The organism is Mangrovimonas sp. YM274 (assembly GCF_030908385.1).
Taxonomy (GTDB): domain Bacteria; phylum Bacteroidota; class Bacteroidia; order Flavobacteriales; family Flavobacteriaceae; genus Mangrovimonas_A.
Map to the genome: position 1 here is coordinate 1,052,501 of NZ_CP133091.1, position 57,671 is coordinate 1,110,171.

General features: G+C 38.1%; 46 protein-coding genes, 2 tRNA genes and 2 rRNA genes (2 of these 50 running past the window's edge). 34 read left to right on the plus strand and 16 right to left on the minus strand.

What is annotated here, in order from left to right:
• From RBH95_RS04570 to RBH95_RS04585, 4 genes are all read left to right on the plus strand, one after another.
• A 23S ribosomal RNA gene (locus RBH95_RS04570) occupies window positions 1–301 on the plus strand (it extends 2,518 nt beyond the left edge of the window).
• 86 nt (window positions 302–387) lie between these two features.
• Window positions 388–495, plus strand: a 5S ribosomal RNA gene (gene rrf / locus RBH95_RS04575).
• Window positions 496–1,082: 587 nt separating this feature from the next.
• Window positions 1,083–3,773 (plus strand): DUF5018 domain-containing protein, encoded by a 2,691-nt coding sequence (locus RBH95_RS04580; protein WP_307901535.1) that lies wholly within the window; start codon window positions 1,083–1,085, stop codon window positions 3,771–3,773.
• A gap of 116 nt (window positions 3,774–3,889) precedes the next feature.
• On the plus strand, window positions 3,890–4,858 hold the full coding sequence (locus RBH95_RS04585; RefSeq protein WP_307901536.1) for a T9SS type A sorting domain-containing protein: 969 nt from the start codon (window positions 3,890–3,892) through the stop codon (window positions 4,856–4,858).
• A 109-nt stretch (window positions 4,859–4,967) separates the two neighbouring features.
• Here the strand turns inward: RBH95_RS04585 and RBH95_RS04590 are convergent, their stop codons facing one another.
• Window positions 4,968–6,110, minus strand: a complete 1,143-nt coding sequence (locus RBH95_RS04590; RefSeq protein WP_307902228.1) for an acyl-CoA dehydrogenase — start codon at window positions 6,108–6,110, stop codon at window positions 4,968–4,970.
• A 93-nt stretch (window positions 6,111–6,203) separates the two neighbouring features.
• Between RBH95_RS04590 and RBH95_RS04595 the strand changes: the two genes are divergently transcribed.
• From RBH95_RS04595 to RBH95_RS04635, 9 genes are all read left to right on the plus strand, one after another.
• Entirely contained in the window at window positions 6,204–7,268 is a 1,065-nt protein-coding gene (locus tag RBH95_RS04595) for an anhydro-N-acetylmuramic acid kinase (protein WP_307901537.1), read from the plus strand.
• Between the two features lie 136 nt (window positions 7,269–7,404).
• Complete coding sequence (locus RBH95_RS04600) at window positions 7,405–8,631, plus strand: Glu/Leu/Phe/Val dehydrogenase dimerization domain-containing protein (protein WP_307901538.1); 1,227 nt, start codon at window positions 7,405–7,407, stop codon at window positions 8,629–8,631.
• A gap of 9 nt (window positions 8,632–8,640) precedes the next feature.
• Window positions 8,641–10,035, plus strand: coding sequence for a sodium:proton antiporter NhaD (gene nhaD / locus RBH95_RS04605; RefSeq protein WP_307901539.1), 1,395 nt, complete (start codon window positions 8,641–8,643; stop codon window positions 10,033–10,035).
• 69 nt (window positions 10,036–10,104) lie between these two features.
• On the plus strand, window positions 10,105–10,797 hold the full coding sequence (locus tag RBH95_RS04610; RefSeq protein ID WP_307902229.1) for a MotA/TolQ/ExbB proton channel family protein: 693 nt from the start codon (window positions 10,105–10,107) through the stop codon (window positions 10,795–10,797).
• Window positions 10,797–11,192 carry a biopolymer transporter ExbD gene (locus RBH95_RS04615; RefSeq protein ID WP_307901540.1) on the plus strand — a complete coding sequence of 132 codons (396 nt, stop codon included), beginning with the start codon at window positions 10,797–10,799 and terminating at the stop codon, window positions 11,190–11,192. The genes RBH95_RS04610 and RBH95_RS04615 overlap by 1 nt, the downstream gene beginning before the upstream one ends.
• Window position 11,193: 1 nt before the next feature.
• On the plus strand, window positions 11,194–12,084 hold the full coding sequence (locus tag RBH95_RS04620; RefSeq protein ID WP_307901541.1) for an energy transducer TonB: 891 nt from the start codon (window positions 11,194–11,196) through the stop codon (window positions 12,082–12,084).
• Window positions 12,085–12,088: 4 nt separating this feature from the next.
• On the plus strand, window positions 12,089–13,306 hold the full coding sequence (locus RBH95_RS04625; protein ID WP_307901542.1) for a folylpolyglutamate synthase/dihydrofolate synthase family protein: 1,218 nt from the start codon (window positions 12,089–12,091) through the stop codon (window positions 13,304–13,306).
• Window positions 13,307–13,370: 64 nt separating this feature from the next.
• Window positions 13,371–13,445, plus strand: a tRNA-Val gene (locus tag RBH95_RS04630).
• 160 nt (window positions 13,446–13,605) lie between these two features.
• Window positions 13,606–13,680, plus strand: a tRNA-Val gene (locus RBH95_RS04635).
• A 36-nt stretch (window positions 13,681–13,716) separates the two neighbouring features.
• On the opposite strand, the gene murF is transcribed toward RBH95_RS04635, so the two are convergent.
• Together murF and gldJ are read right to left on the minus strand one after the other, a co-directional pair.
• Window positions 13,717–15,003: a UDP-N-acetylmuramoyl-tripeptide--D-alanyl-D-alanine ligase gene (murF, locus tag RBH95_RS04640; RefSeq protein ID WP_307901543.1), complete on the minus strand. Its 1,287-nt coding sequence runs from the start codon at window positions 15,001–15,003 to the stop codon at window positions 13,717–13,719.
• A 69-nt stretch (window positions 15,004–15,072) separates the two neighbouring features.
• Window positions 15,073–16,755, minus strand: a complete 1,683-nt coding sequence (gldJ, locus tag RBH95_RS04645; protein ID WP_307901544.1) for a gliding motility lipoprotein GldJ — start codon at window positions 16,753–16,755, stop codon at window positions 15,073–15,075.
• 250 nt (window positions 16,756–17,005) lie between these two features.
• Between gldJ and porU the strand changes: the two genes are divergently transcribed.
• The 5 genes from porU to RBH95_RS04670 all read left to right on the plus strand — a co-directional run bounded on the left by porU (window position 17,006) and on the right by RBH95_RS04670 (window position 25,524).
• Window positions 17,006–20,869 (plus strand): type IX secretion system sortase PorU, encoded by a 3,864-nt coding sequence (porU, locus tag RBH95_RS04650; protein ID WP_307901545.1) that lies wholly within the window; start codon window positions 17,006–17,008, stop codon window positions 20,867–20,869.
• A gap of 61 nt (window positions 20,870–20,930) precedes the next feature.
• Window positions 20,931–22,187 carry a type IX secretion system outer membrane channel protein PorV gene (gene porV / locus RBH95_RS04655; RefSeq protein WP_307901546.1) on the plus strand — a complete coding sequence of 419 codons (1,257 nt, stop codon included), beginning with the start codon at window positions 20,931–20,933 and terminating at the stop codon, window positions 22,185–22,187.
• Between the two features lie 141 nt (window positions 22,188–22,328).
• Complete coding sequence (gene cdd, locus RBH95_RS04660; protein ID WP_307901547.1) at window positions 22,329–22,811, plus strand: cytidine deaminase; 483 nt, start codon at window positions 22,329–22,331, stop codon at window positions 22,809–22,811.
• 87 nt (window positions 22,812–22,898) lie between these two features.
• Window positions 22,899–23,897, plus strand: coding sequence for a pyruvate dehydrogenase (acetyl-transferring) E1 component subunit alpha (gene pdhA / locus RBH95_RS04665; protein ID WP_307901548.1), 999 nt, complete (start codon window positions 22,899–22,901; stop codon window positions 23,895–23,897).
• A 7-nt stretch (window positions 23,898–23,904) separates the two neighbouring features.
• Entirely contained in the window at window positions 23,905–25,524 is a 1,620-nt protein-coding gene (locus RBH95_RS04670; protein ID WP_307901549.1) for a pyruvate dehydrogenase complex dihydrolipoamide acetyltransferase, read from the plus strand.
• An 85-nt stretch (window positions 25,525–25,609) separates the two neighbouring features.
• Here the strand turns inward: RBH95_RS04670 and RBH95_RS04675 are convergent, their stop codons facing one another.
• Together RBH95_RS04675 and RBH95_RS04680 are read right to left on the minus strand one after the other, a co-directional pair.
• Window positions 25,610–26,086, minus strand: coding sequence for a cupin domain-containing protein (locus RBH95_RS04675; protein ID WP_307901550.1), 477 nt, complete (start codon window positions 26,084–26,086; stop codon window positions 25,610–25,612).
• A gap of 63 nt (window positions 26,087–26,149) precedes the next feature.
• The gene (locus RBH95_RS04680; RefSeq protein WP_307901551.1) at window positions 26,150–26,545 is read right to left on the minus strand and encodes a DUF4242 domain-containing protein; all 396 of its coding nucleotides are present in this window, start codon (window positions 26,543–26,545) and stop codon (window positions 26,150–26,152) included.
• A 248-nt stretch (window positions 26,546–26,793) separates the two neighbouring features.
• On the opposite strand from RBH95_RS04680, the gene RBH95_RS04685 reads away from it, so the two are divergent.
• Genes RBH95_RS04685 through RBH95_RS04710 form a run of 6 tightly spaced genes read left to right on the plus strand, consistent with a single transcriptional unit; the run spans window position 26,794 to window position 32,290 of the window.
• Complete coding sequence (locus RBH95_RS04685) at window positions 26,794–27,726, plus strand: M28 family peptidase (RefSeq protein ID WP_307901552.1); 933 nt, start codon at window positions 26,794–26,796, stop codon at window positions 27,724–27,726.
• Between the two features lie 3 nt (window positions 27,727–27,729).
• The gene (locus RBH95_RS04690; protein WP_307901553.1) at window positions 27,730–28,413 is read left to right on the plus strand and encodes an SDR family oxidoreductase; all 684 of its coding nucleotides are present in this window, start codon (window positions 27,730–27,732) and stop codon (window positions 28,411–28,413) included.
• Between the two features lie 2 nt (window positions 28,414–28,415).
• A complete protein-coding gene (locus tag RBH95_RS04695) occupies window positions 28,416–29,057 on the plus strand; it encodes an HAD family phosphatase (RefSeq protein WP_307901554.1) in 642 nt (213 codons plus the stop codon).
• A 23-nt stretch (window positions 29,058–29,080) separates the two neighbouring features.
• Window positions 29,081–29,677: a SprT-like domain-containing protein gene (locus tag RBH95_RS04700; RefSeq protein ID WP_307901555.1), complete on the plus strand. Its 597-nt coding sequence runs from the start codon at window positions 29,081–29,083 to the stop codon at window positions 29,675–29,677.
• Window positions 29,678–29,720: 43 nt separating this feature from the next.
• A complete protein-coding gene (locus tag RBH95_RS04705) occupies window positions 29,721–30,800 on the plus strand; it encodes a mannose-1-phosphate guanylyltransferase (protein ID WP_307901556.1) in 1,080 nt (359 codons plus the stop codon).
• A gap of 2 nt (window positions 30,801–30,802) precedes the next feature.
• Complete coding sequence (locus tag RBH95_RS04710) at window positions 30,803–32,290, plus strand: DUF389 domain-containing protein (RefSeq protein WP_307901557.1); 1,488 nt, start codon at window positions 30,803–30,805, stop codon at window positions 32,288–32,290.
• Between the two features lie 11 nt (window positions 32,291–32,301).
• Here the strand turns inward: RBH95_RS04710 and RBH95_RS04715 are convergent, their stop codons facing one another.
• Window positions 32,302–33,069, minus strand: a complete 768-nt coding sequence (locus RBH95_RS04715; protein ID WP_307901558.1) for an ABC transporter ATP-binding protein — start codon at window positions 33,067–33,069, stop codon at window positions 32,302–32,304.
• On the minus strand, window positions 33,069–33,806 hold the full coding sequence (locus RBH95_RS04720) for an ABC transporter permease (RefSeq protein ID WP_307901559.1): 738 nt from the start codon (window positions 33,804–33,806) through the stop codon (window positions 33,069–33,071). Before RBH95_RS04720 ends, RBH95_RS04715 begins: the two co-directional genes overlap by 1 nt.
• Before the next feature lie 121 nt (window positions 33,807–33,927).
• On the opposite strand from RBH95_RS04720, the gene pafA reads away from it, so the two are divergent.
• Both pafA and RBH95_RS04730 read left to right on the plus strand, forming a co-directional pair.
• Entirely contained in the window at window positions 33,928–35,616 is a 1,689-nt protein-coding gene (gene pafA, locus RBH95_RS04725) for an alkaline phosphatase PafA (RefSeq protein ID WP_307901560.1), read from the plus strand.
• A complete protein-coding gene (locus RBH95_RS04730) occupies window positions 35,609–36,415 on the plus strand; it encodes a DNA/RNA non-specific endonuclease (RefSeq protein ID WP_307901561.1) in 807 nt (268 codons plus the stop codon). Before pafA ends, RBH95_RS04730 begins: the two co-directional genes overlap by 8 nt.
• Window positions 36,416–36,425: 10 nt before the next feature.
• On the opposite strand, the gene RBH95_RS04735 is transcribed toward RBH95_RS04730, so the two are convergent.
• On the minus strand, window positions 36,426–37,268 hold the full coding sequence (locus tag RBH95_RS04735; RefSeq protein WP_307901562.1) for a glycosyltransferase family 2 protein: 843 nt from the start codon (window positions 37,266–37,268) through the stop codon (window positions 36,426–36,428).
• 1 nt (window position 37,269) lies between these two features.
• Window positions 37,270–38,175, minus strand: a complete 906-nt coding sequence (locus tag RBH95_RS04740; RefSeq protein ID WP_307901563.1) for an FkbM family methyltransferase — start codon at window positions 38,173–38,175, stop codon at window positions 37,270–37,272.
• A gap of 92 nt (window positions 38,176–38,267) precedes the next feature.
• On the opposite strand from RBH95_RS04740, the gene RBH95_RS04745 reads away from it, so the two are divergent.
• Window positions 38,268–42,257 carry a T9SS type B sorting domain-containing protein gene (locus RBH95_RS04745; protein ID WP_307901564.1) on the plus strand — a complete coding sequence of 1,330 codons (3,990 nt, stop codon included), beginning with the start codon at window positions 38,268–38,270 and terminating at the stop codon, window positions 42,255–42,257.
• A gap of 6 nt (window positions 42,258–42,263) precedes the next feature.
• Here the strand turns inward: RBH95_RS04745 and RBH95_RS04750 are convergent, their stop codons facing one another.
• Both RBH95_RS04750 and gcvP read right to left on the minus strand, forming a co-directional pair.
• A complete protein-coding gene (locus tag RBH95_RS04750) occupies window positions 42,264–43,322 on the minus strand; it encodes a 3-oxoacyl-ACP synthase III family protein (protein WP_307901565.1) in 1,059 nt (352 codons plus the stop codon).
• A gap of 92 nt (window positions 43,323–43,414) precedes the next feature.
• Window positions 43,415–46,264 (minus strand): aminomethyl-transferring glycine dehydrogenase, encoded by a 2,850-nt coding sequence (gcvP, locus tag RBH95_RS04755; RefSeq protein ID WP_307901566.1) that lies wholly within the window; start codon window positions 46,262–46,264, stop codon window positions 43,415–43,417.
• A 121-nt stretch (window positions 46,265–46,385) separates the two neighbouring features.
• On the opposite strand from gcvP, the gene RBH95_RS04760 reads away from it, so the two are divergent.
• Entirely contained in the window at window positions 46,386–47,216 is an 831-nt protein-coding gene (locus tag RBH95_RS04760; protein ID WP_307901567.1) for a hypothetical protein, read from the plus strand.
• 244 nt (window positions 47,217–47,460) lie between these two features.
• On the opposite strand, the gene RBH95_RS04765 is transcribed toward RBH95_RS04760, so the two are convergent.
• Window positions 47,461–48,012, minus strand: a complete 552-nt coding sequence (locus RBH95_RS04765) for a sigma-70 family RNA polymerase sigma factor (RefSeq protein WP_307901568.1) — start codon at window positions 48,010–48,012, stop codon at window positions 47,461–47,463.
• 254 nt (window positions 48,013–48,266) lie between these two features.
• On the minus strand, window positions 48,267–48,488 hold the full coding sequence (locus RBH95_RS04770; RefSeq protein ID WP_307901569.1) for a CDGSH iron-sulfur domain-containing protein: 222 nt from the start codon (window positions 48,486–48,488) through the stop codon (window positions 48,267–48,269).
• Window positions 48,489–48,781: 293 nt separating this feature from the next.
• Here RBH95_RS04770 and RBH95_RS04775 point away from each other — a divergent pair, with 293 nt between their 5' ends.
• Window positions 48,782–49,885 (plus strand): ScyD/ScyE family protein, encoded by a 1,104-nt coding sequence (locus tag RBH95_RS04775; RefSeq protein WP_307901570.1) that lies wholly within the window; start codon window positions 48,782–48,784, stop codon window positions 49,883–49,885.
• Between the two features lie 70 nt (window positions 49,886–49,955).
• Here RBH95_RS04775 and RBH95_RS04780 read toward each other — a convergent pair whose 3' ends face one another.
• The 3 genes from RBH95_RS04780 to RBH95_RS04790 form a co-directional block, all read right to left on the minus strand.
• Window positions 49,956–51,992, minus strand: coding sequence for a M3 family metallopeptidase (locus tag RBH95_RS04780; RefSeq protein WP_307901571.1), 2,037 nt, complete (start codon window positions 51,990–51,992; stop codon window positions 49,956–49,958).
• A gap of 199 nt (window positions 51,993–52,191) precedes the next feature.
• Window positions 52,192–52,671: a 5-(carboxyamino)imidazole ribonucleotide mutase gene (gene purE, locus RBH95_RS04785; RefSeq protein ID WP_053977350.1), complete on the minus strand. Its 480-nt coding sequence runs from the start codon at window positions 52,669–52,671 to the stop codon at window positions 52,192–52,194.
• 3 nt (window positions 52,672–52,674) lie between these two features.
• Window positions 52,675–53,829, minus strand: a complete 1,155-nt coding sequence (locus tag RBH95_RS04790; protein ID WP_307901572.1) for a 5-(carboxyamino)imidazole ribonucleotide synthase — start codon at window positions 53,827–53,829, stop codon at window positions 52,675–52,677.
• A gap of 172 nt (window positions 53,830–54,001) precedes the next feature.
• Here RBH95_RS04790 and RBH95_RS04795 point away from each other — a divergent pair, with 172 nt between their 5' ends.
• The 5 genes from RBH95_RS04795 to RBH95_RS04815 form a co-directional block, all read left to right on the plus strand.
• Complete coding sequence (locus RBH95_RS04795; RefSeq protein ID WP_307901573.1) at window positions 54,002–55,111, plus strand: adenylate kinase; 1,110 nt, start codon at window positions 54,002–54,004, stop codon at window positions 55,109–55,111.
• Between the two features lie 20 nt (window positions 55,112–55,131).
• Window positions 55,132–55,320 (plus strand): PLD nuclease N-terminal domain-containing protein, encoded by a 189-nt coding sequence (locus tag RBH95_RS04800; RefSeq protein WP_307902230.1) that lies wholly within the window; start codon window positions 55,132–55,134, stop codon window positions 55,318–55,320.
• A gap of 46 nt (window positions 55,321–55,366) precedes the next feature.
• On the plus strand, window positions 55,367–56,365 hold the full coding sequence (gene obgE / locus RBH95_RS04805; protein WP_307901574.1) for a GTPase ObgE: 999 nt from the start codon (window positions 55,367–55,369) through the stop codon (window positions 56,363–56,365).
• A gap of 141 nt (window positions 56,366–56,506) precedes the next feature.
• Window positions 56,507–57,034: a DUF4136 domain-containing protein gene (locus tag RBH95_RS04810; protein WP_307901575.1), complete on the plus strand. Its 528-nt coding sequence runs from the start codon at window positions 56,507–56,509 to the stop codon at window positions 57,032–57,034.
• 84 nt (window positions 57,035–57,118) lie between these two features.
• A protein-coding gene (locus RBH95_RS04815; protein ID WP_307901576.1) for a DUF664 domain-containing protein crosses the window boundary here: on the plus strand, window positions 57,119–57,671 show its 5' portion. 2 nt of this gene lie beyond the right edge of the window; only the first 553 of its 555 coding nucleotides appear in the window; its start codon is at window positions 57,119–57,121; its stop codon straddles the right edge of the window (only 1 of its three bases is visible, at window position 57,671).

Genomic DNA, 57,671 nt, shown 5'->3' on the forward strand with positions numbered 1-57,671 from the left:
TCAGAACGTCGTGAGACAGTTCGGTCTCTATCTACTGTGGGCGTTAGAAATTTGAGTGGATCTGACTCTAGTACGAGAGGACCGAGTTGGACGAACCTCTAGTGTACCTGTTGTTCCGCCAGGGGCATTGCAGGGTAGCTACGTTCGGAAGGGATAAGCGCTGAAAGCATATAAGCGCGAAACCCACCACAAGATGAGATTTCTTTAAAGGGCCGTGGAAGATGACCACGTCGATAGGCTACAGGTGTAAAGGCAGTAATGTCATAGCCGAGTAGTACTAATAACCCGTAGGCTTATTGTACGCGTTCTTTTTATAGGTTGCAAAAAATATTTCATGGATATGTTTCCATTATGTTAAGATATTGGTCCAGAAATGGACAGACGATTTAAGGCGGTTATAGCGACGGGGCTCACCTCTTACCTTTCCGAACAGAGAAGTTAAGCCCGTTAGCGCCGATGGTACTGCACCTGTGGGAGAGTAGGTCGTCGCCTTTTTTGAAGCCCCCAGCATCAACTGCTGGGGGCTTTTTTGTTTTTGGATACTTCACCATTTATGACGCTTAATTTATTTTTCTGATAAAATTATTTCTGTTAATTCGCTTTAAGTGAGGTTAAGGATAACACTCTATATTTTCACTTTACGTTAGATTCAAGGTTATTGTCCTGTGTGGTAGTATGGGGTATAGGGCTATCGTTAAGTCTAGTCTTCAACTTCATAAGAGTTTGGTACATGCTTTTTAAAAATACTTAAAGATGTAATCGATTGAAAAAGTTCAATTAATTCACAATACTTTCTGTTTGACAACGTATTTGACTGCGTCATATTCCATGGCATGCTAGTTGTATAAAGGTGTTAGTTACTAATATATTAAGCATTGGGTTGTAAATAGTGTATATCGGTAAAAAATTGTTAGTTTTTTTGTGGATATGATAATTAATTTTTACATTAGTGTAATCGATTACAGCATTATCTGTTGTTTTATCGAGTTACAGGATAGGAGTTTAACTGATTGAAGCTAAACCACCGAAACCGTAGTAAATGGAATGCAAGTAACCAACTATAATCATTTAACAAGCATCTAATGATTAAAAAACTACTTTCCCTATTAGTGTTGTTGCTATTGGCAACTCAAGTCAGTTATTCTCAAGAAGCCTTAATTGATTTTAATTTTCAAGAAACCGATATGCCCGAAGGTATTATATCGGATGGAACCATTTCAACCGGTGGTCCAGTTAACAATTGTACAGAATGTTCTGAGGGACGTCTTGTAGTAAGTACTGGTGGTTATTTGCAAGGCGATGTGTCTAGTTGTGGGGTGTTTTTGGTTAAAATGAAATCTTCTGGAAGCACACCAAGGACTGTGACGGTAAAGTACCAACATTTGGGTTCGGAAGATTATATAATTGCTGGTGATGTTTCTGTGGTGCAGTCGGGAACTGGACTATATGAGCTTACAGATCTTTTTCCTGCACTTCAAACACCTGGGACTACTTCCATTCGTTTGGAAAATGCTCCTAGCGGTGGGCAAGTACATATTCATGATTTATATATAGAATCTAGTGCCGATTTGTTTTCAGAAGCAGACATTCTTACGTTTAACTTGCCTGGTCAGGTAGGTGAAGAAATAATCGATATAGATGCCAATACTATTGGTGTATCAGTTCCTATTGGAATGGATTTAACTTCAGTTATTCCTGAAGAAATAGAAATATCTCCTTCGGCAACTATTTCACCTTCGGTAGGCACAGCGAGGGATTTTTCTGTGGGAAATAATGTAAGTTATACAGTAACGTCACAAGATGGTAATACCATTAAAGAATGGTTGGTAAGTGTTTCCGAAGTGGTGTCTAGTGAAAAGGACATTACAGCGTTCACATTGGTCGAAAATCAAATAGGAGAAACCATCATTGACAGTGAAGCGGGAACGATTGAAGTGACCGTGCCAGAATCTGTGGATGTTACCAATCTTGTTCCAACGACGTTGACAATTTCACCCTTTGCAGACATAACACCTTCGGCAGATACCCCTCGTGATTTTTCTAGTCCAGTTGAATATACCGTGACCGCGCAAGACAACAGCACAAAAACTTGGACGATTACTGTTTTTGAGGAATTGCCTTTTTACAGTTTGGACGTGTCAGTTACAGGAATTGGAAATGTGACTTTAAGTCCGGAAGGCGGTATGTATGAAGAAGGAACGGTGGTAGCCCTTACAGCGGAGCCTATTTGGGATGCTACCTTTACTGGATGGGCCGGAGACTTAAGCGGTAATGAATTGGAAGAGACCATAACTATGGATGGTTCTAAAAGTGTGACGGCTACTTTTTCAGCAGATGTGGAATTGGATTTTGAGGTTCCTGTGGGATTTGCTTCCGTTGATACAGGTGCTGAATACCAAAACTACGATTTCAGTTTTAATGGTCCTGTAAACGGAGGTCAAGGAGCTGCTGATACGCTTTGGGTGAATGGTCCTGACGATTTTGACATGTTGGCTTGGCATTTATATTATAGAAATAGGGCCTACAAAGGGCTTTCGGGAACCAATGGCGTTAGCGCAACGCCAGAAGTCATTGTTTTTACAGAAGGGGTTTACGAAGAAGGCACTTCCGATTCTTCGGCTTGGGGGAATCATATGTTGACGGTTCAGGAGCAAGGAGATTTAACCATTATTGGTGAACAAAATGTGGTTTTAAAGTTTGGATTAAACATTAAGCGATCTTGGAATGTGTTGATTCGCAACCTGACGTTTTATGATTATTATGATGACGGAATCAATATTGGAGAACCGGAAACCCACCACATATGGGTAGACCATTGTACGGTTGGACATCCTGATACAAGACCTGAAGATCAAGATCATCCTGATGGCGGAATTGACGTTAAAGGAGGAGCAAGTTATATATCCTTATCTTGGAATATTTTGAGAAATAGTTGGAAGACCAATCTTATTGGGCATTCCGATAGCAATGGATCGGAAGATATGGGGAAATTGAAAGTGACCCTTTATGCCAACCATTATTTCAATAGTAATTCCAGAAACCCAAGAGTGCGTTTTGGAGAGGTTCACGTGTTGAACAATTTGGTGGAAGGAATTACGCTTTACGGTATAGCAGCTTCCAACCAATCGCAGGTATATGCCGAGAATAATTTCTATCTCAATACGCGTTGGCCAATGTACGCCGATAGAACAGCTTCCGATTTTCAAGCAATTTATGGTGTAAATACTGATAACACTTTTACTTCCAAAACGGGAAATTATCCAGCAACGGCGTTGAAGCAAGTAGGGAATGCTTATGATGATAGTGAACTTCCTATAATTACTTCACAAATCAATCCAGAGATGTTGAACCCGGGAGGCCGTTCGGTAAAATTTGATGAATTGAATCCTGAAGGAATTTTTGAGCCTGCTTCCTATTACGAGTATGAAGCATTTCCTGCCGATGTTGTTGAAGAATTGATTCCCCTTTATGCTGGAGCAGATGTTATTGATTTCTTCCAAACGGAGTCCCTTGGTGTATTGGATCTGGAGGAGCAGTTGTTTAAGTTGTATCCTAATCCAGTTAAGGATTATTTGGTATTGCAACATGCTGCCGCGCAACCGGAAGGAACGATAGCAGTGTATAGTTTAACTGGAGTAAAGGTTATGTCCATAAATGTTAAGGAACAGAGCACCATTACTTACATTAACCTTGCAACCTTGGCAAATGGATTGTATGTGGTGCATTATAAAGATGCTCAGAAACAGCAGCAGTTCAAAATAGTGAAAGGATAGATTCTTATAAGAATATGGTTATTGGAGCCCTAAATAGTTTGTTAAGTTGATAATTTTTAAAAAGGAGAAGAGCTCTCTTTGGACAGATTATATATTTAATTTTAAAAACTAACATTATGAAAAAACAATTACTAAAAGTTGCAATGATTGCCATTCCTTTTGTAGGATTGATGTCATTTAAGAGCTCCCCAATGTTTTTTGGAGTGGGATGGACTATTTACCATGCCGATGTAATGCCGGATCTATTTGATCCTCCTTTTCAAGAATCCAGTGCAGGAACAGATTTTTCCAATGAAATTATTGAAGACCCAGATGATTCTAATAACAACTTATTGGAAATGGAATGTCCAGGAACTTCTTTTTATTGGCGAATGAATTTTGCCAATAACGATATTATGGTTGATAATTTAACTGTGGCAATGCGTATAAAAGGAAATGCTGATTATGATGTACCCATGGATATTGATATGCACTATAATGATGTGAGAACCCGTATATCCTTTGATAAAAGCTATAATGATCTCACTAATGTAGCCCGCGTAAGAAATGGAGAAGGAGAAACTACCGAATTAGGTATTGATTTGGATGAGTGGCATACCTATCGTTTTACTATGACCTCTGAACAAGCTTTACTTTATATAGATGAAAGTGACACTCCTGTTATGACTATTACTCCTCAATCATCTGAAAGTGGAAACAGTCACTTCCGTTTTGGTGATGGGTCCTCTACAGAAGGAGAGTTTGGTGCTTCTGTTGATTGGGTTGTGTGGGATGTGACCGGAGCGTATTCTCCATCAGAGTTGGAGTTGCCCATGGAAGTATTGAGCGTAGATTCATATGTAGCAAATAAGGTTTGGGTTGGACCAGTGCCAACAAACAATGTCCTGCATGTTAATCATCCAAATTCAACTGGCGATTCTCAAATAAAGGTATTTAATCTGTCAGGGAAATTGGTGAAATCTATCGAAACACAAGGAAATTTAAACCGAACTGAAATAGACATGAGCCAATTGGCTGCAGGCTTATACATTATAAAATATCAAAATGGAGGCCAAGAGCAGCAGTTCAAAGTTTTAAAAGAATAATAACAGTTAGCAATTTATAAGATTATGTAAAAGCATACTATTGTTAATGATGACAAATAAAAAAGTCCAACCATTCGGTTGGACTTTTTTCAATATGTATTTTATTGAGTTAATCTCTCAAAACACCTCTAGAAATTACAATTTTTTGGATTTCTGAAGTTCCTTCGTAAATCTGGGTAATTTTGGCATCACGCATTAAACGCTCTACATGGTATTCTTTTACGAATCCATTTCCACCGTGAATTTGAACAGCCTCTACAGTTTGTTCCATAGCCACTTTTGAGGCGTATAATTTTGCCATGGCACTGGACATATCATAATTATTACCATTGTCTTTGTCCCAAGCAGCTTTGAACACCAACATACGAGCGGCTTCAATTTCGGTTGCCATATCTGCCAATTTAAAGGCGATGGCTTGATGGTTGCAAATTTCAGTTCCGAAAGCTTTTCTTTCTTTGGAATATTTTAATGCTAATTCATAAGCACCTGAAGCAATTCCTAAAGCTTGAGAAGCAATCCCAATACGTCCACCAGATAAGGTTTTCATAGCAAACTTGAATCCGAAACCATCTTCACCAATTCTATTCTCTTTAGGAACTTTTACGTCATTAAATTGAAGGGTGTGAGTGTCACTTCCTCTAATTCCTAATTTATCTTCTTTTGGACCAATGTGGAAACCTTCCATGCCCTTTTCTACAATAAAAGCGTTGATTCCTCTGTGTCCTTTTTCACGATCGGTTTGTGCAATTACCAAATATACATCGGCACGGCCACCATTGGTGATCCAGTTTTTGGTACCATTCAATAAATAGTAATCACCCTTGTCAATAGCGGTAGTAGCCTGAGACGTTGCATCACTACCGGCTTCAGGCTCACTTAAACAAAATGCTCCAAGATTTTCCCCTGTAGCCAATTTGGTTAGGTACTTTTCTTTTTGAGCTTCATTTCCATAAGCTTCAAGGCCATAGCATACCAAAGAATTATTCACAGATACCATTACGGAAGCAGAAGCGTCTATTTTAGACAATTCTTCCATAATTAATACATACGAAATGGCATCCATACCACTACCTCCATATTTAGGATCTACCATGATTCCTAAAAATCCAAGGTCTCCCATCTTTTTCACCAACTCATCAGGGAATTCCTGTTTGTTGTCACGCTCTATTACGCCCGGAAGCAGTTCTGTTTGAGCAAAATCACGAGCGGCATCGCGAATCATTATATGTTCTTCGGTAAGCTTAAAATCTATCATGAAAAATTAAATTATTGAATTGTTAAAAAACGAGTGCAAATATAGTATTTTGCTGCGATTTTTTCAATAAGGATTATTATTTTTACACATATGACAACAAGGAGCTATAAAGTTTTAGGAGTTATGTCTGGAACCTCATTGGATGGGGTCGACTTAATTAACGTTTCATTTCATTTTGATGGAAAATGGTCCTACCAAATTCATCAAGCAGAAACAATTGCATATTCCAAAAAATGGGAGGCAACCTTGAAACGCTTGGTCGATTTTTCTAAAGATACTCTTTCGCAAATTGATGAAGACTATACCAAATATTTGTCTGGATTGATACGCGATTTTATAATAAAGTATCGCATAGATTCATTGGATGCAGTGTGCTCTCATGGACACACGGCTTTGCACCAGCCCTCTGAGGGATTGACATATCAAATCGGCAATCTGCCTGTTATTTCTCAATTGTTGGAACAAAAAGTGGTGTGCGATTTTAGAGTTCAGGATGTTGAGCTTGGTGGACAGGGAGCACCTTTAGTGCCTATTGGAGATGCCCTATTGTTTTCGGAATATGATTTCTGTCTTAATTTGGGAGGCTTTGCAAATATTTCCACTGACATGAAAGGAAGTAGAATAGCCTACGATATATGTCCCGTAAATATTGTGTTAAACCATTATGTGCGACAATTAGGCCTAGATTATGACGACCAAGGACAAATAGCTCGATCAGGAAATTTGGATGAGACTTTGTTGGAACAATTGAATTCTCTTGAGTTTTACAAAATGAGCTTTCCGAAATCTCTAGGATTGGAATGGGTAGAAACCTCTATACTTCCTTTAATAGATGACGCTAGACTTTCTATAGAAGATATACTAAGAACTATTACAGAACATGCAGCCAACCAAATTTCGAAGGAATTCGAGATAAAACCAGGAGGAACCGTTTTAATAACAGGAGGAGGCGTTTATAATTCGTTTTTAATTGAAAGGATTAAAGCAAAAACAAAAGCCAGTATTGTCATTCCTTCTTCTGAAATTATCAATTATAAAGAAGCGCTTATTTTTGGTTTTTTAGGGGTTTTAAAAATGAGAGAAGAGCCCAACTGTTTGGCCTCGGTTACAGGGGCAAGTCATGACCATAGCTCAGGTCAAGTGTATTATCAGTAAAATAATTTTAAAATTGATATTTAAGGATTTTTAGTTTTTTATATTTGTTGCGCAAAAAAAACGACTAGAAATTGTATCATTTTTAATGGAACCATCAATGATACGAATTATATACAATAAGGATTAATAGCATTACATGAAAGATTTACTTCAAAAGTACGAAGCAAAAGAACCAGAAATAATATTTAATTGGAAAGACCCAGAAACAGAAGCCGAAGGCTGGACGGTGATAAATTCACTTAGAGGAGGCGCCGCAGGAGGGGGAACAAGAATGAGAAAAGGGTTAGACATGAACGAAGTGTTGTCCCTAGCCAAAACTATGGAGGTCAAGTTTACCGTATCGGGACCAGCCATTGGAGGTGCCAAATCTGGAATCAATTTTGACCCACAAGACCCAAGAAAAAAGGGCGTTTTGGAACGTTGGTACAAAGCGGTATCGCCACTGCTTAAAAGTTATTACGGGACAGGAGGCGATTTAAACGTAGACGAGATTCATGAGGTAATCCCAATTACTGAAGAGAGTGGTGTTTGGCATCCTCAAGAGGGGGTTTTTGAAGGCCACTTCAAACCAACTATTGCAGATAAAATCAACCGTATTGGACAGTTGAGACATGGGGTAATCAAGGTTATTGAAAACCCTATATTTTCTCCAGATGTAAGAAGAAAATATACCGTAGCAGACATGATCACGGGATATGGTGTTGCAGAGGCTGTTAAACATTTTTATGAAATCAAAAATGAATCTGTGGTTGGTAAGCGTGCAGTAGTACAAGGCTTTGGGAATGTTGGAGCTGCAGCGGCTTTCTATTTGTCACAAATGGGGGCAAAAGTAGTTGGGATTATAGATGTTGTTGGAGGATTAATCAAGGAAGAAGGATTTTCATTTGAGGAAATTACTGAATTATACCTTAACAAAAAAGGGAATAATCTAGTTGCCGAAAACTTGATTCCTTTTTCAGAAATTAATGAAAAGGTTTGGGGATTGAAGACTGAAATCTTTGCTCCATGTGCTGCATCAAGATTGGTAACCAAAGAGCAAATTGACCAAATGATCAATAGTGGCTTAGAGGTGATTTCGTGTGGTGCTAATGTGCCTTTTGCAGATAAGGAAATTTTCTTTGGACCTATCATGGAGTATACCGACAGTAAGGTGAGTTTAATTCCTGACTTTATTTCAAACTGTGGAATGGCAAGGGTATTTGCTTACTTTATGGAGCAGCGTGTTCAAATGACAGACGACGCTATTTTTAGCGATACTTCCAATACAATTAAAGAAGCTATTAAAAACGTACATAGTAAAAACAATACAAAAACAGGTATAAGTGCTACTGCTTTTGAAATTGCATTGAGCCAACTTATATAAACTTAATTTATGGAAACGGTAATAGTATTAGTATTTGTAGTGGGCTATTTGGCCATTACATTAGAACATAATTTAAAAATTGATAAGTTAATTCCTGCTTTGGTGATGATGGCGATCAGCTGGGCTTTAATTGCCTTGGGTATTGACGCTTTCCCGCAATGGTTCGATTCTGCAAATCATACTTTAATGGAAAATTTTGGTTTGCTTGAACACGAGGATAAAATGCATTTGATGGAAGAAACCTTGCTTCATCATTTAGGAAAGACTGCTGAAATATTGGTATTCCTTTTGGGAGCTATGACCATTGTTGAGATTATAGATTACTTTGACGGTTTCTCCACAATTAAAGGGTTTATTAAAACCAAGAACAAGAAAACGATGCTTTGGATTTTTTCCTTATTGGCATTTTTCTTGTCTGCGATAATTGATAACTTAACAGCCACAATTGTATTGATTTCTATTTTACAGAAATTGATTCAGGATAGAAACACGCGTATTTGGTTTGCTGGTTTAATCATTATCGCTGCAAATGCCGGAGGAGCGTGGTCGCCAATTGGAGATGTTACTACAACCATGCTTTGGATTGGTAAAAAAGTATCTGCAGGGCACTTGTTTGCTTACTTGTTTATTCCTTCATTGTTGTGTATGTTGGTACCAACCTTTATTGCATCGTTTCTACCTGCTTTTAAAGGTAAGATTGAAAACGAAGAAGAAGAAGATGATGGACCAAAGACTAAGTTTAGTTCAACGATGTTTTATTTGGGATTGGGAGGTATTGTATCGGTTCCAATTTTTAAACAGGTCACCCATTTGCCTCCGTATGTTGGAATGATGTTGGCCTTGGGTGTTGTTGCCATTTTTGCCGAAATTTACAGCAATACCAAGTTCACTTTAATGGATTCTGGCTCAGATGATGAAGCTTTCCAGGGGCATCATAGTCCAGTGCACCATTCATTGTCGCGTATTGAAATGCCAAGTATTTTATTTTTCTTAGGTATTTTATTGGCGGTTGCCGCTATGGAGTCTTTAGGTATTTTATTTGGGTTCGCTCAATCGTTGCAAGACACCATGCCTATGTTAGGAACCGAATTGCATCATGAAGGTGTTTCAGATTTGGTAGTTATGCTTATGGGAGTAGGTTCTGCAGTTATCGATAATGTACCATTGGTAGCGGCTAGTTTAGGGATGTTCTCTGAGCCTTTGGATAATGAGTTGTGGCACTTTATAGCCTATTCAGCAGGAACCGGAGGCAGCATGTTGATTATAGGTTCTGCGGCCGGTGTAGTTGCTATGGGAATGGAAAAAATAGACTTTTTCTGGTACTTGAAAAAGATTGCTTGGTTGGCTCTTGTTGGGTTCTTGGTCGGAGCTGCAGCATTTATGGTCACAAGAACTTTAATTTAAAATATACTTTCGTTGCAAAACCAACGTTAGAACAATAATTAGAACTAATACTCAAAATTTATAACCATGATGTTATCTTTTAACCTACAAGAAGGTGCAGAATTACTTACTGAAGAACAACCAGTAGAGAAAACACTTTCCATCATTGAACTTATTGGAAGTGGCGGTCTTGCCGGACAAGTAATTATTGCTGTTCTTTTTATCCTGTTGATTATGGCGGTTTACATTTATTTTGAACGTCTCTTTGCTATTAAGGATGCTTCCAAAGTAGACTCCAATTTCATGAACCAAATTAAGGATCATGTTAGTAATGGGAAAATTGATTCGGCTCAAATGTTGTGCGCCCAAGTGAATACACCCGTTTCCAGATTGATCAATAAAGGGATTACCCGTATTGGGAAGCCTTTGGAAGATATCAATACCGCCATTGAAAGTGCCGGGAGATTGGAAGTTTATAGCTTAGAGAAAAATGTCAGTGTATTGGCCACGATATCCGGTGCAGCCCCAATGATCGGATTTCTTGGTACAGTAATTGGTATGATTCTATCAATCTTTGAAATTGCCAATTCAGGAGGTCAAATCGATATTAAACTATTGGCCGATGGATTGTATACGGCCATGACAACTACAGTTGCCGGGTTAATTGTTGGTATTGTTGGATATATTGCTTACAATCATTTAGTGGTAAAAACCGATAAGGTTGTGTACCAAATGGAAGCAAATTCTTTAGAGTTCTTGGATCACTTAAATGAGCCTATCTAATGAATTTAAGAGGAAGAAATAAAGTCACGCCAGAATTCAATATGTCGTCCATGACGGATATTGTATTTCTGTTATTGATCTTTTTTATGTTGGCATCTACTTTGGTAACCACAAACGCCATTGATATTTTATTGCCAAAGGCCAGTGGTAAAACCGAAAACAAGAAATCGGTAGCGGTTAGCATTACAAAAGATCTAAGATATTATATAGACCAAAAATTGGTGGGAGAAAGTGTTTTGGAAACCCAATTGGTTTCTGCACTTGCTGGACAGGACAAACCAACGGTGGTATTGCGTGCAGAAAAATCTGTACCGGTAGATAACGTGGTTAAGGTTATGGACATTGCCAATAGAAACAAGTTCAAGGTTATTTTAGCAGTAAAACCGAATAATTAATATGAAATATTTTGAGACCAAATATGAGCGCAACTCGGCCAAGATTACCGCATTGATTATGGTGATTTTGATATTGTTGTTATTTGTAGTTGGTCATAAATATTTGGATCCGCCAGAGGAATACGGCGTAGCCGTTAATTTTGGAAATTCTGCAGTAGGAAGTGGCGATGTACAGCCCACAAAACCTTTGGCACCACCTAAGGAAACTGTTGAAACCCCTGTAGAGGAGGTGAAGCCAGAAGAAACTGTGCAACCACAACCTAAAGAAGTTACGGAAACAGCAACCAAAGCTGAAGATGTGCTCACGGAGGAAAGTGCCGAAGCCATTGCTATTAAGAAGAAAAAGGAAGCTGATGCCAAAGCCAAAGCTGAAGCCGAACGTGTTGAACGTGAAAAACGTGAAGCTGCTGAAAAGAAACGTTTGGAGGAAGAGAAGAAAAGACAAGAAGAGGCTAAGAAGAAAAAAGCGTTGGATGCATTAATAGGGGGTGTCAGCAATTCCGAAGGTACGGAAGCCGGAGGTGAAGGCCCAGATGGAAAACCAGGAGATAAAGGTCAATTGGATGGTGATCCGTATGCCCCAAGTTATTTTGGAGGTAGTGGTCCTGGAAAAGGAGGGGTAGGTTATGGTCTAGGAGGTAGAGGAACCCCTAGCAAGCAAATATTCAGACAGGACTGTAATGAATATGGATTGGTGGTTGTACGTATTGAGGTGGATAGAAGTGGTAATGTCGTTGCGGCCGAACCAGGTATTAGAGGTACAACAAATACACACCCTTGTTTATTGGAACCAGCTAAAAAAATTGCCCTATCGCATAAATGGCCAGCTGATCCCAAAGCACCTGCCAGACAGGTAGGATTTGTAAGCATTAATTTTGATGTAACCCAGTAGACATATGAATTATCAGGAAACTGTGAACTGGATGTTTAAGCAGTTACCTATGTATCAAAATTTAGGTACATCTGCCTATAAGAAAGATTTGAGCAACACTTTGTTGCTGGCTGCAGAGCTAAATCATCCTGAAAATCATTTTAAAAGCATACACGTGGCCGGTACCAATGGAAAAGGGTCTACCAGCCACATGTTGGCTTCTATACTTCAAGAAGCAGGCTATAAAGTAGGGCTTTATACGTCACCACATTTAAAGGACTTTAGAGAGCGCATCAAAATCAATGGTGAAGACATCTCAGAAGACTTTGTAGTTGATTTTATAGATAAACATCTAGACTTTTTTCAAAACAATCACCTGTCATTCTTTGAAATGACGGTTGGGATGGCATTCGATTATTTTGCCAAATCCAAAGTGGATATCGCTATCATTGAGGTGGGGTTGGGAGGCAGACTGGATTCTACCAATATAATTACGCCTTTGGTTTCGGTGATTACCAATATTGGTTTGGACCATACCCAATTTTTGGGGAATGATTTGGTGTCTATAGCCAAAGAAAAAGCAGGCATTATCAAAAGGAATGTTCCTGTCGTGATTGGGGAAACCCAAGAAGAAACCGAAGCTGTATTTAAGGATAAGGCTGGGGAAGAGGGCGCCGAGATTCATTTTGCGGATCAAGAAATAGGTTCTGTATATGAGAGTGATTTAAAAGGACTGTATCAGCAGAAGAACATCAAAACGGTGTTGCAGGCTATTCAATTGTTGCGAAAGGATGAATTTATTATTTCAGATGAAGCTGTGCAGTCAGGTTTAAAGAAGGTGTCTGCGAATACTGGATTGAAAGGACGTTGGCAGATTCTTGAAGAAAACCCAAAAATTGTTTGTGATACGGCACACAATAAAGAAGGGCTTAAATATATCGTAGAACAATTATCTAAAGAAAATTATCAGCAACTTCATATAGTTTTTGGAGTTGTCAATGATAAATCGCTCGAGCCAATTTTTGAGTTAATGCCAAAAAATGCGACTTATTATTTCTGCAAGCCTGATATGCCAAGAGGATTAGATGCAGACGTTTTGAAGGACGAATTTTTAAATCATGGTTTTGTTGGAGAGGTGTATTCTAGTGTAAATGAGGGATTAAAAACAGCTAGAGAGCATGCGGGTAAAAGTGACTTTATTTATGTTGGAGGAAGCACTTTTGTAGTGGCGGAAATAATTTGAAAAATATTTCAAAAAAGCTTTTGAGATATGGAAAACTAGACTATATTTGCAGTCCAATTAGGAAGGGCGCGTAGCTCAGTTGGTTCAGAGCACTTGGTTTACACCCAAGGGGTCAGGGGTTCGAATCCCTTCGCGCCCACAGAAAAAGCTTCTCATATCGAGAAGCTTTTCTTATTTATAGAGGGTCTTATGTTTATTGAAAAGTATTAAAATCTAGTTCAGAAACGTAAGTAAAAATTTTTCAAAAAAATGTTTTGAGAAATAAAAAACTAGATTATATTTGCAGCCGCAACAAGCAAGGGCGCGTAGCTCAGTTGGTTCAGAGCACTTGGTTTACACCCAAGGGGTCAGGGGTTCGAATCCCTTCGCGCCCACAAAAAAAGCTTCTCAAAATGAGAAGCTTTTTTAATTTACAATAGTTCCAATACCCGTTCCAAAGCCATTCCTCTAGATCCTTTTATCAGGATAAATTCATTTTCAATAACAATACCTTCCAAGTGTTTTTTTAAGTCTTCAAATAACTCAAATTTAAAGGTGTTTTCCCCATTTGATGTAGTATTGTGGAAATGTTTTCCAATAATATAAATAGAGCCGTTAAAATGCGTTTCCAGATAGTTTAAGATTGCTTGGTGTTCTTCTGCAGAAGTGTTTCCCAATTCAAACATATCCCCTAAGAACACGGTTTTGTGCAAATCACTATTATATTGAATAAAATTCTCCAGTGCGGCCTTCATGCTGGTTGGATTGGCATTGTAGGCGTCCAATATAATTTTATTACTTCCTTTCTCTAAAAATTGGGATCTATTATTGCTAGGAATATAGGTTTCAATACCTTTTTTGATATTGACTGTAGCAACCTTAAAATAGGAGGCAATGGCTATCGCACTACTAATATTGTTATAGTTGTATATGCCCGTTAAATGTGATGTAATTTCTGTGCCATCAAAATTTACAATAACTTCAGATTGGGCATTGGTAAGTTTAATATTGGCATCTGCATTCGTTGCTTCTCCAAAAGTGAAAACTGGCTTGTAGGCGCCTATTTGTTTTAATTGGGTTGCGTCGTTTGCATTGATGAAAACCGTTTTGTTATGGACTTTCAAATAATCATATAATTCGGATTTTGCCGTAATTACACCTTCCAAGCTGCCAAAGCCTTCTAAATGGGCCTTTCCAAAATTGGTAATTAAACCATAATCTGGTTGCGCTATGGAACATAGAAAAGCAATTTCTTTATGGTGATTGGCGCCCATTTCAACAATCCCAATTTCTGTTTCTTGTGTCATCTCTAAAAGAGTTAAAGGAACTCCAATATGGTTGTTCAGATTGCCCTTGGTGGCAGAAGTTCTGAATTGGGTTGACAGGACTGCGTTAATCAATTCCTTGGTTGTTGTCTTGCCATTACTACCTGTTAAGGCAATGATGGGAAGGTTTAATTTTTTACGGTGATAGGTGGCTAATTCTTGTAAAGCTGTCAGCACATCTTTCACCAAAATCATTTGGGGGTTTGTTGCGTATTCCTTCTCATCAATTACAGCGTATTTAGCACCGCTTTCAAGGGCCTGTTGTGCAAATGTGTTGCCATTAAAATTGTCGCCTTTTAAAGCAAAGAAAATGGCATTTGTTGTTACTTTTCGTGTGTCTGTCGTTACAGAGGAACACTCCAAAAAAGCCTTATATAAATGTTCTATATTCATGAATTAAATGTAATAAAAAAGTCCTAACAGCAATGTTAGGACTTTTTAGATTTATAACTAAGATATGATTTAGTTCTTTGTTTTGTTTTTCATTTTAGATTTAGATCCAACTCTAGACATTGCACATCTGAATCCGATGTAATCTGTAGCCATATCCTGTGGGAAATATCTACGTTGAGCAGGGTCTAACCAGTAGTCTCTATCTTTCCAAGATCCACCTTTGTACACTCTTACGTTATCGTTAATCAAAGAAGTTCTAGCGTTAGACTTGTCATATTCCTTGATTAATACTCCAGCAGAGTCTCTTTCGATGTTGTGCATTGGAGAGTTGTACATCTTTCTAGTAGAAGATACTTTTTCTCCTTCTTCGCTTTCATCGAAGTTGTCTTGGTAGTAACGAGATGATCTTACATCACCGTCTCTAAAGTTTCTGTTGTCAGAAGTGTCGAAGTTTGTTCTTAAGTAAGTTTCATTGTCATCAACAGGAACTTGTAAAATTTCACCAGGAAGATTTCTTGCAACGATTTTTCCATTACTTAAAGTGTCATATACAATTTCGTCTGGAGTTACAATTTTAACAGTTCCATCTTCTCCAATAGCGTTTTTAGTATAAACGTTACCACGGTAGTAGTTGAAATCGTTAAATTCATCATCAACGATAGGTCTATAAACGTCTGCTACCCATTCTGCAACGTTACCGGCCATATCATATAAACCGTAATCGTTAGGAGCGTAAGACATTACTTTAGCTGTAATATCGGCACCGTCATCAGACCATCCAGCAATTCCACCGTAATCTCCTTTTCCTTGCTTGAAGTTAGCTAACTGATCACCTCTAGATTTTCTCTTTCCAGATCTCGTGTAAGCTCCATTCCAAGGATATTTCTTTCTACCTCTATAAACATTGTAGCTTCTTAATTCGCTCATACCTAAAGCGGCATATTCCCACTCAGCTTCTGAAGGTAGACGGTATTTTGGAGAGATAACCCCAGTTTCTCTGCTTGCGTAAACGTTGATTTCGTTTCCTTCAGCATCGGTCATTGGCTTAAGGTTTCCGCCTCTTAATACTTCTTCGTTTCCTCCAAAAGTTTGTGTTGGAGCGTTGATATAAGTATCGGTGTTAAAGTTGCTATCCGCAGATGCATCAGTTAAGTGAGAATCTCTTTTTAGGTAACCTGCATCTTGCAAGTACATTTCGTTAACACGGTCTGTTCTCCAATTTGCAAATTCAACAGCTTGAATCCAGCTAACACCTACAACAGGGTATTCTCCATAACCTGGGTGACGTAGATAGTTTTCTGTCATCATTTCGCTATATCCTAAACGGTTTCTCCATACCAAAGTGTCAGGAAGAGCACCTTCGTAAATTAACTTAAAGTTAGGATCATCTGGTGGGTAAACTCTTTTAATCCAATCCAGATACTCTAAGTACATCATATTGGTTACTTCCGTTTCATCCATGTAGAAAGACTGAACGTGTTGTTGATTTGGAGAGTTATTCCAATCGTGCATCACATCGTCTTGTACTTTACCCATGGTAAAAGTTCCTCCTTCAATGAAAACTAACCCAGGAGCAGTTTCTTGTTCTTTAAAGCTTGTGTTGTATTGAAAACCTCCTTCTCTGTCATTAATCGTCCAGCCAGTGGCTCTCGAATTATTCTTCGACGAGGAAGATTTGTTACAACTAAACAATGCTAAAGATAGCGTTAGGGCTAACAGTATCCTTAGATTTAAAACGTGTTTCATATCCATACTTTTAAGTAAGCTAAATTAATTTTAGAGACGCAATATAGTAATTAACGGCAAATTAACAACCTTTTTTTTGAAAATTTACCTGTAAAAGCTGTATTTCATCCTTTTTTTTGAGCATTACATCGGATTTTTTACGGTTTATCGATGTATTTTGTCTTTAAATAACGGTAGGCGAATTTAATTATTGTTGTAATTTTGAAGAAATATTTCGAGACCTATACTATATATACCATACAGTCGTTAATTGATTATGAAAAAAAGCTTACACATTTTCTTTGCCTTAATGTCTTTTTTTGGCTTTTCGCAGCAACAACAGTTTCAAATTACTTGGGGAGGGACCAAAGTCTTGGAAACCTCTGTTTCAAAAATGACCTTGCCGGCTTTCAATTCCTCCAATTATGTTTTTGATGACGAGAGGGGGCTTATCTTTTTTTCAACCTTGGAGAATGTTTCTAGGATCGATGAAAGTTCAATTGCATTGAGCAATGTTAGTTATAGTACTATTTCGAAGTCGGATTTAAAAGATTTGCCTTTGAATACAATTCCTAAATCTCCAAGGATTAAGGCGTATAATACCTCGGCCAGAGGTGTGTTGGGGGTTCAAATTGAAGTTAGCCCTATTATTGAAGATCGTGGAGTGTACAAGAAAATTACAGGGTTTACCGCGATGTATAACCTTGGAGGGGCTGCATCTCGCAATGGTCAAGGGGTTATGGATGTGCCTACTATTGGTAATTCAGTTTTAGCTAATGGGGAATGGTATAAGTTCTATGTTGATAAAACTGGTGTGTTTAGATTAACTAAGTCTTTTTTAAATGATTTGGGGGTAAATACCAATGTTGACCCAAGAACCATCAAAATCTACGGTAACGGAGGGGCAATGTTACCAATGGCAAATAGCGTAGATTATCCTTTTGATGTTATGGAAAATGCTATAGAATTTGTTGGAGAAGAGGATGGAGTTTTTAACAATGAGGATTATATATTAATGTATGCTGAAGGACCAACAGGCTACAATGAGGAGAGCGAAACAAATATAAATGCCTATACGGATAGATCTTATTATTACGTAAACATTAGTAGTGGTGAAGGGAAAAGAATTCAGGAACTTTCTCAACCAGATGCGGAACCGGACCTAGTGATTGATACCTTTCAAGATTACCAGTTTCATGAAGTGGATGAGTACAACTTGGCAAAAATAGGTAGACGATGGTTTGGTGATCGTTTTGGTATCGAAAACGAAAAGGAGTTTACTTTTAGCTTTCCCAACTTAGTACCTTCTGAGCAGGCTAAGGTAAGGGTGTATACTGCGGCGGTTTCGGAAACTCAAACTTCCATGGCTATTAATCTTAATGGTAGCTTACTTACTAATTTTAGTTATGCCCCAATAGAAGGTGCCCTTTATGCAAGAGAGGCAAATTTTGGTGGAAATGTGACTTTGGGTTCTTCTGAGTTGGTATTTAATTTAAGTTATAACAATAATGGTAATCCGGCGTCTTATGCTTATTTAGATTTTATATCGGTAGAGGCAACAAGGGAATTGAGGTTTGAAGGCGAACAAATGCTCTTCCAAAATAATAGTGTGGCCAATATTGGAGGAGTTGTTGAATACCAGTTGTCAAATAGTAGTGCTGTTTCTCAAATTTGGGATGTCACTAATAAGTATGAGGTAAAAGGTGTTCGAAATGAAGAAAGTAATTCAGTCTTTAGTTTTAAGTCACAATCGGGATCATTACGAAATTATGTGGCAGTAACGCCATCCGATTATTATCAGCCTTTAAGAGAAAGCAGTACTTCTGTATCGAATCAGAATATCAAAGGTACTATTTTTAAAAATAGTCAAGGGGAGTTTCAGGATGTGGATTACGTTATTGTAACTCCTAATATATTAGTCTCTCAAGCGGAACGTTTGGCGCAGATTAACAGGGATCAGTATGGCCTCGTTGTAAAGATTGTGACATTGAATGAACTATATACTGAATTCAGTTCTGGAAATCAAGACATCAGTGCCATTCGAAATTTAATGAGATATGTCTACCATAATGCTAGTACACCTGAAAATAGGGTGAAATATCTGTGTCTCTTTGGAGATAGCTCCTATGATTATAAAGATAGATTACCAAACAATACAAATTTGGTGCCGTCTTGGCTATCTAAGAATAGTTTTAGTTTAACGTCTTCTTATATATCTGATGATTTTTATGGGATGATGGATGTTAATGAAGGAGATATGACTAATTCTAACTTGTTGGATATAGCAGTGGGAAGAATTTTGGCTGAGGATTTACAGAGAGCTACCGAAATGGTAGATAAAATAGATACTTACCACAAATCTAGTTCTTACGGAAGTTGGCGTAATAATTTTGTGCTTATAGCTGATGATGTAGATGTAGCTTGGGAAAATCAACTTCAGGATACGTCTAACACGATTGGGGATATGGCCACAAGCGAACATCCATCCATCAATGTGGTTAAAATATTTTGTGACGCCTATCAACAGCAAGCTTCAGCGGGAGGGAACACTTATCCGCAGGTGGAAGAAGCAATTATAAAGGCAATTGAAGCAGGAGCTTTGGTAGTGAATTATTTTGGTCATGGTGGAGAAGATGGTTTGTCGAAAGAACGTATTTTCTCAAAAGCAGATTCTCAAGAATTGCAAAACACTTGTAAATATAACTGTTTTGTAACCGTGACTTGTGAATATACCAAGTTTGATGATCCACAACGACCTACTGCAGGAGAGTATACTTATTGGAATAAGGAAGGAGGGGCTATTGCTTTAATTACAACTACGCGGCAAATTTTTATGAGTGTTGCTGTTCCCTTTAACAGTCAACTTGGAGACTATCTTTTTGAGTTTGGAGATAATCCCCATGTATCCATTGCGGAGGCCTTGAGATTGACCAAAAACTCTTCGAGTGTTTCTGGTAATGGACAAAAATTTATGGTATTCTCTATTGGAGATCCAGCTTTAAAATTGGCCATGCCAAGACCGGATATTCGTTTGACCAAAATTAATGATGTGCCTTTGGGTGGGGATACCGATGTATTACAGGCTTTAGGGAAAGTGAAATTATCAGGAGAAGTTGTGGATGAGCTAGGAAGCCCAATGCCAACTTACAATGGAGTGCTAACGGCTACTGTTTTTGATAAAAATATTGAAAGACAAACTCTAGGTAATGATGGCACGACAGATAGCAACGGTGTTATCAAAATGGATTTTGAAACCCTGGGAGAAATTCTTTTTAAAGGACAGGTCACTGTAACAAATGGTGAATTTGAATTTGAGTTTGTTGTGCCTAGAGATATAGGAATTCCTGTAGGAAATGGAAAAGTGAGTTTCTACGCTAAAACAGAAAATCCCTTACAAGATCAAGCCGGGGCTAGTTTTGATATTCAAGTGGGAGGCATCAATGAAAATGCAGAGGAAGATAATATTGGTCCTGTCATCAATTTGTATATGAATGACACCAATTTTGTGTCAGGAGGGATTACCAATGAGTCTCCAACATTTTTGGCGAAATTGCAGGATGATAACGGTATTAATACGGCGAGTGGCATTGGTCATGATATTGTGGCCATTATTGACGGGGACGAAACGAATCCTATTGTTTTGAACGATTATTATACCGCCAATATTGACGATTACCAAAATGGAGAGGTGTCTTATCCATTCCGAAATTTAGAACCCGGCTTACACACATTAACATTAAAAGCGTGGGATGTGTATAATAATTCCGCAACTTCGGAGTTACAGTTTGTGGTTCATGATAAGGATCAAGAACTGGTTATTAATAATGTGTTGAATTATCCAAACCCGTTTGTGGACTATACCGAATTTTGGTTCAACCACAATAGTTCTGGCAATTTGGACGTTTCTATACAAATATTTACCGTGTCCGGTAAATTAGTACGTACATTAAATGGGCAAACCAATGCCGATGGTGAATGTTGTAATCAGGGAACGTCATCATTATCAAGAAGTATCACTTGGGATGGAAGAGACGATTTTGGAGAAAAAATAGGAAAAGGGGTTTATATATATAAACTAAAAGTAAGATCAAACCTATTAAATAAGCAGGTGGAGAAAATCCAAAAGCTTGTGATACTATAATAAACAATTATATTTGCGAGTGCTTGTTTGGCACAATTAGAGAAGAATTTTAACTAATACCATGAAAAAATACTTTTTAATACTTATCACACTAACTGCTTTCAATGTTTCAAGAGCTCAAAACAATACAGTAGTCATACCGGATCAAAATGATTCTAGAGTAATTACCACTGCTGTACCATTTTTATTGATTGCATCGGATGCAAGAGCTGGTGCTTTGGGAGATATGGGGGTAGCAACAGGCGTTGATACTTATTCCCAACAATGGAACCCTTCAAAATATGCCTTTTCAGAAACAAAATCGGGTTTTGGAGTTAGTTATACACCGTATTTAAGTAAGTTGGTGAATGATATTTTTTTAGGAAACATCACTTACTTTAATAGAATTAATGAAAATAGTGCCTTTGCAGCGAGTTTTAAATACTTTAGTTTAGGTGAAATTGAGTTGGTTCAAGATGAATTTTCTCAAGCATTAATTGAAAAACCAAATGAATTGACTGTGGATGTATCTTATTCTTTAAGGTTGGCAGATCAGTTTTCTATGGCGGTAGCCATGCGTTATTTACGTTCAGATTTAAGAATTCAGGCTGTAGATGCCAATGCAAGTGCTGCTGGTTCCATAGGTGTTGATATAGCAGGGTACTATCAGTCTGAAGAAATGGCTTATAACGATTTCAATGGCCGTTGGAGAGGTGGTTTTGCGATTCAGAACATTGGACCTACGATCAAATATGATGATGCCGGAAGGGAAAACTTTATTCCTACAACGTTGCGATTAGGTGGTGGTTTCGATTTTATTTTCGATAACTATAACAAATTGTCTGTTACAGGTGAAGTGACTAAGTTATTGGTGCCAACGCCTCCTATTAGAGGGAATGAATACGAGTATATAGACAATAATGGAAATAGTGAATATGATGACGGAGATGATGAATTGGTAGGCTATCCAAATAGCCCAGTTAGCACCAATGTCATTGTTGATGGAAAAGATGATAATGTAAGTTTCTTCAAAGGAATGTTCCAGTCGTTTGGTGATGCACCTGGAGGCTTTAAAGAAGAAATGCAAGAGATAACTTGGGCCCTTAGTGCCGAGTATCGTTATCAAGAAGCCTTTGCGTTTAGGGCTGGATATTTCCACGAAAGTGAAGTTAAGGGAGCTAGACAGTTTTTTGCCCTTGGAGCAGGATTCAAATATTCTATGGTAAATATAGATATGTCTTACCTGTTCTCGGCTTCAAAAGTTCAAAGTCCATTGGAAGGGACTTTACGTTTCTCTTTGTCGTTTAACTTCGGAGACGGCGAATACATGGAATATTAATAGACAATTCTATTACGATATCTAAAAGCACTATTCTTTGGAATGGTGCTTTTTTTCTTTTCAATGGTCCCAATTCATAATTGTAGAGTAGGAAATTCATTTGTGGATATATTTTTTTATCTTTAAGAGATAACTGATTATATGAAAGAGGTTAAAATTGAGTCCGTATTTCAAGTTTATGAGGGGATTTTGGAGTTGCCTGAAGATTTACAGGAACTTATGCAAAAGGCCATAGAGGCAAGACAAAAGGCCTATGCCCCTTATTCCAAGTTTTATGTGGGAGTAGCTCTTTTGTTGGATAATAACGAAGTGGTTTTAGGTAGCAACCAAGAAAACGCTTCCTATCCATCTGGACTTTGCGCCGAAAGGACGGCTATTTATTATGCCGGTGCTCAATACCCAAAAGCAAAGATTTTGAAAATGGCCATTACGGCGGCGTCCCAATTAAGAACTACTTTAGAGCCAATACCACCATGTGGCGCCTGTAGGCAGTCAATTTCTGAATATGAAATTCGTCAGAAAAGCCCCATTGAAATGTATTTTATGGGAGAACGGGGAAAAGTAGTCAGATCTTACTCTTTATCAAATCTCTTGCCTTTGATATTTGATAAATCCCAGCTATAACGTTTTCGGTAAATTTTTGTGAAATACGGTTTTTCATTAATAACTAATGTAGTATTTTTGTTATTCCGTTTATTAAATTAACGCCAAATGCAAAAAATAACAAAAGAAGTTTACCTGAAATGGTATGAGGACATGTTGTTCTGGAGAAAGTTTGAAGATAAGCTTGCTGCAGTGTATATTCAACAAAAAGTTAGAGGATTTCTTCACTTATACAATGGTCAAGAAGCTGTTTTGGCAGGAGCTTTACACGCTATGGACCTGTCAAAAGATAAAATGATAACAGCTTATCGTAACCACGTACAGCCAATAGGTATGGGAGAAGATCCTAGGCGAGTAATGGCAGAGTTGTATGGGAAAGCTACAGGTACCTCTCAAGGACTTGGTGGTTCCATGCATATTTTCTCCAAAAAACATGGTTTTTATGGTGGTCACGGTATTGTTGGTGGACAAATTCCATTAGGAGCTGGTATGGCTTTTGGTGATAAGTACAAAGGAAGTGATGCCGTAACAATTTGTTGTTTTGGTGATGGAGCTGCTCGTCAAGGATCCTTACACGAAACTTTTAACTTGGCAATGCTTTGGAAGCTTCCAGTTGTATTTGTGTGTGAAAACAACGGATATGCCATGGGAACCTCGGTAGAGCGTACAGCAAACCATACCGATGTTTGGAAGTTAGGATTGGGGTATGAAATGCCTTCTGGACCAGTAGACGGAATGAATCCGGTTAAAGTGGCCGAAGCATTCGATGAAGCTATCCAAAGAGCTCGTAGAGGGGAAGGACCAACCTTCTTGGAATTAAAGACCTACCGATATAGAGGTCACTCAATGAGTGATGCTCAGCATTATAGAACCAAGGAAGAGGTTGAAGAGTACAAGAAAATTGACCCGATTACTCAGGTAAAAGATATCATTTTAGAAAAGAAATACGCTTCAGAGGCCGATATAAAGAAAATTGACAAACGTGTTAAGGATTTAGTGTCAGAGTGTGAGAAATTTGCAGAAGAATCTCCATTCCCGGAACTAAATGTAATGTACGATGCGGTTTATGAGCAAGAAGATTATCCATTTATACAAACTAAACTATAAGTAAGTTATGGCAGAAGTAATTAATATGCCGCGTTTGAGCGATACAATGGAAGAAGGAACTGTTGCTTCCTGGCTTAAAAATGTTGGTGATAAAGTTGAAGAAGGAGATATCCTAGCGGAGATTGAAACCGACAAAGCTACTATGGAGTTTGAGTCCTTTCATGAAGGAACCTTATTATATATTGGAGTTAAAGAAGGAGAGACTACAAAAGTAGATGAACTTCTGGCCATCATAGGAGATGAAGGAGAAGATATCTCTGGTTTAATAAACGGAGGAAGTGCTGCTCCAGCGCCTACCCAGGAACAAGCTGAAGCTCCAGCTCCTGCAAAAACAGAAACACCAAGTGCAGATGTTGCCATTCCAGAAGGTGTAACGGTGGTAACCATGCCACGTTTAAGTGATACCATGGAAGAAGGAACCGTTGCCTCTTGGTTGAAGAAAGTTGGAGATGTGGTAGAAGAAGGTGATATCTTGGCGGAAATTGAAACGGACAAAGCAACCATGGAGTTTGAATCATTCCAATCAGGGACTTTGTTGTATGTTGGTTTGCAAGAAGGAGAGTCTGCAAAAGTAGATTCTTTGTTGGCAATCATCGGTCCTGCGGGAACAGATGTGTCTGCTATAGCTACTAACTTCACAGCGGGAGGAAGTGGCCCAGCAACTGACGCAGCTCCAACCGAGGCGCCAACAGAAGAAGCTCCTAAGGCAGAAACTGCTAAAGAAGTTGCTCCTGCTGCTGCCGATACAGCTTCCAATGGTAGATTGTTTATTTCTCCATTAGCTAAAAAAATGGCAGAAGAAAAGGGGATAAACTTATCTCAAGTTAAAGGTTCAGGAGAAAATGGACGTATCATTAAACGTGATATTGAAAACTTTAAGCCAGCTGCTGTTGAGTCGAAGGCCGCTTCAGCATCTGCTGCGCCTGTTGCTTCAGTGCAAGGTGAAGAGCAATTTGATGAAAAAGCAAATTCTCAAATGCGTAAAGTTATTGCCAAGCGTTTGTCTGAGTCTAAGTTTACGGCCCCACATTATTATTTAAATGTGGAGTTTGATATGGAAAATGCTATTGCTTTCCGTAAGCAGGTTAACGAACTTCCAGATACCAAAATTTCATTTAATGATATGGTAGTGAAAGCTTGTGCTATGGCACTTAAGCAACATCCTCAAGTAAACTCGCAATGGTTTGCTGATAAAATGAGGTTGAACCACCATGTGCATATTGGGGTAGCTGTTGCCGTTGAAGATGGATTGGTTGTGCCAGTAGTGAAGTTTGCAAACGAATTGAGTTTGTCACAAATTGGTGCTGCTGTTAAGGATTATGCCGGTAGAGCTAGAAACAAAAAATTGACACCTCAAGAAATGGAAGGTAGTACCTTTACAGTTTCTAACTTAGGAATGTTTGGTATTGAAAGTTTCACTTCAATTATCAATCAGCCTAACTCTGCAATTCTTTCTGTAGGAGCCATTGTTGAAAAACCTGTAGTTAAAAATGGGCAGATTGTTGTTGGACACACCATGAAATTGTGTTTAGCATGTGACCATAGAACAGTAGATGGTGCAACGGGAGCACAGTTCTTACAAACTTTAAAGAACTATATTGAAAATCCAGTGGCGATGTTTGTATAACATTTGCCTTTTAAATACTAAAAAAAGCCATTACAAGTCAGTAATGGCTTTTTTGTTTTAAGTATAGAAACTTTTATTCCAAAGGCTATTTACCTATGGGAATAGCATTGAAAGGGTCAACCAAAGCAATAAATAGCACACACGGCCCTTTATTGAGGCATTTCGCCTTATGAGGTTTTCCTGCCGGACCATAGGCGTATGTTCCTGCTTTAAGAAGGCTTGTTGGCTCATTTTCGTAAGTTACTTCCAATTCTCCTGAAATTAAAATCATGCGCTCTGGAGAATTATGTGTATGCTTAATGACTTCCGTATTGGGTTCAATCTTGAAAAAGAAATCCAAATTCGGTTTGGTGATGTCCCCGTTTAAAATGGTAAAAGTGCAACCCGGAAAAAAGTCTGGTGCGGGATTCCATTTTAAATCTTTGTCATGAATAGTCTTTGCAATTGACAGTTCGCTATAAGTTCCGTCTCCTTTTTGGGCAATTGCCTGTGTTCCGTACCCTAAAAACAGTAAAGCAATTAAAAGAATTTTTAATGAGTACTTGTTAGTGATGATATGCATAATAATGGATAATTGATTACAATTTAAAACTGTAGGAACAGTGTTTGGAGATCGTGGCCACCATTATTGTTTGGCAGTAGCGGTAGAAGGGTCAATTATTACCTTAACAGGAGCAACGGAGTTTGCGGGAAACCCACCTTTTTGGGCATGTTCTCTAACTAGGTCTTCATTTTTTGCCATGTAAACACAATATACTTTGTCTCCTGTTACATAGCTATGAAGCCATTTTATGTCAGATCCCATTGTGTCCAATATACCACAGGAAGTTTTTGATATGGCCTGCAGTTCTTCTGTAGTTAAATTTCCGGCTCCGGGGATGTTTCTTTCAATGACATACATGTTTAGCCCTTTGTTATTGGCCAACTCATCATTTAGAAGTTCTACAGATTTTTCTTGACCTATGGCATTGAAAGACGCTGTAGATATCATTAAAATTAATAAAGATTTTAAAATTTTCATAATCATAAAGATTTAAATGGTTAATTGAATGTTCTTTTAAATAAGTGATTGTCACTTATCTCAACACTAAATGTATGCAGAATAACAGGGTTCCCTTTGCACTTTTAGTTCAAAGACTATGACTAATAGTTCATGCTTTTTGGAGGAAAAGAAGCTTACTTTGAAGTGTTTTGTTTTCATAATTATAAAGCATGAGTGTTTTTATGCGGTGTGATATTTGTTATTTTTACATTTTTAATAAATACACCATGAATAAAATTTTTGCCCTATTAGCATTGACGGTATTGTATAATTGTAAACAGACTGATACACCATCTTCAGCAACAAAGACGGAAGTATCAGAAATGGTTGCTTTTTTGGCTTCTGATGATTTGAAAGGAAGAAATACTGGAACACCAGAAATTAATGAGGCTGCAAAGTACATTGAGAATAAATTTAAAGCGTATGGGGTTGCTCCTTATTTTGAAGGATATCAAGACGAATTTGTCGTTGACAGTTTAAAAGGATTTAATGTAGTTGGGGTTTTGGAAGGAAATGATCCGGAATTAAAGAATGAGTACGTCGTTTTGGGGGCTCATTATGACCATATTGGATATGGTAAAAAGGTTGATTTGGATTCCATTGCCAATGGGGCCAATGATAACGCTTCAGGTTCGGCTTCGGTGCTGGCTTTTGCAAAGCATTTTGCACAAACTAAAAGTAACAAACGAAGTATAATGTTTGTACTGTTTTCAGGAGAAGAGAAGGGGCTATTGGGATCTACACATTTGGCCAAAAGGTTGAAACAGCAAAATTTCAACCTCTATACTATGATTAATTTTGAAATGTTGGGAGTTCCGCTTAATAATAGGGATTATGAGGTGTTTATAACAGGTTACAAAATGTCCAATGTGGCCGAAAAGTTAAATGCCTACCACGGTAATAATTTAGTTGGAGTTTCAGAAATAGCAGAAAAGCACAACCTGTTTAAGGCATCAGATAATTATCCGTTCTATCAAGAGTTTAGTTTGCCTTGTCATACCGTGTCAAGTTGCGATTTATCCAACTATGATTTTTATCACAAAGTTGGAGATGAAGCTCAGTTAATGAACTATGAATTTATGGCTAGTGTCATCAATAAATTCACACCTGTCATTGAAGCAGTTTGCAATACACCGACACAAGAAATAAAATTGAATTAAACGATGGGGAAAAATATAATCATAACTGGAACGAGTAGGGGAATTGGATTTGAATTGGTGCAGATTTTGGCAAGTCAAGGCCATAGTGTTTTGGCTTTATCAAGGAATGAGCTTCCTGTTTCAAATCTTAACCTAAAAAATGTGTCAACGTTTCCTTTTGACCTAGGAGATTTAAAGGCTTATAAGAAGGTAAATGAATTTATAGAGAAGGAGTGGGAGCATGTAGATGTCTTGATTAATAATGCAGGAGCCTTGCTGAATAAACCTTTTCAGCAGACTTCATTTGCTGATTTTGAATATGTCTACAAGACTAATGTTTTTGGTGTTGCAGAATTGACAAGATTAGTCCTGCCTTTTATGAAGAAGGATGGGCATGTAGTGACCATCAGTTCTATGGGAGGTGTTCAAGGAAGTATGAAATTTGCAGGTCTGGCTGCCTATAGTTCCAGTAAGGGAGCTGTTATTACTTTAACCGAATTATTAGCTGAAGAATATAAAGAAACTGGACCTTCTTTTAATGTTTTGGCTTTGGGAGCTGTACAAACCGAAATGCTGCAAGAAGCTTTCCCTGGGTATCAAGCGCCTACCACAGCAAAGGAAATGGCTGATTATATAGCGGATTTTGCTTTAAATGGTTGTAAATATTACAATGGCAAATTGCTGCAAGTATCTAATTCAACACCATAGAAATGAAGCTGTATAAATGTGTTATTTTTGATTGTGATGGTGTCTTGGTGGATAGTGAGCCCTTGAGCAATCAAGTTCTTGCCGATATGACTAATGAGTTGGGAGGAAAAATTGATTTAGAGTATGCCTTGACTCACTTTAAAGGAGGCTCCATGCAAAGTTGTTATGACAAAATTGCCAAATTGGTGCCGCAACCGCTTCCAAATAATTTTAAGGAAATGTATAGGGAGCGAAGCTTTGAGTTATTCAAAAAGGCTTTAAAACCCATAGATGGAGTGCCTCAATTGTTGGAGGAGTTAAATTTACCTTTTGGAGTTGCCTCAAGCGGAACCAAGGAGAAAATAATACATAACTTGGCATTAACAGGGCTATCTCCGTATTTTGAAACCAATATCTTTAGTTGTTACGAAATCCAAAAATGGAAGCCCGATCCAGATGTATTTCTATGGGCGGCCAAAACTATGGGGTACCACCCCGAAGAATGTGTAGTTATAGAGGATTCCTTAACTGGAGTTACAGCGGCTAGGGCAGGTGGTTTTGATGTTTTTGGTTTTGTAGCTCATGATTATAATAATGAACTGCCCGCTGTTGCCACCCATACTTTTCAACACATGCAGGAATTAAGGGAATACCTAGTAAATTAGAAGATTTCCTGTATTTTTGAAAGATGCAAAAGACCCTCGAAAATTTTATTCCCAAAGCTGCCGTTGCCTATGTTGTTGAGCTTTTAAACCACGATCATTTGTCGGTTAAGATAAAATCGGAGCGTAAAACTAGACATGGAGATTATAGAAGTTTACCCAATGGGCAGCATCAAATTACAGTAAATTCCAATTTAAATCCTTATCGGTTTTTAATTACTTTGGTGCATGAAATCGCACACTTCGAGGCTTTTAGGAATTATGGGAAGGCCATAAAACCACATGGTAAGGAATGGAAATATACGTTTCAGCATTTAATGTTGCCTTTATTGCATCCTGAAATATTCCCAAATGAATTATTGCCACTTTTGGCCAAACATTTTAAGAATCCTAAAGCCAGTAGTGATACCGATGTTAACTTAGCGTTAGCTTTAAAGCAATTTGATGAAGCCAACAATAAAACTTATATTTTTGAAGTTCCTTTTGGCAGTCAGTTTAAGATGCACAATGGACGGATTTTTAAAATGGGAAAAAAGCGGACCAAGCGTTACGAATGTTTAGAGCTCAGTACAGGTAGGCTGTATCTATTTAATCCCAATGCAGAAGTAGAGGTCTTAGCTTGAATAGAATTAGAATAAAAAGAAGATAAAGAGATAAAGAGAATTTATGAATAAAAATTATTATGCCATTTTAATGGCAGGAGGTGTAGGATCCAGATTTTGGCCAGTGAGTACGGAGAGTTACCCAAAACAGTTTCACGATATGTTAGGAACAGGGGAAACCTTAATACAAAAAACATTTGAACGTTTGGCAAGACTAATTCCTAAAGACCATATTTTTATTCTTACCAACGAGCGTTACAATGATTTGGTATTGGAACAATTGCCAGAAGTGTCGCAAGACCAAGTGGTGCTCGAACCGGAAATGCGTAACACAGCTCCTTGTATTTTATATGCGTCTCTTAAAATTCAAAAGGAAAACCCAGATGCTGTAATGATTGTGGCGCCAAGTGATCACTGGATTGAGGACGAGCAAGCTTTTGTAGATAATGTGCAAAACACTTTTGATTATTGTTCCCAAAATGACGCCTTGATGACATTGGGAATTCAACCCACATTTCCTAATACCGGGTATGGTTATATAGAATACGACAAATCTTCCGAAGATTCTATAAAATTGGTGAGTCAATTTAGGGAGAAACCAGATTATAATACGGCAAAACAATTTTTAGCCCAAGGAAATTTTTTGTGGAATGCCGGCATTTTTATTTGGAGTGTTCAAAGTGTGGTAAAGGCGTTTCAAACAAATCAACCGGAGTTGTTTGCGTTGTTTGAATCGGGTATCACTTCGTATAACACAGAAAGCGAAAGGGATTTTATAGCAGATAACTATAAAAAGGCAGAGAATATTTCGGTGGATTACGCTATCATGGAAAAAAGTGATAATGTATATGTGCTACCCGCAACTTTCGATTGGAATGATTTAGGAACCTGGGGGAGTCTCTACGATAAGTTGGAAAAGGATGAGGATTCTAATGCCATTGTCAATGCCCAAACCCTATTGGAGGACGCTTCCGGCAATATGATAAGAAGCAAAAAGAATAAAATTGTCGTAGTAGATGGCTTAAATGATTATATAATTGTTGACAAAGACGAAGTTTTACTTATCTTTCCTAAGTCGAAAGAACAAGATATAAAGCAAGTCCTCCAAACGGTGAAAGCTAAGTTTGGAGAAAATTATGGGTAAGTATGACCAAAAATAAATTCAATTTTTCTGAAGAAGAGGAGCAGAAAAAGCAGGCTTTAGAAGAACAAAAGAAAGACCAAGCAGTCGAAGAATCTAAACAAGCCGTAAAGGAAGATGCCAAAGGCCTTCTTAGAAGCAGCAAGACTTTTTTAAGTGAATTATTGGATTTTAGGGAGGACACCGATCGCGATGCTACCATAGAATCTATAAAAAACGATATTCCTTTTAAAGGAGCTACTGCCTGGATTTTAATTTGTTCTATTTTTGTGGCTTCCATTGGGTTGAATGCAGATTCTACTGCGGTGGTTATTGGAGCTATGTTAATCTCTCCCCTTATGGGACCTATTCTTGGTGTTGGGTTGTCCATTGGGATTAATGATATTGATACTTTAAAAAAATCATTGGTCAATTTGGTTACCATGATTGTCTTGAGTTTGCTTACCGCTTTTATGTTTTTTTACATATTTCCTTTAAGCGAAGATAACTCAGAACTTTTAGGGCGTGTAAAGCCAGATATAAGGGACGTACTTATCGCATTCTTTGGTGGTTTGGCCTTGATTATTGCCAAAACAAAAAAAGGAACCATAGCTTCCGTTATTTTTGGGGTTGCTATTGCTACGGCTTTAATGCCGCCGCTTTGTACGGCTGGTTATGGTTTGGCAAAAGGGAACATTACCTATTTTCTTGGAGCAATGTATCTGTTTACCATAAACACGATTTTTATTGCATTGGCAACATTCTTAGTAGTAAAGGTATTGCGTTTCCCAATGCTGAAATACGCTAATTCCCAAAAGCGAAAAATGATCGCAAGAGCTGCTTCCATCTTGGCAATTATTGTAATGGTACCAGCCATTTGGACCTTTATTTTGGTGTTAAATGAAAGTAATTGGGAAAGAGATGTACAAAAGTTTTTAGAGAATGAAATAGTGTCGCCTTTACCCCATCCTAAGTATATGAGGGAAAATTCTAACCCTCAATATAATGCAGGGAAAAATTCTATTATTGAGTTGAACTCTTTTGGATTGGATGATATCCCGGACGAGAACATTGCGGTATTAGAGGATAGAATGGGAACTTATAAGCATTTGAAAAGTACGACTCTTCTTGTAAATCAAAATAAGTCTAAAAACTTGGACAACTTAAAGTATATGGAACAGATTCGTTATCGGGATTCTATAGATTTAATGTCTCAGGGACAGCGCATAGTATTTTTGGAAGGACAGTTGAAAAAACTAAATAAACTTGAAAAGAATTTAATTCCTTTTGAAGAGTTAACCAAAGAGGTGAAAATCAATTATGAGGATGTTGACAGGATTTCCTATTCCAATGTTATTACTTCTAACTTCAAGAAAATCGATACGCTTTCGGTATTCACTGTGGATTGGAATGATAAATTGAAAGAGAAGGATATTCCTGAGCGTCAAAAACGTTTGGCGGAGTGGCTAAAAGTAAAATACAACTTGGATAGCCTCGTGGTAAAGCAGGAATAGAAGGAAATCTATTAACTGTTTTCTTCCAAGTACATTTTACGTACCTTTTTAAAGAGTTCTGAGGAATAAACGAAATCAGTTACGGCTTCATTATCGGTTTTAAAAATGGTTTTGTTGGAGCCTTCCCATTCCTTATGTCCGTTTTTTAGAAACACAATTTTTTCCCCAATTTCCATCACGGAATTCATGTCATGCGAATTGATCACCGTTGTGATTTTGTATTCGTCTGTAATTTCTTGAATAAGGTTGTCGATAACGATAGATGTTTTAGGGTCTAGACCAGAATTTGGCTCATCACAAAACAAATATTTCGGACGGTTAACTATAGCTCTTGCAATAGCAACTCTTTTTTGCATTCCTCCAGAAGCTTCACTTGGCATTTTATGATGGGCTCCATCCAAATTAACACGCTTTAAAACAAAGTCTGCACGGTCTTCCATTTCACTTCTACTTTGTTTTGTAAACATGCGCAAAGGGAACATAACGTTTTCCATAATGGTCATGGAATCAAACAGAGCACTACCTTGAAAGACCATTCCAATTTCGGCACGTAAATCCCGTTTTTCGTCATCGCTAAGATTATTGTATTCCCTGTCTTCATAGATAATGCTTCCTTTTTCATAAGGGAACAATCCTAAAAGGCATTTTAAAAAGACTGTTTTTCCGGAACCACTTTGTCCAATGATTAAGTTCGTTTTTCCTTTTTCAAAAACAGTACTGATACCTTTTAAAATGTGGGAATCTCCAAAGGATTTATGTAAATTCTTTACTTCAATCATTAGCTCAATAACATTTGCGTGAGTAAATAATTTAATAGAATAATCATAACGCTGGTCCAAACAAACGAAGTTGTACTAGCCTTACCAACTTCCAAAGCGCCGCCTTTCATGTAATAACCATAAAAGGAAGGAATGGTAGCCAAAACAAAGGCAAACACAAATGTTTTAATGAACGCGTATGTAAGGTGGAAAGGTGTAAAGTCTTGCTGTACGCCTGTTATGTAATTGTCTACTGTTACAAAACCTCCAAAATAGCAAGCGGCCATACCTCCTAAAATACCTAAAAACATTGCAATGGAAATGGCAAACGGGTATAATAAAAGGGCTATTACCTTGGGAAAAACCAAATAGTTGATAGCATTGACCCCCATAACTTCCAAAGCGTCAATTTGCTCGGTAACACGCATGGTTCCAATGCTTGATGTGATGAAGGACCCTACTTTTCCAGCCATGATTATGGAAATGAAAGTAGGTGCAAATTCTAAAATTACCGATTGTCTCGTGGCGAAGCCAACAAGATATTTAGGAATAAGTGGATTGTCAATGTTTAAGGCAGTTTGAATGGTGACAACGCCTCCTACGAAAAAGGAAATGAATGCTACGATTCCCAAAGAGCCAATAATTAAGTCGTCAATATCCTTTAAAATCAGCTGTTTCATCACAGACCATTTGGTTGGTTTGCGAAACATGTCTGCAATCATCAAAAAATATTTACCAATATTATTAAGGGCCGTCATACGAAATTTTGTTAGTGCTAAAGTAAAAAAAAGTTAGGGGTATTTAACCTTAAAATCCAATTATGATACCTAAAAAACAGTATTTTTGAGTTGCTTTGAATATTATCATTGAGATCATTTTATGAAAAACCTTGTATGTCTGTTGATTATATATGCTTTTTGTATATCTGTGAGGGCTCAAAATAATACCGAAAATTCAATTTCTTCAACTCAAAATTCGCAAACTTCCAAGCCTAAATTGGTTGTTGGAATTATAGTGGATCAAATGAGATATGATTATCTAACCCGTTACTATAACAAGTATGTTGAGGGTGGTTTTAAGCGCCTGATAAATGAAGGTTTTAATTGCAAAAACAACCATTTCAATTACATTCCAACTAAAACAGGACCTGGGCATGCTTCTGTTTTCACAGGAACAACTCCCAAATATCACGGCATTATTGGTAATGATTGGTACGATATGAAAACCAGAGAAGACGTTAACTGTGTTCAGGATGACAGTGTAAAGCCTTTAGGAACGAAAAGTGATGATGGAAAAAAATCGCCGCGACTTATGTTATCTACAACATTTGCTGATGAGAATAGATTGTTTACGCAAATGAGAGGAAAGACCATTGGAATTTCAGTAAAACACAGAGGCGCCATTTTGCCGGCGGGCCATACCGCCAATGCTGCTTATTGGTTCGATTACGACCACAATGGTACGGGAAACTGGATGTCGAGCACCTTTTATATGGAAGAATTACCAGAATGGGTAAAAGAATTTAATAAGTCGGGAATTGCCAAGTCTTATTTTAAAATTTGGGATACTTTGTACGATATTGAGACCTATACCGAAAGTGGTAGCGATGAAAATAATTTTGAAAGAATATTTGACGGTAAGAAGACTTCAACCTTTCCGTATGATTTAAAAGCTTTGAAATCTAAAAACGGTGGTTATGAAATTATTGCCGATTCTCCTTATGGAAATAGTCTAACAACAGATTTCACTTTAAAAGCTATTGATGCTGAAGCGTTGGGGCAAGACGATATCACCGATGTATTGACGGTGAGTTATTCAAGTACCGATAAGGTTGGCCATGATTTTGGAGTAAACTCTAAGGAGATTCAAGATACCTATTTGCGCTTGGATTTGGAACTGGAGCGTTTGCTGAATGCTTTAGACCAGAAGGTAGGGAAGGGTGAATATGTGGTGTTTTTAACTTCCGATCACGCTGCGCCAAATGTTCCTGCGTTTTTGAAATCTAATAAAATTCCCGCAGGATTATTTGATGTCAGTGGTATGTTTGATGAGATGAATCGATTGTTGAAAGAAAAGTACAGCATTTCCAATTTAATATTAAGTAGACTTAACAATCAATTGGTTTTGGACCGAGAAAAGATACAGGATAACAACCTAGATTTACAGGAGGTGAAAACTTTTGTAGCAAATAAATTGTTGGCTTATAAACTAATCGACAAAGTCTATATCACTTCTGCGATCAACCAATTTGAAGGCCCTGAAGGGTATTTGGAAACTTTCTTGGCCAATGGTCATCACCAGAAGCGTTCAGGCGATATTCTGTTTGTATACACGGCTAGGGTTTTTAAGGATTCCGAATGGAACAAAACAGGAACAGATCACGGCACAGGTTTTAATTATGATACCCACGTCCCTTTGTTGTTTTTTGGAAAGGGAATTAAACATGGAGAAACACTTCAGCGAACTTGGATTACAGACATTGCGCCAACTATTTCAGCTTTGTTAGGTATTAGTCTGCCCAATGCGGCTATAGGGAATCCTTTAGAATTTGTATTGTTACATGACTAAGCGTTTGGGGTTTACTATTTTGGCACTGGGGCTAGGAGTAGGTGTCTTGTGGTGCAATAAACATTTGGAAAAGTTGGCTTTGGAAGAAGCGTTTGCTGAAGCAAGTATACCAAAATCAGAAACTAAACTTCGCTTACTGCCTATGGGTACAACGGGACAAGTGGTACATCATGACAGTTACTCGCTATCTTATAACGAAGAGCATGAACAAGCAGAATGGGTGGCTTATGAACTAAAAAAAGACCATCTTTCGGACTTGGATTTTAAACGGCCATATTTTGAAATAGATTCAGCGGTAAAAACGGGGGCTGCACATTGGCGAAACTATAAAAATTCGGGGTACGATCGCGGACATTTATGCCCGGCTGGAGACCGGAGGTATAGTTTGGAAGCCTATAATGAAACTTTTTTGACCAGTAATATCAGTCCACAGGATCATTATTTCAATGCAGGGGTTTGGAATAGGCTGGAACAACAAATTCGTAGGTGGGCAAATGAATATAACGGCGTTTTTGTGGTTACGGGAGGAGTCCTTACGGAGGATTTGGAAGTCATAGGCCAAGAGCAGGTTTCGGTGCCAAAGTACTTTTATAAAGTGATTTTGGATGATTCTAATTCGGAAGTTAAAGTAATTGCATTTTTAATTCCTGCTAAAGAGAGTAGTGAGCACTTGAATAACTTTGTGGTCTCTGTAGATTCTCTGGAACAAATAACAGGTATTGATTTCTTTCCTGATTTGGAAGATACTTTGGAGAATACTTTAGAAGCTTCCAAAGAGTATAGTGATTGGGAGTTTTAGACTGACGGGATTATCTGCCAAGAATGCCTTTCCATCGTAAAGATCGAATGAAATCACCTTCCGGTTTTGAGACCAAATATTCCAATCCATTTTGCTTGGCCTTAAAGTAGCCCATGAGATAGTCTTTAAACAGGCTGGGACTTTTCTTTTTCATTGCCAATTTTAAAGCTGCAATACTGGTTATGGTAATTCCATAACGCATTTTGTACATGGCCTCTCCCTGTTTGTATTTGGAGTTTTTTTGGTACTGGGCTCCTGTTGGTTTCAGGTGTTTTACCTTTAGGTTAGTGTCCGTGGCCATTTGCCAACCGTGATATTGTGCCAAAAGAGTGTCGACCGTATCCCAGCCAATGGATCTTTTTAGGCCGCCAATTTCTTCAAAACATTGTTTTCTGTAGGCTTTTATTGGGCCTCTAACATGGGTTTGTTTGGCAATGTTTTCATAAACCCAGTTGTCATTTTTTTCAATGTAGAGAATACCTCCTGCAATCCCTATAGTGTCGTTGCTTTTAAAAAGTGCGGCAACTTTTTCAAGATAGTTGGGAGGGAAAATTAAATCGGCATCAAACTTACAAATGATGTCATAGGCAACGTCTAAAGTTTCAAGTCCCTTGTAAAAGGCATTCACAACTTTGGAGCCAGGTTGATGTTCTTCTGATGAGGAAATATCAATTACCGAAATCCAGGGATATTTATTGGCAAATTCCTTCGCGACTTTTAGTGTTGCGTCAGTTGAATTGTCGTTAACCACGACCAGTTGTTTCGGTAATAAGGTTTGGGCCACCAAAGATTCCAAAGTTACCCTAAGGGTAACTTCTTCGTTGTGGGCAGGTATGATAATACTAAAATCCAATTTAATTATTAATTATAAATGGAGAAATTAGGTGGATTTTGGATTTTGGAACAAAGAAACAGTTACGAACACCGTTATCTTTTTCTCTTTTAATACTATCTATTTTTTTTAATCCTTCTGCAGTATGATTGTAGGCATCATAACCAATCCCTTTGAAGAAACTATCTAGTTCATCCTCAATATTGTTAAATAAAGTTTCGCAAATAATGATGGGTTCGAATTTTTTAATTTGTTCAAGTCCAGAGTTTAATATGTCTATTTCTGTCCCTTCGGTGTCAATTTTTATTAGATCGATTTGAGGTACTTTTGTTGAGGTAATAAACTCATCTAGAGTACTAGATTTAACGGAATTTTTGACAAAGTTCCTAGAGCTTATTTTTGTTCCTGCATTCCCTTCTCCAGCGAGATTTTGTTTTAAATAAGTATATTTCTTATTCTCGACTTCATAAAAGTCTATGTTACCTATAGTGTTGGATATGGCTAAATCAACAAGCTCTATATTGTTTTCAAAATTATTAATTAAAATATTTTTACTTAAGAAATGTTTAGGGCCTTTAGCAGGTTCAAACGCATATATTTTAATTTCTGGATTAGCTTTTGAAGCGATTAAGGAATAATAGCCAATGTTGGATCCAATGTCTAAAAAATAGGAAATTTGTTTTGAGAGCTTTTCGAAAATGAGTGAATATTCAAATTTACCATAGCCTTGCCAAAAAAGTAGTTGAGTAATATAACTTGTTTGATTAGTACATATTTTTATATTCCCAGAACGTGTTTTAAGTTTAAGTACGCCGGAAGGAGGAATTTTTACATTTTTAAATACGGGATGAAGTATTAGGTTGAGGTTCCTTAGAACATAATTAATGTTTTTGTTATATATAATTTTATAAAAAAGTTGTTTTAGCATTTCTGTAAAAAATTTGGGTAAATATATTGAGAATAATTAGCCTGATAAAAAAAAAAATATATTTTGAACGTCAGAAAAAGATTAATAAATATATGAGGTTCTATAGTTTTTTTGTTCTGTTTTCCGTACTTAATAGTTTTTGTTTTTCCCAAAGTTATAATGTTAGTTCTTATCAGAAAATAAATGAATTGAATGGAGGCTTTTATGGAGGTCTTAATAATGGGGATAACTATGGAATTTCAATTGACAATATAGGCGATTTAGATGGCAATGGAATAAATGATTTAGCAGTGGGAGCTTATAGGGATGATGATGGAGGCACTGATAAAGGAGCCGTTTGGATTTTGTTTTTAGATGAGAATGACCTGGTTATTTCTCATACTAAAATTAGTGATACTAGTGGAGGTTTTACTGGGATATTGGATAATGATGATAGATTTGGAGGGGCTGTTTCTTATCTAGGAGATTTAAATAACGATGGCTTAATTGAATTAGCCGTTGGGGCTGATTATGATGGAGACGGAGGATATTGGCATGGTGCTGTTTGGATTTTATCTCTAAATTCGGATGGAACGGTTAGTTCTCATTCTAAGATTAGTGATACGCAAGGTAATTTTACTGGCTATTTAGATGATTATTCAATATTTGGAACGGATATAGAGAATATTGGTGATTTAAATGGAGATGGGATTCAAGATATCGTTGTAGGGTCAAGAAGGTTAGGAGGTGTTGATATTAGTAGAGGAGCAATTTGGATATTGTTTATGAATTCAGATATGACAGTAAATTATCATCAAAAAATAGGTCATAATGAAGGAGGATTCGGTAGTTTAGGGATTGCAGATTATTTTGGAGCATCTGTAGCGAATATAGGAGATTTAAATGGAGATGGAGTTGTTGATTTGGCAGTAGGAGCCTATCGAGATGATGATCAAATGACCAATTCAGGTTGTATTTATGTGTTGTTTTTGAATACAGACGGAACTGTTAACACATATCAAAAGCTGTCAAATTTATATGGAGGATTGAATTCTGAAATTTCATCAGAAGCCCTTTTCGGAGAATCTGTAGATGGTGTGGTTGATATTGATGCAGATGGAAAAATGGAGATAATTGTAGGAGCTATGAAGCAGGAAAATCCAACTTTATCTGTGGCAACAGGAGGCTTTTTCATTATTGAACTAAATTCAGATGGGACAGTTTCAGAAGAATTCTTTTATAGTTATGGAGAAAATTGTTTCTCCGGAAGTTTGGAAAATGGAGATTTGTTTGGAGGTGCTGTTTGTTTTTTAAATGGCGATTCTGATAATTTGAAGATTGCGGTTGGAGCGTATAGAGATAGTGAAGGTGGTTATCAAAAGGGTGCGGCGTGGATTTTAAATTTGGGAGAAACTTCTTTTAATATAGGGGCATTATCTAATCCAACGGGATGTGGTTCGGAAGACGGGAGCATTACCATATCGGGACTGACCCCAAGTACGGAGTACCAGATAAGTTACAATGATGGATTTCCACAGGAACAGACTTTGTACTCTAATGTTGATGGAGAATTGGTTTTGGGAGGCCTTGGAGGAGGAGTTTATAGTTCCATAGAAGTTGTAGATAATCTGACAGGATGTTCGGATAATTTAGAGGATGTTGAGCTTATTGGCGCACAGGGGGTAAGTGCGACGATATCTTATACGGGTCCAACTGGATGCGGATTGGAAGACGGGAGCATTACCATATCGGGACTGACCCCAAGTACGGAGTACCAGATAAGCTACAATGATGGATTTCCACAGGAACAGACTTTGTATTCTAATGTTGATGGGGAATTGGTTTTAGAGGGCCTTGGAGAGGGAGTTTATAGTTCCATAGAGGTTGTAGACAATCTAACAGGATGTTCGGACACTATGGAGGATGTTGAGCTTATTGGCGCACAGGGGGTAAGTGCGACGATATCTTATATGGGTCCAACGGGATGTGGATTGGAAGATGGGAGCATTACCATATCGGGACTGACCCCAAGTACGGAGTACCAGATAAGTTACAATGATGGATTTCCACAGGAACAGACTTTGTACTCTAATGTTGATGGGGAATTGGTTTTAGAGGGCCTTGGAGAGGGAGTTTATAGTTCCATAGAGGTTGTAGACAATCTGACAGGATGTTCGGATAATTTAGAGGATGTTGAGCTTATTGGCGCACAGGGGGTAAGTGCGACGATATCTTATACGGGTCCAACTGGATGCGGATTGGAAGACGGGAGCATTACCATATCGGGACTGACCCCAAGTACGGAGTACCAGATAAGCTACAATGATGGATTTCCACAGGAACAGACTTTGTATTCTAATGTTGATGGGGAATTGGTTTTAGAGGGCCTTGGAGAGGGAGTTTATAGTTCCATAGAGGTTGTAGACAATCTAACAGGATGTTCGGACACTATGGAGGATGTTGAGCTTATTGGCGCACAGGGGGTAAGTGCGACGATATCTTATATGGGTCCAACGGGATGTGGATTGGAAGATGGGAGCATTACCATATCGGGACTGACCCCAAGTACGGAGTACCAGATAAGTTACAATGATGGATTTCCACAGGAACAGACTTTGTACTCTAATGTTGATGGGGAATTGGTTTTAGAGGGCCTTGGAGAGGGAGTTTATAGTTCCATAGAGGTTGTAGACAATCTGACAGGATGTTCGGATAATTTAGAGGATGTTGAGCTTATTGGCGCACAGGGGGTAAGTGCGACGATATCTTATATGGATCCAACTGGATGCGGATTGGAAGACGGGAGCATTACCATATCGGGACTGACCCCAAGTACGGAGTACCAGATAAGCTACAATGATGGATTTCCACAGGAACAGAGTTTGTATTCTAATGTTGATGGGGAATTGGTTTTAGAGGGCCTTGGAGAGGGAGTTTATAGTTCCATAGAGGTTGTAGACAATCTAACAGGATGTTCGGACACTATGGAGGATGTTGAGCTTATTGGCGCACAGGGGGTAAGTGCGACGATATCTTATATGGGTCCAACGGGATGTGGATTGGAAGATGGGAGCATTACCATATCGGGACTGACCCCAAGTACGGAGTACCAGATAAGTTACAATGATGGATTTCCACAGGAACAGACTTTGTACTCTAATGTTGATGGGGAATTGGTTTTAGAGGGCCTTGGAGAGGGAGTTTATAGTTCCATAGAGGTTGTAGACAATCTGACAGGATGTTCGGATAATTTAGAGGATGTTGAGCTTATTGGCGCACAGGGGGTAAGTGCGACGATATCTTATATGGATCCAACTGGATGCGGATTGGAAGACGGGAGCATTACCATATCGGGACTGACCCCAAGTACGGAGTACCAGATAAGTTACAATGATGGATTTCCACAGGAACAGAGTTTGTACTCTAATGTTGATGGAGAATTGGTTTTAGAGGGCCTTGGAGAGGGAGTTTATAGTTCCATAGAGGTTGTAGACAATCTAACAGGATGTTCGGACACTATGGAGGATGTTGAACTGATTGGAGGGCTAGGTTTAAGTGCAACGATATCTTATATGGATCCAACGGGCTGTGGATTGGAAGATGGGAGCATTACCATTTCGGGACTGACCCCAAGTACGGAGTACCAGATAAGTTACAATGATGGATTTCCACAGGAACAGACATTGTCCTCTGATATTGAAGGGGAATTGGTCGTTTTAGATTTGAGTGTTGGAATATATGAGGATATTACGATTTTAGAAATTGAAACTGGATGTTTTGTTAGTTTGGGACAAGTTAATTTGAATTGTGAGGAATTGGCGGGTAAATGCTTTAAAACAAAGAAGTTTTTTACACCAAACAATGATGGTTTTAATGATTTTTGGAGTCTTGAATTATTGTCTCAAAATTGCAGTTATGAATTGTATATATTTGATAGGTTTGGCAAAATGATTAAAATTTTGACACCACACAATTATTTCTGGGATGGACTAAATGTCAAAGGCCATCCAATGCCAACAAGTGATTATTGGTATTTGGTAAATTATAGAATTAATGGAAATGACGAAATGACATTCACTTCGCATTTCACATTAAAAAGATAGAGTATTCTAGTATTTGTAAACTATGGCGTTGATGTGCATTCCGGCACCAACACTTGCAAATATAATAACATCACCTTTAGATAGAGATTGATTTTCAATTTTATTCTGAAGCACCAAATCCAACAGGGTTGGCACCGTGGCTACGGAACTATTTCCCAGTTTCGAAATGCTCATGGGCATGATTCCTTCAGGAATATTCGCTCTATAAAGTCTATAAAAACGCTTTAAAATCGCTTCATCCATTTTTTCATTGGCCTGATGGATGAAAATCTTTTTTACGTCCTCAATACCATAACCACTTTGGTCCAGGCAAGTTTTCATAGCCTGTGGTACATGGGATAGTGCAAATTCATAAATCTTACGCCCATCCATTTTTATGTACCTAGTGTCTGGGCAAAGGTCTTTATTGTATGAATTTCCAAAATGAAGATAATAGGCTTCGTCATAGGAGTAGGTCGCCGTTTCATGAGCCAAAATACCCCCGTCGTCTTCGGTAGCCTCAATAATACTAGCTCCAGCACCATCAGAATAAATCATGGAATCCCTATCGTGTTTGTCTACTACTCGACTTAAGGTTTCAGCACCAATTACTAGGCAGCGTTTAGCAATACCAGCTTTAATGAATGCATGAGCTTGAATGACTCCCTGGATCCATCCTGGGCATCCAAATAGGATGTCATAAGCAACGCATTTTGGATTTTTGATGCGTAAATTATGTTTTACCCTAGAGGCCAAACAGGGCACCATGTCACTTTGAATGGTGTTGTGTTTAACATCCCCAAAGTTGTGGGCCACGATAATGTAATCCAAAGTTTCAGGATCGATGTTAGCATCGGAAATAGCTTTTTCGGCAGCAAAAAAGGCAATATCGGAACAGTTAAGCATGGGATTCACGTAACGCCTTTCACCAATACCGGTAATGGCCTTGAACTTTTCAATGATTACTTCATTGCTGTGGCCAAAAGTTGATCCATCTGAGTTTAAAAAAATGTGTTGATTGAAGTCTTCGTTTTTCTCGATGGTACTGGGAATGTAGCTTCCAATACCAGTAATTTTAATATTCATAAAGAAGAATGCCTTTAATTTTCGCTAATGTACGATTCGAAAATTAAAGGCATTCAATATTTGGTGACGAATTACGACGTCCAACCCATTATTTAGGCATCCATGTACTCTTCAATAGGCGCACAAGTACAAATAAGATTTCTGTCTCCAAAGGCGTCATCTACACGTCTTACCGTAGGCCAGAACTTATTGTGCTTTACATAATCCAATGGGAAAGCAGCCTCTTCACGGGTATATGGGAATAACCATTCATCCGATGTCAACATCTCCATGGTGTGAGGTGCATTTTTAAGAACGTTGTTGGTATCGTCTTTAGTAACTTGATCAATTTCATTTTTAATTGAAATCATGGCATCACAGAAACGATCCATTTCTTCTTTGCTTTCACTTTCTGTTGGCTCGATCATTAAGGTCCCTGCTACAGGGAATGATACTGTAGGAGCATGGAAACCGTAGTCCATCAAACGTTTTGCAATATCCGTTACTTCAATGCCATTGGCTTTAAAGGCACGACAGTCTACAATCATTTCGTGAGCGGCACGTCCACATTCTCCTGAATATAAGGTGTCAAAACTTCCTTGCAAGCGAGACTTGATATAGTTGGCATTTAAGATGGCAGCTTTTGTAGCGGCAGTAACGCCTTCAGCTCCTAACATTTTAATGTAACCATAAGAAATCAAACATACTAAAGCCGAGCCATAAGGTGCAGCAGAAATTGCCGTAATGGCTTTTTTACCTCCAGTTTTTACCAATGGGTTTCCTGGAAGGAATGGTGCCAATTGCTCCGCAACACAAATAGGGCCAACACCTGGTCCGCCACCTCCGTGAGGAATAGCAAATGTTTTATGTAAGTTTAAGTGACAAACGTCTGCACCAATATTACCTGGGTTGGTAAGTCCAACTTGGGCGTTCATGTTGGCTCCATCCATATACACCTGACCTCCGTTGTCGTGGATAATTTGTGTGATTTCCTTAATGGCAGATTCGTAAACTCCATGCGTGGAAGGGTAGGTTACCATGATACAAGAAAGGTTGTCCTTGTGCAATTCAGCTTTTTCACGTAAATCATCTACATCTATATTTCCTTTGTCTGTAGATTTTGTAACTACCACTTTCATTCCAGCCATTACTGCACTTGCCGGGTTAGTACCGTGTGCAGAAGATGGAATCAAACAGATATTTCTGTGGTGGTCTCCACGAGATTCATGGTAGGCCTTGATAACCATAAGACCGGCAAATTCTCCTTGAGCTCCAGAGTTTGGTTGTAATGATGTGCCTGCAAATCCTGTAATTTCAGTTAACTGGTCTTCAAGAGACTTTAACATTGTAAGGTATCCTTTGGCTTGTTTAGCAGGAACAAAAGGGTGGATATTGGCCCATTTAGCCCAACTTAAAGGAAGCATTTCTGCGGCAGCATTAAGTTTCATGGTACATGATCCCAAAGAGATCATGGAATGATTTAAAGAAAGGTCTTTACGCTCCAAAGATTTGATGTAACGCATCAATTCTGTTTCAGAATGATATTTGTTAAAAACATCTAGAGTTAAAAAGTCTGAGGTTCTTTCAAGACCTTCAGTAATATGATTTGTTTCTTCTAAAGAAGTTAATTTGATTGTTTTCTTTTTGGTAGCCTTGGCAAAAATTTCAATAATTTCATTGACATCGCTCAAAGAGGTTGTCTCGTTAATTGAAATAGTTACGGTGTGCTTGTTTGGGTAGAAGAAATTAACCTTATGGTCTTTAGCTATTGACTTAATCTTTTTGGATTTGGCTTCAATTTGAAGCGTATCAAAGAAACTTGTGTTTAATTGCTTATAACCTAATTCTTCTAAAGCAGCAGCTAAGCTAGCAGCAGAGTGGTGCACTTTATTGGCGATAAATTCCAAACCTTTTGGTCCGTGGTACACAGCGTACATCCCAGCCATAACAGCCAAAAGTACTTGCGCAGTACAGATGTTAGAAGTAGCTTTATCACGCTTGATGTGCTGCTCACGAGTTTGAAGGGCCATACGTAGAGCTCTGTTTCCGTTGGTATCTTTGGTTACCCCAATAATACGTCCAGGAATATCACGCTTGTAAGCTTCTTTGGTTGCAAAGTACGCAGCGTGAGGTCCTCCATATCCCATTGGTACTCCAAAACGTTGAGTGGTCCCTACCACAACATCGGCACCAAATTTCCCTGGAGCTTCCAATTTTACCAAACTCAAAATATCGGCAGCAACGGCTACTTTAATTTGAGCTAATTGTGCTTTTTCAATAAAAGTTTTGATATCTGTAACCTGACCGTCTTTTCCTGGGTACTGTAAAATGGCACCAAAGAAATTTGAAGAGAAGTCGAATTCCTCTTCGTTACCAATCACTAATTCCACACCAATTGGTAAGGCACGGGTTTCAAGTAGCGATAGGGTTTGAGGTAAAATTAACTCGGAAACAAAGAATTTGTTAACGCCTGCTTTCTTTTGATCTCTAGAACGCACCGCAAACAACAAACTCATAGCTTCAGCAGCAGCAGTACTTTCATCCAATAAAGAAGCATTGGCAAGTTCCATACCTGTAAGGTCGCTTACCATGGTTTGGAAGTTAAGTAGCGCTTCCAATCTACCTTGGGCAATTTCTGCTTGGTACGGTGTGTAGGCAGTATACCATCCTGGGTTCTCTAAAATGTTACGTTGTATAACAGCCGGGAGAATGGTAGGGTGGTAACCTAAACCAATATATGTTTTGTAAACTTTATTTTTATTAGAAAGTTCATGAATATGGTTGAGGTATTCGTTTTCTGTCATTGGAGCCGCAAGCTTCAAATCTTTTTGTAATCGAATATCATCCGGAATAGTTTCGTAAATGAGTTGGTCTAAAGAGTCTACACCTATTGTTTCCAACATCATTTTTTGGTCTTCCTCTCTTGGACCAATGTGACGCAAAGCGAAAGCATTTGTATTCATTCTAAAAAAATTGTGTTTTTGAGGCGCAAAATTACGGAATTAATCATGGTTTTATGTTAATGATAATGAAAGTTTTTTAACCAATTTCACCTCTTATTAACACTTTAATTATTTTTGTAAAGTGAGGTTTCTAAAACGCATTTTCAATTTTTACATCAATAGCAGTATTCACGTGGCTTTGGCGATATATGCTATGTCATGGATTACGTTAATCGAGTATGGTTTACCTTATGATGAAGCCGTTCTGTATTTTATATTTTATGCCAGTATTACTGGTTATAATTTTGTTAAATATTTTGGTTTGGCCAAGTTTCATCATCGAAGTTTAGCCTATTGGCTACGTATTATTCAAGTTTTTTCTACTATTTGTTTTGTGCTTATGACTTATTATGCCCTGAAATTGGAGCTAGAAACGTTATGGATTATTGCCTTTTTTGGTCTTGTTACTTTCTTTTACGCCGTTCCATTTTTCCCAAGGAAAATGTTGTACGATAAGAATCAAAATCTAAGAGATATTAGTGGTATAAAAGTGTATGTCATAGCCTTGGTCTGGGCTGGTGTTACTGTGTTTTTGCCATTGTTGAATGCAGGTCACACCATAGGGTTTGGAGAAGTTTTGCCATTTATGCAACGGTTTGTGTTTGTATTAGTGTTAATACTGCCGTTTGAGATTCGGGATTTAAATTATGATAGTTTGAAACTGGCCACTATTCCGCAGAAAATAGGAATTAAGGCTACCAAGATTTTTGGAGGGATTTTATTATTACTGTTACTGGTATTGGAGCTGTTTAGGGAGGAGTCAACCTTAAAATTTAAGCTGTGCCTCTTTTTGGTGTCGTTGGTTTTAGGAGCTCTGTTATATTTTGCCCATAAAGACCAAAAGCCATATTACAGCAGTTTTTGGGTTGAAGGAGTCCCAATATTGTGGTTAGTGTTGATCTTGCTTCTGTAGGAATTCATTAAAATTTTGATGCAAGTCTTTACGCTCCCTTTCCTTAAGGCATTCAATTTTAGAGTCTTTAACAATTTTTGTGAGTTTTTTGTTTTGTTTAGTGTAGGATCTTGTCATTTTACACCAGCAAAACCTGAAGTTTAATTTTAATTTTTCCCAGAAGGAGGCTTCTCCGTATTGAGACCGGTCGCAAATTTCCATTGCTTCATCACAGGATATAAAAAGGATACTTTTTTTCATAAAATCAAAACCAATTTTGTTCGAGGCATGCGGCCATTGCAGTTCTGGCCCTATGGATGATAACCCAAAGGTTAGACGGCGTTATTTTTAATTCATTACAGATAGTTTCGGTGTCCATGCCTTCAATGGTTTTCATTTTAAAGACCAATGCTTGCTTTTCTGGGAGTTTGCCCATACACTCGTGGATGGCGTCTCCCAGTTCTTTATTTTCCAATTTGTCCTCTGCTGTTTTGTCAAAAGGGTCGGCTACACGTTCCTCCAGCCAATCCCCCTCATCTGTGGGCGAGTTATAGGAAATCCTAACTTCGGCCTGTCCCTTTTTGGAGTTTGATTTTCGATAGTAATCAATAATTTTCCGCTTCAAAATTGAAATGAGCCATGTGCGTTCACTAGCTTCTCCCTTGTAGTTTTTCATGGATTTCAATGCCGAAAAAAACGCTTCTTGTACCAAGTCTTTGGCAATTTCCCTGTCGTTTACCCTAGCAATGGTATAATTGAACAGATAATCGGAGTAAAGCACAACCCATTTGGTAGGATCTAATTGGTGTTTTGGCATATTGACTTACATCTGTTTCTTCAAATGTAGGATAAAAAAATCAGTTTCTATTGTCCTTGCAGGTAATATGTTAAAAGGAATATACTGGTAAGGAATAAGGACCTATATTTATGAAAGGATCTGAAGTGTAAATTGATGGTATGAGCAAAAAAATAAGGGACATAGTAAGTCTTATGTCCCTTGGATTTTAATGGGGTGTTTTAAATCCTTAAATATCGAATTTTTCCATAAGGATTAATCCGAAATATTGAAGTTTAAGGCTTAGGTGGCAAATCGAAAGCTTTTGCCTCATGTTCAAAATTGTTGCGATGGCTGCCATCACAAAATGGTTTGTTTTCCGATCTTCCACAGCGACAAAGTGAGACTAAAGTTCGACCTCCTAATCCGTAGACATTACCTTCTTTATCGACAATTTCAAAATCGCCATCTACTTTTACGCTACCGTTGCTAAGTATAGTAAGTTTGGTTTTAGACATATTTGTTATAGTATTGATTGTTTTAGCTAAGATATGCATTTTTAAAATTGGGACTACAGTTTTGATGCATACGTCACCTAAATTTATGGTTCTGAGTAGCTTTTAATACGGTTTGATTAATTTTTACTATATTTAACACTCTCTACTTTAGGTAATTATAGCACTTTTACCGAATCAATTTTCCTCAAAATTTACAGTTTTCCGCTTAGTTTCTACCTCATTCAGTCTACTATTTATGGGGTTAACAGTTCAGTTTTCTGAACCTAATTGCAATCAATTTAAAACTTATCAAAATGAAAAATCCATTATTCAAAGGAGTGGTTGTTTTACTAATCCTTATCGTTTTTGGCTGTAGCTCTGAGCCAGTATCCCAATCAGACGCAATGACTATTGAACCAACTCTCAATTCTTCTGTAGCTGATGCCAGTCGTATGGAGGCTGGAGAATTGATGGGGCCATTGTTCGATTTGGCCGTAAGTCCAAATAATACCATTTTAGTCGCCGATGTGTCAGTTGGTATTTCTACCTCGCAAGGTGAGTTGCAGTTTGTGCTTCCAGGAGTGTCATCCATAGCTTCAATAGGCAATGGTGTCATGTGGGCAACAAGAGGAGGAGCTGGGCCGAATACTGAGTATTCAGGGCAAGCAATTTACCGTGTTGGAAATGGAAATACTAACCAAATAGCTAATCTATTTGACTTTGAGTTTGATAATAACCCAGATGGTCAAGAAGTTGATTCCAACCCCTATGCGGTTGCAGCAACAAATGCGAAAGAAGCTTTGGTAGCAGATGCCGGTGCGAATGACTTACTTAGGGTTGACAATAAGGGGAACATTGATGTGGTTGCTGTATTTCCAAATGAAATGGTATCAACTGCAAATGCGCAATCCTTGGTAGGATGCCCAGAACCTATTTCGGGTTTCGAATTTATATGCGATGTTCCAATGATGCCTGCTCAGGCAGTTCCTACCTCTATAGCTATCGGTCCTGATGGTTATTATTATGTAGGAGAGTTAAAGGGGTTTCCAGCGCCGGCGGGAGCTTCCAATATCTGGCGTATTGCTCCAGATGCTTCAGGAGCCATGTGTGGCTCAAGCGAAGATTGTGTGAAGTTTTTTAACGGAGGTTTTACATCTATTGTTGATTTGGTGTTTGGCCCGGATGGGAATTTATATGTGGCCGAACTTGATGAGCAAAGCTGGTTTGCCGTTGAATTTTTAGGAACAGGAATGGGAGGTAGCATTAAGATGTGCGATATGGAAACGAAACAGGTTACTACCATTGCAACTGGTATTCCTTTACTTACAGCCATAACATTTGATAAGCAAGGTAACCTATGGGCAACACAAAATGCCTTGATACCTGGCTTGGCAGAGGTTGTACAAGTTTCCTATTAGAAGTAGTTTGGTTCTAAATTATAACAAAAAAAAAGGGCGATGATCACCGCCCTTTTTTTGTATTCAAAAGCTATTGCTTTTCTATTAAACCAGCTCTTCTTAAAAGAGCTTCTGGTTGTGGTTCTTTGCCTCTAAAACGCTTGTATAGTGTCATTGGATCTTCAGTACCACCTCGAGATAAAATGTTGTCCATGAACTTTTGGGCAACCTGTTTATTAAAAATACCTTGCTCGGTGAAATATTCAAAAGCATCAGCATCCAAAACTTCGGCCCATTTGTAACTGTAGTATCCTGATGAGTAACCCCCTTGGAAAATATGTGAAAAAGACGTACTCATAGAGTTTTCAGGAACATCAGGGTAGAGTCTAGTGCTTTCAAAAGCTTCGATTTCGTGTTTCTTTACATTGGTAATTGGGGATGGGTCTTGACCATGCCAGCTCATGTCTAAAAGTCCAAAACTTAATTGCCTTAGGGTGTGCATACCTTCGTGGAAAGTGGCTGATTCCTTAATTTTATTCACCAATTCCATGGGGATTAACTCGCCTGTTTCGTAATGTTTGGCAAACAACTCCAAAGCTTCTTTTTCATAACACCAGTTTTCCAAAACTTGGCTTGGAAGTTCTACAAAATCCCAAAATACACTGGTTCCAGATAGGCTAGGATATGTCGTGTCAGCCAACATACCATGAAGAGCATGACCAAATTCGTGGAACAAGGTGGTTACTTCATTAAAGGTTAGTAATGAAGGTTTGCTTTTTGTTGGTTTTGTAAAGTTACATACAATGGAAATGTGAGGTCTTTCATTAGCACCATCTTTCCTGAATTGAGGCTTATATGAAGTCATCCAAGCACCGTTTCTTTTTCCTGGTCTAGGGAAAAAGTCGGCGTAGAAAATAGCAATTAAGTCACCTTGCTCATTAGTAACTTTATAGGTAAGAACCTCGGCGTGGTATTTGTCAATGTCATGAATTTCTTCAAAATGAAGTCCGTAAAGTTTTTGAGCCACGGTAAAAGCACCATCAATAACATTTTCTAATTTGAAGTACGGTTTTAATTTCTCGTCATCCAAATCGAATAGTTTTTGCTTCAATTTTTCAGAATAATAAGAAGAATCCCATTTTTGAAGTACTTCAATGCCGTCTAATTCTTTGGCAAATTCCTGTAGATTGGCAAATTCCCTTTCAGCTGCAGGTTTGGCTTTGTCTAGTAATTCGTGAAGGAATTTGTTGACGTTGTCTGGCGTTTTGGCCATACGTTCTTCCAAAACAAAATGAGCATGGGTTTTATAGCCTAAGAGATTGGCGCGTTGGTAGCGAAGTTTTGCAATTTCCAATACATTTTCTTGATTGTCCAACGCATCGTTTTTAAATGCTTTCGCTCCAAAGGCAACAGCTAATTTTTTGCGTAATTCCCTATTGCTAGCATAGGTCATAAACGGAATGTAGCTAGGGTAATCCAAAGTAATGATCCAGCCCTCTACGTTTTTTGATTCCGCCAATTGTTTGGCAGCTTCTTTCGCACCTTCCGGCAGTCCATCCAAATCGTCTTCATTGGTAATGACCATTTCGAAATTATTGGTTTCAGCAAGAACATTTTCGCCAAACTTCAATTTAAGTTGACTTAATTTCTTGTCAATTTCTCGTAGTTGTTGCTTTTTGTCTTCGGGTAAGTTGGCCCCGTTTCTTGAAAAACTTTTATATTTTTTGTCTAATAAGGTGCGCTGCTCCGTCGTCAACTCCAATTCGTCTTTCATCTCATAAACAGCTTTGATACGCTTAAAAAGCGCTTCGTTTAAAGTGATGTCATTACTGAATTCTGAAAGTAAGGGAGAAACCTCTTGCGCTATTTTTTGAATTTCGTCATTGGTTTCAGCAGAATTTAAGTTGAAAAAAATACTTGAAATACGATCCAATTGTTCTCCTGAAAAATCCAAAGCTTCCACAGTATTTTCAAATGATGGCGCTTCCGGGTTAGCGGTAATGGCATCGATTTCAGCTTTAGCCTGAGCAATTCCTTCCTTAAAGGCTGGGAGGAAATCTTCGGTTTTTATTTTTGAAAATGGGGCAGTATTGAATGGCGTATCAAAAGGCTTGTTGAGAATATTCATATGATGGAACATTAATTCAATCTTAATTGTACTCCTTTTCTGAGGGAAGGCAATTTTAGGATTAATTAACGATATTTTTTGATTTGTATTTGAATTATATTGCTACTTTTGTCCTCGAATCATTAAAGGCGTCAGAAATGACTCTTAAAATAATTGATTAATAGCTTTAAAACCTCGACTTCAGTCGGGGTTTTTTAAATTATAGGTTTTTCGCCGACTCTATTACGGCTGCTTTAAGGCCTTCTTTGTAAACCATAATTTTATCCAGGACACATTTATCGGAGCTTCCAATAATTTGTGCTGCCAAGATGCCGGCATTTTTGGCGCCGTTTAAAGCTACAGTTGCCACAGGTACACCGCCTGGCATTTGCAAAATAGACAGTACAGAATCCCAACCATCTATAGAATTGCTACTTTTTACAGGAACTCCAATAACAGGAAGTGGCGATAAGGACGCAATCATTCCCGGTAAATGGGCTGCGCCACCTGCACCTGCAATGATTACAGAAAACCCTCTGGTATGGGCATTTTTGCCATAGTCGAATAGTTTTTCAGGTGTGCGGTGAGCGGAGACAATATCCACTTCAACTTCAATGTCGAATCCTTTTAAAATATCAATAGCGTCCTGCATTACTGGCAGGTCGCTCTTACTTCCCATGATGATTCCTACTTTACTCATATTTTATTCGCTTATTACTTTTATTGTACTTTTTACTTGTTCGGCAACCCTTCTTGCTTCATTGATATCTTCATTTACAATGGTAACATGTCCCATCTTTCTAAACGGTCGGGTTTGCTTTTTGCCATAAATATGCGGGGTCACACCGTCCAATTTCATGATGTCTTCAATGTTTTGGTAGACGACATTTCCAGTATGACCTTCAGCACCTACTAAATTAACCATAATTCCGCCAACTTTATTATCGGTGTTTCCTAAAGGCAAATTTAGGATGGCTCTAAGGTGTTGCTCAAATTGCGAGGTGTAGCTAGCCTCAATGGTTTGGTGTCCAGAATTGTGAGGTCTTGGCGCTACTTCGTTCACTAAAATCTCGTCATCTTTTGTTTGGAACATCTCTACAGCCAATAGCCCCACATGTTGAAAGGCCTCCGATACTTTTAAGGCTACGGCCTTAGCTTTTTCGGCTACTTTATCGTCTATCCTTGCTGGACAGATAACATACTCCACTTGATTCGCTTCTGGGTGAAATTCCATTTCTACTACAGGATACACTTTCATCTCACCATCTGGAGTTCTTGCTACGGTAACTGCCAATTCATTTTTAAACGGCACCATAGTTTCTGCAATGCATTCCACATTTGGAAGTTCTTTCAAATCTGCTATCTCTCTAACAATTTTCACCCCATTTCCATCATATCCAAATTGGGCACTTTTCCAAACAAATGGTAGGGTAAGACCTCCATTGTGGATGGCTTCCTCGATTTCAGAAGTGTAGGCAAACCGATTAAAATCTGCGGTTGGGATGTTGTGGTCTCTGTAAAAGAGTTTTTGGGTAGCCTTATTTTGAATGCTTCTCAAGGTTTTGGAAGCAGGGTATACTTTAATCCCTTCTTTTTCCAAGGCTTCAAGAGCATCTACATTTACGTTTTCAATTTCAAAGGTAAGAACATCTACCTGCTTACCGAAGTTATAAACGGTATCAAAGTCCATTAAATCCCCTTGTTGGAATTGGTTACAGGCAATTTTACAAGGCGCTTCGTTACTTGGATCAAGGACGTAGGTGGCAATGTCAAACTTTCTGGTGTCATAGAGCATCATTTTGCCCAATTGCCCACCACCAAGAATACCTAGTTTAAATTCAGAAGAGAATAAATTCATATGTATTTCCCAGAAAAAAGGGAGTTGTTTTAGTTATACTTCAATCTTATAATGAGGCTACAAAAGTACAAATCAAAACCCTGTGAAAAAACTAAAAAACAAAACAATCTAAAGCAGAATTCGCAAATCGTTACTCAAATGATTATCTTTGCGTTTCTAAAATTAAAAACAAGTGATCAAACTTCACGACTTATACTTTAAACCATTTGTTTCAGAACAAGAATTGGAGGGGACCGTACAGCGTATGGTGGACCAAATTTCTGAAGATTTGAAGGATGAGGTGCCCGTGTTTGTTGGGATTTTAAATGGATCGTTCATGTTTGTGAGTGATTTTGTGAAAAAATACCCTAAACCATGTGAGGTGACCTTTATTAAACTGGCATCCTACGAAGGCTTGAAGTCTACCGAGGATATCCAGAGATTGATTGGCCTTACCCAGGATTTAACGGGACGTACGGTTGTAATTTTGGAAGACATTATTGATTCCGGAAGGACATTGGCAGAAGTGCACAGGATCTTTAAAAATGAGAATGTGAAAAAACTGATTATTGCCACTTTGTTCTTTAAACCGGAAGCGTACAAAAGAGATTTTAAACTTCATTATGTAGGTTTGGAAATTCCCGACAAATTTATTGTAGGCTACGGATTGGATTACGATGGATTGGGAAGGGACCTGCCTACCATATACCAATTAAAAACCACACAACACATGACAAACTTGGTACTATTTGGACCTCCAGGGGCCGGAAAAGGAACACAAGCAGAATTTTTAAAACAGAAATACAATTTGGTACACATTTCCACAGGCGATGTGTTTCGATACAACATTAAAAATGAAACAGCCTTGGGGATGTTGGCTAAGTCTTACATCGATAAAGGTGAATTGGTTCCAGACCAGGTTACTATAGACATGTTGAATGCTGAAGTTGAAAAGAATGCCGATGCCAATGGGTTTCTTTTCGATGGATTTCCACGCACCAATGCACAGGCAGAAGCTTTGGATAAGTTAATGGATAGCAAAGATTCTCAAATAAATGCTATGATTGCTTTGGAAGTTGATGATGAGGTATTGGTTGAGCGTTTGTTGGAACGCGGAAAGACTAGTGGAAGAGCTGATGATGCCGATGAAAGTATCATTAGAAACAGAATTGTGGAATACTACAATAAAACAGCCATTTTAAAAGATTACTATTCAGCTCAAAATAAATATTTTGGTGTTGACGGCGTTGGGGGTATCGATGAGATTACCAATAGATTAAGCGCGGTAATCGACAAATTATAATGGAGTCGGTATCTGTAGGGATGTTTCAAGGAGCAGTTTTAATTGTGGCATTGATTGGGTTATTACTACCGTTATTGGCACTTATTAGTGTTTTAAGAGGTAGGTTTAATGGTAACGAAAAGTTGCTTTGGGCCCTTGTAGTTATATTCGCTCCATTCATTGGTTCTATTTTGTATTTCGCAATTGGACGATCTAAGCGATTATCTTAAGCAATTAGATAGATTTTAAAAACACAGACCTTTTATAAGGAATAATATGACGGAAGGAAATTTTGTAGATTATGTGAAAATCCATGTGGCTTCAGGAAAAGGAGGCCAAGGGTCTGCTCATTTACATCGTGAAAAGTATATTGCCAAAGGTGGTCCCGATGGGGGTGACGGTGGTCGTGGAGGACATGTTATTATCAGAGGGAATAGCAATCTTTGGACCTTACTTCACCTAAAGTTTAAACGACACGTCCGTGCAGGACATGGAGAAAACGGAAGTAAGGCCAGAAGTACAGGTGCCGATGGAGAGGATATGTACATCGATGTGCCTTTGGGAACTGTGATACGGGATACCGAAACCAATAAAATTTTATTTGAAATCACCGAGGACCAAGAAGAAAGAATCTTGGCTGAAGGTGGTATGGGAGGTCGTGGAAACTGGCATTTTAAGTCAGCTACAAACCAAACGCCGCGCTATGCACAACCGGGAATGCCGCTTGAAGAAAAGGATGTTACCTTGGAGCTTAAGGTGCTGGCAGATGTTGGTTTGGTAGGATTTCCAAATGCAGGGAAATCTACTTTGCTGTCTGTGATTACTTCAGCTAAACCTAAAATAGCCGATTACGAATTTACCACGTTAAAGCCCAACTTGGGAATTGTGAAATATCGCGATTTCCAAACCTTTGTAATGGCTGATATTCCTGGGATTATTGAAGGAGCTGCCGAAGGGAAAGGACTAGGACATTATTTTTTACGTCATATCGAGCGAAATTCTATTTTACTGTTTTTAGTTCCTGCCGATGCCAATGATATTTTGGAGCAATACAATATTTTGTTGGATGAGTTAAGACGTTACAATCCTGAAATGTTGGATAAGGAACGTATGATAGCCATCTCAAAATGCGATATGTTGGATGATGAACTGAAAGCTGAATTGAAAGCCGAGCTTGATAAGAGTCTGCCAATTCCGTATATGTTTATTTCTTCTGTAGCTCAACAAGGTATTACCGAACTTAAAGACAAGCTATGGAAAATGCTTAATCCATAAAGACGTCTATATTTATAATATAAAGGGCTTGGAACTAAAACGTCCAGGCCTTTTTTGTTATAGGTACCATCTAAAGAATGAGTAATTAGTGTGCTTAGTAGGGAAAAGTTACATTTCTCTTTTTGTATCTTTATAAGAAAAATGAAAAACCTTTTTTCTGCCTTTATCTGCCTTACTTTTTTAGCCCTGATGGCTTGTGCCCCCGTTAAGGTTAATTATGACTATGAAAGAAACGCAGATTTTTCCAAATATAAAACCTACAATTATTTTCAAAACTTGGACACAGGTATGAGTGAATTGGATACCAAACGGTTTTTGGATGCTTTGGATGCGGCTATGGCAACTAAGGGCATGGTATTGTCTGATTCTCCAGATTTTTTAATCAAGATTAAAAGTAGTGCCTATACCGTGGGAAGTCAAAGTTCCGTGGGTGTTGGTTTTGGTGGTAGTGGTAGAAACATGGGAGGAGGCATTTCTGTAGGGATTCCTGTTGGGCAATCTACTTTGAATAGGCAGATTCAAGTAGATTTTGTGGATCCTCAAGGAGGTGGTTTGTTTTGGCAGGCGATAAGTGAAGATTCCTTTTATCAAGATGATGCTCCGGAAGCTAAAGAAGAAAAATTCAAAACAATCGCAACTGAAATTTTAAAGGGTTACCCTCCTAAATAAATTTTATAATAATCCTAACATTATAAAATAGGGCTGACTAGTTTCATTTTGTAGTTTTAATTAAACTTTTAATACATCAAAAATATGAAACAGCTACTACTTGTCATTACTTTACTTCTGGGCTTGAATGCAACATCACAATATGCCATTGAGCCATCCAAAGAGTATTCACATGATATAGGGAATATGGTTGTTATGCTCGATAATTTGAAAGGTAGAGTTGAACGGTTGGTAGGGCATTTAAATCAAGAACAAACGGATTATCTTATTGATGAAGATGCTAATACTGTTGGAGCTTTAATTTATCATTTGGCTGCAACCGAAGCGTATTATCAAGTATATACTTTTGAGAATAGGGAATTTAATGAAGAAGAAAGAGAGCTATGGGAAACGGCATTGCAGTTAGGTGATAAGGCTAGAAAGCAGTTTAAAGGAAAGCCAATTCAGTATTATTTGGATTTATATGATGCTGTAAGAACTAGAACCAAAGAGCTGTTAAAATCTAAAGATGATAAATGGTTTGCCGAAAAGACCGGAGCCATGTCCAACCATTGGGCTTGGTTTCATGTTATGGAACATCAAGCCAATCATATGGGGCAATTGGCATTTTTAACGAAAAGATTACCAAAAACAAAAT

Bases quoted from the DNA above. Each gene is read 5' to 3' on its own strand.
- nhaD (WP_307901539.1), top strand. From the start codon at position 8,641: ATGGAAACGGTAATAGTATTAGTATTTGTAGTGGGCTATTTGGCCATT.
- RBH95_RS04790 (WP_307901572.1), bottom strand. From the start codon at position 53,829: ATGAATTTATTCTCTTCTGAATTTAAACTAGGTATTCTTGGTGGTGGG.
- RBH95_RS04610 (WP_307902229.1), top strand. From the start codon at position 10,105: ATGTTATCTTTTAACCTACAAGAAGGTGCAGAATTACTTACTGAAGAA.
- RBH95_RS04695 (WP_307901554.1), top strand. From the start codon at position 28,416: ATGAAGCTGTATAAATGTGTTATTTTTGATTGTGATGGTGTCTTGGTG.
- cdd (WP_307901547.1), top strand. From the start codon at position 22,329: ATGAAAGAGGTTAAAATTGAGTCCGTATTTCAAGTTTATGAGGGGATT.
- RBH95_RS04585 (WP_307901536.1), top strand. From the start codon at position 3,890: ATGAAAAAACAATTACTAAAAGTTGCAATGATTGCCATTCCTTTTGTA.
- obgE (WP_307901574.1), top strand. From the start codon at position 55,367: ATGACGGAAGGAAATTTTGTAGATTATGTGAAAATCCATGTGGCTTCA.
- RBH95_RS04730 (WP_307901561.1), top strand. From the start codon at position 35,609: ATGACTAAGCGTTTGGGGTTTACTATTTTGGCACTGGGGCTAGGAGTA.
- RBH95_RS04615 (WP_307901540.1), top strand. From the start codon at position 10,797: ATGAATTTAAGAGGAAGAAATAAAGTCACGCCAGAATTCAATATGTCG.
- RBH95_RS04595 (WP_307901537.1), top strand. From the start codon at position 6,204: ATGACAACAAGGAGCTATAAAGTTTTAGGAGTTATGTCTGGAACCTCA.
- murF (WP_307901543.1), bottom strand. From the start codon at position 15,003: ATGAATATAGAACATTTATATAAGGCTTTTTTGGAGTGTTCCTCTGTA.
- RBH95_RS04670 (WP_307901549.1), top strand. From the start codon at position 23,905: ATGGCAGAAGTAATTAATATGCCGCGTTTGAGCGATACAATGGAAGAA.
- RBH95_RS04685 (WP_307901552.1), top strand. From the start codon at position 26,794: ATGAATAAAATTTTTGCCCTATTAGCATTGACGGTATTGTATAATTGT.
- RBH95_RS04580 (WP_307901535.1), top strand. From the start codon at position 1,083: ATGATTAAAAAACTACTTTCCCTATTAGTGTTGTTGCTATTGGCAACT.
- RBH95_RS04625 (WP_307901542.1), top strand. From the start codon at position 12,089: ATGAATTATCAGGAAACTGTGAACTGGATGTTTAAGCAGTTACCTATG.
- gcvP (WP_307901566.1), bottom strand. From the start codon at position 46,264: ATGAATACAAATGCTTTCGCTTTGCGTCACATTGGTCCAAGAGAGGAA.
- RBH95_RS04680 (WP_307901551.1), bottom strand. From the start codon at position 26,545: ATGAAAATTTTAAAATCTTTATTAATTTTAATGATATCTACAGCGTCT.
- RBH95_RS04745 (WP_307901564.1), top strand. From the start codon at position 38,268: ATGAGGTTCTATAGTTTTTTTGTTCTGTTTTCCGTACTTAATAGTTTT.
- RBH95_RS04800 (WP_307902230.1), top strand. From the start codon at position 55,132: ATGTTTCAAGGAGCAGTTTTAATTGTGGCATTGATTGGGTTATTACTA.
- RBH95_RS04740 (WP_307901563.1), bottom strand. From the start codon at position 38,175: ATGCTAAAACAACTTTTTTATAAAATTATATATAACAAAAACATTAAT.
- porU (WP_307901545.1), top strand. From the start codon at position 17,006: ATGAAAAAAAGCTTACACATTTTCTTTGCCTTAATGTCTTTTTTTGGC.
- RBH95_RS04765 (WP_307901568.1), bottom strand. From the start codon at position 48,012: ATGCCAAAACACCAATTAGATCCTACCAAATGGGTTGTGCTTTACTCC.
- RBH95_RS04715 (WP_307901558.1), bottom strand. From the start codon at position 33,069: ATGATTGAAGTAAAGAATTTACATAAATCCTTTGGAGATTCCCACATT.
- RBH95_RS04770 (WP_307901569.1), bottom strand. From the start codon at position 48,488: ATGTCTAAAACCAAACTTACTATACTTAGCAACGGTAGCGTAAAAGTA.
- pafA (WP_307901560.1), top strand. From the start codon at position 33,928: ATGAAAAACCTTGTATGTCTGTTGATTATATATGCTTTTTGTATATCT.
- purE (WP_053977350.1), bottom strand. From the start codon at position 52,671: ATGAGTAAAGTAGGAATCATCATGGGAAGTAAGAGCGACCTGCCAGTA.
- RBH95_RS04720 (WP_307901559.1), bottom strand. From the start codon at position 33,806: ATGACGGCCCTTAATAATATTGGTAAATATTTTTTGATGATTGCAGAC.
- RBH95_RS04690 (WP_307901553.1), top strand. From the start codon at position 27,730: ATGGGGAAAAATATAATCATAACTGGAACGAGTAGGGGAATTGGATTT.
- RBH95_RS04705 (WP_307901556.1), top strand. From the start codon at position 29,721: ATGAATAAAAATTATTATGCCATTTTAATGGCAGGAGGTGTAGGATCC.
- RBH95_RS04750 (WP_307901565.1), bottom strand. From the start codon at position 43,322: ATGAATATTAAAATTACTGGTATTGGAAGCTACATTCCCAGTACCATC.
- RBH95_RS04675 (WP_307901550.1), bottom strand. From the start codon at position 26,086: ATGCATATCATCACTAACAAGTACTCATTAAAAATTCTTTTAATTGCT.
- RBH95_RS04620 (WP_307901541.1), top strand. From the start codon at position 11,194: ATGAAATATTTTGAGACCAAATATGAGCGCAACTCGGCCAAGATTACC.
- RBH95_RS04600 (WP_307901538.1), top strand. From the start codon at position 7,405: ATGAAAGATTTACTTCAAAAGTACGAAGCAAAAGAACCAGAAATAATA.
- RBH95_RS04700 (WP_307901555.1), top strand. From the start codon at position 29,081: ATGCAAAAGACCCTCGAAAATTTTATTCCCAAAGCTGCCGTTGCCTAT.
- RBH95_RS04775 (WP_307901570.1), top strand. From the start codon at position 48,782: ATGAAAAATCCATTATTCAAAGGAGTGGTTGTTTTACTAATCCTTATC.
- RBH95_RS04810 (WP_307901575.1), top strand. From the start codon at position 56,507: ATGAAAAACCTTTTTTCTGCCTTTATCTGCCTTACTTTTTTAGCCCTG.
- RBH95_RS04710 (WP_307901557.1), top strand. From the start codon at position 30,803: ATGACCAAAAATAAATTCAATTTTTCTGAAGAAGAGGAGCAGAAAAAG.
- RBH95_RS04780 (WP_307901571.1), bottom strand. From the start codon at position 51,992: ATGAATATTCTCAACAAGCCTTTTGATACGCCATTCAATACTGCCCCA.
- gldJ (WP_307901544.1), bottom strand. From the start codon at position 16,755: ATGGATATGAAACACGTTTTAAATCTAAGGATACTGTTAGCCCTAACG.
- pdhA (WP_307901548.1), top strand. From the start codon at position 22,899: ATGCAAAAAATAACAAAAGAAGTTTACCTGAAATGGTATGAGGACATG.
- porV (WP_307901546.1), top strand. From the start codon at position 20,931: ATGAAAAAATACTTTTTAATACTTATCACACTAACTGCTTTCAATGTT.